The following is a 57671-nucleotide window of genomic DNA, read 5'->3' on the forward strand; positions in this document are numbered from 1 at the left end:
TGGCCTACGTCGACGCGGGCGTTCCGGCCAACCTCACCAATGACCGCGGCGACTCACTCCTGATGCTCGCCGCCTACCACGGCCACGCCGACGCCGTACGCGCCCTCCTGGAGCGCGGCGCCGAGGCCGACCGCATCAACGACCGAGGCCAGACTCCGCTCGCCGGAGCCGTCTTCAAGGGGGAGGACGCGGTCATCCGGGCCCTCCTCGACGCGGGTGCGGACCCCTCCTCGGGCACGCCCTCCGCCGTCGACACCGCCCGTATGTTCGGCAAGATCGAACTGCTCGAGCTGTTCGGCGCGCACTGAACACACCGCCCTGACCAGGCGGAACAACGATTTTGGGAGAGGCGGTACGGGGCCGCCGGAAATGCGGTCGCGGCAGCGAGAACCGCTGGGTCATCATGACGTCGTGATTCACGGACGCGATGGCTGGGCAGATGTTGCCGCACCGCGCGGACCGTGAAGCGGCCCGCACGGGCCACCGACGAGAGGCAGAGGAAGATGGTCTACAGCAAGCAGGAAACGGCGGGCGCCCCGACGTGTTGTCACGTGGCCAGGTAAAGCAGGATCCCCGGTTGCGTCGACGCTTGATGTGAGGCTGTTTCCCATGTTCGATCCGGTCATAGCGCCCAGCGGTACGCTGCTCGGCCTGCTGCAGAGGGGCCGCGGCGACGGCACGCTGCACGCGCTCACCGCACCGCGCGCCGAGGCGCTCGCGGCGCTCAACCACTGCGTGCTGCGCGACCCCCGCCACGACTGGCAGGTGGAGAACCGCTCCCTCTACTACGCACGTCTGTACCTCGATCTGAACGGTGAGCTCGACGACATCGAGGAGCACCTCTTCGAGGCCGAGGACGTGTTCGACACGGACGAGTCACGCACGGGCCTCGCGCTCGCCGTCCTCGGCCACCTCGCCTCGTACGGGCGGCGGGACGCGCTCGAACTGCTGAGGCGGTACGCCGCCGTCGGAGCCAACTGGGCCTGGGCCCTCGACGAACTGGCGCTGCGCGACGACGACACCGGACTGCGCGCCCTCGCCGAACCCGTCCTCGCCCGGTTCCCGGCCGATCCCGAGGGCGAGGCCGAACTGGCCGCCATCGTGCGGGACTCCTTCGAACCCCGGCCCTGGCGGCTGTGGGCCGACGATCCCCGCGAATCCGTCGCCACGCGCGTGCGTGCCGCTCAGGAAGTCGGCTCCTTCGACCGATGGCAACGGCAGATGCGACCGACCGGGCCCCGCCCGGGCTGGAGCGTGCGGGCCGTCTTCGAGTGGGCCCAGCAGGGCATCGAACGCGGAGCCGCACTCCATGTCCCGGCCGCGCGCTGCCTCACGGCCGTCGCCGGACCCGAGGACCGCCCGGAGATCGTCGAGGCCGCCCGCAGCGGAGACGACGGCGCACGCTGCACAGCCCTGCGCTATCTCGCCGACAGCCAGGATCCCGACGTACTGGATCTGATCGAGGCCGCTCAGGCCGCCGGCTCGCGGCTCGTCGTGGACGCCGCCGTGGACGCCTTCGAGCGGATGCGGAGCGTCGCCGCCGTGCAGCGGGCGCGAAGTTGGGTCCATCGGCCCGACGCGCTCGGAGAGTCCGCCGGGCGGGTGCTCGCCTGCCGGGGCGGTGCGCAGGACAGCGAACTCGTCCTCGGCGCGCTGCGCGAAGCCGTACGGGGCGAAGGGCCCGACGCGCCGACCCTGTGGACGCTCGTCGACGGTGCCGGACGGCTCGGCATCGCCTGCGCGGCTCCCGTGCTGCGGCACGTCTACCGGGAGACCGCCTCGTCCCATCTGCGCGGGCGCGCGGCCCGTGCGCTGGCCGCCACCGATCCCTCCTTTCCCGCCGGATTCGCCGTGGAGTGCCTGTGGGACTGCGAGGAGTCGACCCGCGAGGTGGCCGCGCGGCACGCCGAGACCGGTGACGCCCGGGTCGTCGACCAGCTCCGGCGGCTCGCCGCCGATCCGGCCGAGGAGGCCGAGGTACAGACCGCGGTACGCAGCCGCATCGGACCGGACGCGTCCGCCGTGTGAGACCGCTGTACGGGACGGCTGGGTGAGACCGCCGTGCGAGTCCCGGTGTGAGCGTTTCGTCGCCGGCCCGTATCCCGTTGGTACGGGCCCGGACGCCGGGGCGTGACCGGGTCGTGACGCGGGAGCCCGCGGAGCGCAACGCTCATGGGACGTTCCTCGTCCGGAAAGATCCACGTTGACGTGGCCACGTCCAGTGCGACGACAACACGGGTATGCGTGTCGTCATCGTCACCGAGTCCTTTCCCCCTGATGTGAACGGCGTGGCCCACTGCGCTTTCCAGACCGCCCGGCACCTCGTCGAGCGCGGTCACGCCCCCATCGTCGTCGCCCCGGCCACCGCCGCCGGGAGCGGGCCCGACGCTCTCGCGCCGTGCCCCGTCGTCCGAGTCCCCTCCCTACCGCTCCCCGGTTATCCCCAGGTCCGCGTCGCACTCCCCAGCCGACGCGTCGCCGCCGCGATCACCGAACACCGCGCCGACCTCGTCCACCTGGCCAGCCCCTTCGTCCTCGGCGTCCGCGGCATGTCCGCCGCCGCCCGGCTCGGTATCCCCGCCGTGGCCGTCTACCAGACCGACCTCGCCGGATACGCCCGTACGTACATGGGCACGGGCGAGGCCGCCGCCTGGCGCCGCATCCGCTCCGTCCACGCCGCCGCCGATCGCACACTCGCCCCGTCCAGCGCCGCTCTGCACGACCTGGAGGCACACGGTGTGCCCCGGGTGCGACTGTGGCAGCGCGGCGTCGACACCGTCCGTTTCCGACCGGAACACCGCGACGACGCCCTGCGGCGTGAACTCGCCCCGAACGGCGAGCTGATCGTCGGCTACGTGGGCCGGCTCGCCCCCGAGAAGCAGATCGAGCTCCTCGCCGGCGCCTGCGCACTGGACGGCGTACGGGTCGTCGTCGTGGGCGACGGGCCGAGTCAGGCCAGCCTGACGCAGTCGCTACCGGGAGCCGTCTTCCTGGGCCGTCGCACCGGCGACGAACTCGCCCGGATCTTCGCCTCGTTGGACGTCTTCGTGCACACCGGGCCCTTCGAGACCTTCTGCCAGACCGTCCAGGAGGCGATGGCCAGCGGCGTCCCGGTCGTCGCCCCCGCCGCGGGCGGGCCCCTCGACCTGGTGGCCCACGGGCGCACCGGCCTGCTCGTCCCGCCGCGGGACGAGCGAGCCGTACGCGACGCGGTGTGGTCCCTCGCAGCCGATCCCGCGCTGCGGGCCGCGTACGGGGCCACCGCGCGCCGTACCGTCGAAGGCCGCACCTGGGCCGCCGTCGGCGACCAGCTCATCGGGCACTACGCCGACGTGCTCGCCGGCCGGGCGGTGGTCGCGGCATGAGCGGCTCCCTGCGGATCGTCCGGCTCGCCAACTTCGTCGCACCCACCTCGGGCGGGCTGCGGACCGCGCTGCGCGAGCTGGGCACCGGCTACCGGACGGCCGGCCACGAGCCCGTCCTGATCGTGCCCGGAGAGCGCCCCTCGGACCGCGACACCGACCAGGGGCGGGTGATCACCCTGCCGGGCCCGCTGCTGCCCGGCACCGGCGGCTACCGGGTCCTCACCGACAAGCCTCGGGTGGCACGCCTCCTGGACGCACTCGAACCCGACCGGCTGGAGGTCTCGGACCGTACGACGCTGCGCTGGACCGGCGTCTGGGCGCGGCGGGCCCGGGTGCCCGCCGTGATGGTCTCCCACGAGACCGCCGACGGGGTGCTGCGCACCTGGGGGGTGCCGGACGGCATGGCCCGGCGCGCCTCGGACGCCCTCAACCTCCGTACCGCGCACCACTACGCGCGGGTCGTGTGCACCACCGAGTACGCGGAGCGCGAGTTCGTCCGCATCGGCGCACGCAATGTCGTACGCGCCCCGCTGGGCGTCGACCTGGAAGGCCGGCATCCCGCGCTGCGCGACCCGGGGCTGCGCGCCCGGCACGCGCGCGTGGACGAGGTGCTCCTGGTGATGTGCTCCCGGCTGTCCGTCGAGAAGCGGCCCGGCACGGCGCTGGACGCCCTGGAGGCGCTGCTGCGGCGCGGGCAGCGCGCGGTGCTCGTCGTGGCCGGGGACGGGCCGCTGCGCCCGCGGCTCGAACAGCGGGCGCGTGAGCGGCGGTTGCCCGTGACCTTCCTCGGACACGTCGCCGACCGCTCACTGCTGTCCGGGCTCCAGGCCTCCGCCGACGTGTGTCTGGCTCCCGGGCCCGCCGAGACCTTCGGACTCGCCGCCCTGGAGGCCATGGCCTGCGGCACGCCCGTCGTCGCCAGCGCCTCCTCCGCCCTCCCGGAGGTCATCGGCTCCGCCGGAGCCACCGCCGCGGACAACGGAGAGTCCTTCGCGGACGCGGTACGGCTGCTGCTTGACCGTCCCGAGAGCGAGCGGCGGGAGGCCGCACGCGCGCGTGCGGCCTGTTTCGGCTGGCCGGCCGCCGTCGAGGCGTTCCTCACGGCGCACGACGCGGACGTCCGGGTGGAGCGGCCCGGACCGACCGCGGCCGCGCTCTCCGTGGCACGGGCTCGGGAGGGCGTCACATGAGACCGCTGCGGTTCGTGGCGCTGGGGGACTCCCTCACGGAAGGGGTGGGCGATCCCGTCGGCGACGGGTGGCGCGGCTGGGCCGCGCTGCTCGCCGACGGGCTGGCCCCGGCCGACGCCCCCGTGCAGTTCGTCAACTTCGCGGTCAGCGGCGCCCAGACGCGTGACGTCCTGGACCGCCAGACCCCGGCCGCGCTGGCCGTGCGGCCGGACATCGCCTCCGTCGTCGTCGGGGTCAACGACACCCTGAGGTGCACCTTCGACATCCACGCCGTGGCCGAACGCCTCGACACGGTCTACGGGGCGTTCACCGGACAGGGCGCGGTACTGGTCACCGCCTGCCTGCCCGATCCCGGGGCGATGCTGGGGCTGCCGGGGGCGCTGGCCCGGCCGCTCGCACGCCGTCAGCGCGCCGTGAACGCCGTCGTGCACGCGCTCTCCGAGCGGTACGGCGCGGTCCACCTGCACGCCTCGGAGGGGGCGTGGCTCACGGACCGCGCCATGTGGAGCGCGGACCGGCTGCACCCGGGCGAGCAGGGGCACCGGCAACTCGCCGTCCGCTGCCACGCGCTGCTCGCCGAAGCGGGCATCGCGACGGGTCCTGCGCCGTCGCCCGAGCCCGAGTTCCCCGTGCCCACCCGGCAGGCGAGCCTGTGGTGGCTGGCCACCGCCGGCACCGGGTGGGTGGCCCGCCGCTGCACCGACCTGCTGCCGCAACTCCTCACCCTCGCCGCCGACGAGGCCCGCCACCGCGCACGCGGCACCAGCGCCCGCCTCGACCTCAGCGCGTCCCACGCGGTGGCGTCGGCGCTGGCGGCCCTGTCGGTGGCGGAGCATCCGGAGGTTGCCTGACCGTCGGCGAGGGCCTCAACGGCGACGCACGGCCACGAACCGCACCGGTGTGCCCGGGGCGGCCTGGGCCGTGGCGGGGAGGTCGTCGGAGCGGACGACCGCGATCACCGGGTAGCCCCCGGTGGTCGGGTGGTCGGCCAGGAACACCACGGGCCTGCCGTCCGGGGGCACTTGGACGGCGCCGAGGACCATGCCCTCGCTGGGGAGTTCACCCCCGACCGCCCGCTCCAGGGCGGGGCCCTCCGTGCGCAGGCCGATGCGGTTGCTCGCAGAGGACACCCGGTACGTGTGCGTGGTGAGGGTGTGCACGGCCGCTGCCGTGAACCAGTCCTCGCGCGGGCCGAGCGTCACGCGCAGGACGAGTTCGGCCGGGGGGCGCGGCTGCGGGACGACGTCCACGCGCGCGTGGGGGCCGTTCGGCCTCCCCAGGGGAAGCACCGTTCCGTCCGTGAGGGGCGGCGGGCCCAGGCCCGACAGCAGGTCCGTCGACCGGCTGCCGAGCACCGGCTCGACGGCCACCCCGCCCGACACGCCCACGTAAGCGCGTACTCCGGAGACCGCCGTCCCCACGGACAGCAGCGCTCCGGCGGGCACGCGCACCGGTGCTCCCCAGGCGACCGGGCGGCCGTCCACGGATACCGGACAGGGGGCACCGCCGACGGCCACGGTGACCGCCGAACGCGGCCGCACCGCACAGCCGTTGAGCGTGGTCTCCAGGACGGCTGCCTCGGGCGGATTGCCGACGAGCCGGTTCACCAGGGCCGCCGCGGACGCGTCCAGCGCGCCGGAGCGCGGCACGCCCAGGTGCGCGTGACCGGGGCGCCCCTGGTCCTGCACGGTGGTCAGCGCCCCGGCCCGTACGACGACCAGCGCACGGTCCGTCATGCGGACGCCGCCGGGACGAAGCGGACCGGCGTGCCCGGCGACAGCAGCGCGGCCGGCACGCGCGCGTGGTCCCACAGCACCGCGTCCGTCGTGCCGATCAGCCGCCAGCCGCCCGGCGACGCCCGCGGGTACACGCCCGTGTACGGGCCCGCCAGGCCCACCGAACCTGCCGGGACTGTCGTACGGGGCGTCGCGTGCCGAGGCACGTCGTAGTGGGCCGGGAGCCCCGTCAGGTAGCCGAAGCCCGGAGCGAACCCGCAGAAGGCGACCCGGAACCCGGTCGCCGCGTGGATCCGCGCCACCTCCTCCGGGGACACGCCCCAGTGGGCGGCGACGTCCGCCAGATCGGGGCCGTCGTAGCGGATGGGGATCTCCACGGCCTCCTGCGCGCGCGAAGGCACCGGCGGCAACCGGGAGGCGGTCAGCCGGGCGGCCAGCCGGGCGGGCTCGTCGAGACCGTCCAGCAGGACCGTACGGGCCGCGGGCACGATCTCGCGCGCGGAGAGGGAGCCCTCCGCGCGGCGGCGCAGCAGGTCGGCGTGCAGGGCCTGGGCCTCCTCGTCCGTGGACACCTCGACGAGCAGGGCCCGGTCGCCGACCCGAAGTGCCCTCATACGAAGGCCTCCACGCGCACACCCGACTCCTCAAGGCGCGCCCGCACCCGGCGGGCCAGGTCCACCGCGCCGGGCGTGTCGCCGTGCAGGCACAAGGAGCGGGCGCTCACCGTGATCTCGCGCCCGGAACGGGACGTGACCACGCCGGAGCGGGCGAGGGCCAGGGAGCGTTCCACGACGTCCGCGGGATCGGTGAGTACCGCGCCCTCCTGGCCGCGCGGCACGAGCGTGCCCTCCTCGGTGTAGGCGCGGTCCGCGAACGCCTCGGTGACGACCGGGAGTCCGGCCTTCTCAGCCATGTCGAGGAGGCGCGAGCCGGGCAGCCCGAGGACCGGGAGCGAGGGGTCCGCGAGGAGCACGCCGTCGACCACCGCCCCGGCCTGCTCCTCGTCGTGCACGACGCGGTTGTAGAGCGCGCCGTGCGGTTTGACGTACGACACGCGCGTGCCCGCCGCACGCGCGAAGACCTCCAGGGCGCCTATCTGGTAGGCCACTTCGGCCGCCAGTTCGTAGGGCGGCACGTCCATCGCGCGCCGCCCGAAGCCCGCCAGGTCCCGGTAGGAGACCTGGGCGCCGATCCGTACGCCGCGCTCCGCCGCCAGCCCGCACACCCGCCGCATGGTGGCCGCGTCCCCGGCGTGGAAGCCGCAGGCCACGTTGGCGCTGGTGACGACGGACAGCAGCTGTTCGTCGTCGGTCAGGCGCCAGCGGCCGAAGCCCTCGCCCAGGTCGGCGTTGAGATCGATCGAGGTCATGGAGTGTTCGTTCCTCCGGTCAGGCGACGCGGTACTGCTCGTCGCGGGCGTCGGTGATGAACATCTGGCCCGGTGCGTGGGTGATCGCGAACGGCGGGCGCGAGGCCATCACCGCGGCCTGCGGTGTCACACCGCAGGCCCAGAACACCGGGATGTCGTCCTCCTCGGCGTCCACCGGATCGCCGAAGTCGGGGCGTGCGAGGTCCTCGATGCCGAGTCCGCCCGGGTCGCCGCAGTACACCGGGCTGCCGTGCACCGCGGGCAGCAGGCTGGTCTCCCGGATCGCCGCGGGCAGGTGCTCGGGCGGCACCGGGCGCATCGACACCACCATGGGGCCGTGCAGCCGCCCCGCCGGACGGCACTCACGGCTGGTCACGTACATGGAGACGTTGCGCCCCTGCTCGATGTGGCGCATCGGCACGCCCGCCTGGGTCAGCGCCCACTCGAAGGTGAAGCTGCACCCGATGAGGAACGAGACCAGATCGTCGCGCCAGTGGCCCACCACGTCCGTGGGCTCCGCCACCAACTCGCCGTGCTCCCACACCCGGTAGCGCGGGAGATCGGTGCGCAGATCGGCGCCGGGGGCCAGGACGGTCGTCCAGGAACCGGCGTCGGTGACGTCGAGCACCGGGCAGGGCTTCGGGTTGCGCTGGCAGAACAGCAGCATGTCGTACGCCCAGTCGGCGGGCACCGAGATCAGGTTGGCCTGGGTGTGGGCCGCCGCGCAGCCCGCGGTGGCGCCGGACAGACCCGAACGGAAGCGTGCGCGGGCCTCTGCCGGGCTCCACGCGTGCGCGTGCGCGTGGTCGTCGAGGAGGTTCACGGTGCGGTGCTGTGTACTCGATGTGCTCGATGGCCAGTTCACACGAGCTCCTTCCCACGGGTCTCCGGCAGGCCGATCAGGGCCAGTGCCGCGAGACCGTATCCGATCGCGCCGAAGACCAGCGCGCCCCCGACGCCCCAGCTGTCGGCCAGGAAGCCGACCAGCGTCGGGAAGACCGCGCCCACGGCACGGCCGGTGTTGTACGTGAAGCCCTGCCCCGTGCCGCGCACCGCCGTCGGGTACAGCTCGCTGAGGAACGAGCCGAAGCCGCTGAAGATCGCCGACATACAGAAGCCGAGCGGGAAACCGAGCACGAGGACAAGGGTGTTGGCGCCGCTCGGGATGTTCGCGTAGGCCAGGATGCAGATCGCCGAGAGGACCGCGAAGAGCAGGATGTTGCGTTTGCGGCCCAGCCTGTCGGTGAGATAGCCGCCGGTCAGGTAGCCGAGGAAGGCCCCGGAGATCAGGAACGTCAGGTAGCCGCCGGTGCCGACGACGGACAGCCCGCGGTCCGTCTTCAGGTACGTGGGGACCCATGTGGCCAGCGTGTAGTAGCCGCCCTGGACGCCCGTGGAGAGCAGGACCGCGAAGACCGTGGTGCGCAGGAGGCCGGGCGAGTCCGCCGTGGCAGGCTTGAAGATGGCCGCGAACGAACCCTTCTGGGGGCTCTTCTTGCGGAGTTCGGCCGCTTCCGGGGCGTCGTGCACGTTGCGGCGCACCCAGATCACCAGTAGGGCCGGCAGCGCCCCGGTCCAGAACATCACGCGCCAGGCGACGTCGTCGTCCAGGAACTGGAAGACCATCGTGTAGACGATCACGGCGAGTCCCCAGCCGACGGCCCAGGAACTCTGGATCGCGCCGAGCGTACGGCCCCGGTGCTTGGGACTCGCGTACTCCGCGACCAGGATCGCGCCGACCGCCCACTCGCCGCCGAAACCGAGCCCCTGAAGAGCCCGGAAGACCAGCAGGGTCTCGTAGTTGGGCGCGAAACCGCAGGCCACGGTGAAGACCGCGTACGTGATGACGGTGATCATCAGCGCCTTGACGCGCCCGATCCGGTCCGCGATCACGCCCGCCGCGGCCCCACCGATCGCCGACACGACCAGCGTGACCGTCGTGAACAGCCCGGTCTGGCCGCTGTTGAGGCCGAAGTACGCCGCCAGGGCCACCATGCTCAGCGGCAGCGTGAAGTAGTCGTACGAGTCCAGGGCATAGCCGCCGAACGCGCCGCCGAAGGCCCGGCGACCGCGCGGACCGAGGGCCCGCAGCCAGGCGAACGCACCCTCGTCGGCGGTGGGTTCACCCGCTCCGGGGCGCGTTTCGGCGGGCAGGGCCTGCGGTGGAGGGGTCGTGCTCATGGGCACCTCGCAGTTGAGGGGACGGGAGGGTGCTTGCTGACTGAGCCGTGCCATGCGGAAGCCGTCGGCACCGGGGGAGCGGTCGGTGCCTGACTAGCAAGGTAGAGGATCGTTGAACGATCCCTCAATACCCATGTTGTTTCGTTCTTGTATCTGCGATTGAATTCAGGCGTGGCCGAACTGAACGGACTACTGCACGGACTGGCGGACGACCGCGCGCTGCTGGGCCGCACCAGCACCGCCGAGCGGGTCTCGGACATCCTCAGGAGCCGGATCGCCGAGGGGTACTTCCCGCCCGGCACGCGGCTGTCCGAGGACAGCATCGGCGGGGCGCTCGGCGTGTCCCGCAACACACTGCGCGAGGCGTTCCGGCTGCTCACGCACGAACGACTGCTGGTCCACGAGCTCAACCGGGGTGTCTTCGTAAGGGTCCTGAGCGTCGAGGACGTCGAGGACATCTACCGCACCCGCAGCCTCGTCGAAGGCGCCGTGGTACGCGGACTCGGCAAGCCGCCGTACGCCCTGGACGGGCTCGCCGAGGCTGTCGCGGACGGGCGGCGGGCGGCGGGCGGCAGTGACTGGAAAGGCCTGGGCACGGCGAACATCCACTTCCACCGCGAACTGGTCGCGCTCGCCGGCAGCGCCCGCACCGACGAACTGATGCGCAGCGTCTTCGCCGAACTGCGGCTCGCCTTCCACCTCGTGGACGACCCGAAGCGCCTGCACGAGCCGTACCTCGCCCGCAACGGCCAAATACTGCAAGCCCTCCAGGACGGCGACCGCGAGAAGGCCGAGAGCCTGCTGGCGGTGTACCTCGACGACTCCCGCAAGAGGGTCGTGGAGGTCTACGGCCGCAGAGTGGCAGAGGACGCCTGAGCTGAGGGGGCGCCCCCGAAGGGGCGCGGGGCTGTGACATTTGCGGCTCCGCCGCGTGGGCGCGACCAGCCACGGTCAACCCGCAGTCGACAAACAACCCGCAGCCATCCGGCGCCACCCGCGGAGCGCTTCGCGCCCGTTTGGGCCGTTGTCAGACCTAGCACCTAGTCTGTGCACCGTGACTTCGCCTGCATCGACGGACAGCGTTCCGCCCCAGCTCAGCGCGGGGCCGCGCCCCGCTCCGGGCCCGGCCGCCGACGAGGGACTGGCGCGGCGCCTGCGCGCGCTCGCCTGCACCGCGCCGCTGCACGACCTCGACGTGCGCAAGGCGAACCTCGCGGGTGAGTACTCGGTGTACGGGATGGCGGAGGTGGCCCTCGCCGCCATCGACCTCGTCACGCTGAACATGGACTTCGACACCGGCGCCGACCACGACCAGATAGTGGCCAGGCTCATTCCGCGCATCGCCGCCCAGGCCCCGCGCCGGCCGGTCGCCGAGCACGAGCGCGTCGCCCGCTGGGTCCTGGAGAACCTGATCAACGTCGGCAGTGTCGACCGCGGCTTCCGGGCCGTATACGGCACGTTCGCGCCCGACGGCTCCTATGTGCGCCGCGACTACGACTTCAAGCTGATCGAGGAGGTGCCCGGCTACGGGGGGAGCGTGTATCTCCGTACGACGGACGAGGCGGTCAACGTCCTCGTGGGCGCGCTCGACACCGACGTCACCAGTGCCCAGATCGCCGCCGAGGTCAAGCTGGAGGTGCTGATCAGCCGCGGCCGTCTCGCCGACGCGCAGCTCGCCGCCGAGCAGGCCCGCTACCGGACCGTGCAGTACTCGGAGACGCTGCGCAGGGCCCTGGACGCGACCCGGCGCAACGTACGGGCGGTGGACTGGCTGCAGGCCGTGCCCGACATGATCGCTGAGGCGCTCGACCACGTCGCCGACCGCTACCGGCACGAGAACGCGATCCTCACCAACATCCGCAAGGCGCGGGACGAGTCCGAGGACCCCGAGCAGAAGCGCCGGGCCGCCGAGCTCGTCGACATCGTCAAGGACTGCATCCGGCGTCACACGCAGTTGCAGTCCCGGCTTCTGGAGGCCGGGCCGCTGTTCCGCGCCGAGCAGGACCGGCAGGCGTTCGGGACGCCCATGACGACATCGGGGATCGACCTCTACGGGCATCTCGTCGCGCCGGTGCTGCCGCTGCCCGTCGAGCAGGCGCTGCGGGTGACGGACGCGTTCTTCGCGCGCGGGACGGGGCTGCGGACGCCGGTGTCCGTACGGGTCGGGGATCTCGTCGACATACTGCTGACGCCGCCGCTGGAGCGGGAGCATCTCGGGGCGGAGATGCCGGAACCGGATCTGATCGCCACGCCTGACGACAGCCGGTTCAGTGAGGAGCAGCTCGGGTGGGCCATGGAGCTGCTCGACCTGCCGTCCGACGCGCCTCGGCGGTTGTCGGGGCTGCTTGCCGACGCGCGTCGGCAGGATCCTGAACTGCCTTATCTGGTGGCGCTGTTGGCGGTGCACGCGGCCAGTCCGCCGGTGGGTACCGCGTATCGGCAGGGCGAGGAGAAGCTGTTGTTCGCGGTGGATGACGGGACCGAGCTGGACGATCCGGAATTCGGTGGGGCCGATCTCATTGTGGGGATGGCTCTGCTGGATGCGGTGGGGATGGCTGCGGGTCGTTCGGAGGCCGCGTGATGACCCACAGGCCGTCGGTTGGCTGCGGGCCGTCTGTGGCTGGTCGCGCCCACGCGGCGGAGCCGCAAATGTCACAGCCCCGCGCCCCTTATAGGGGCGCCCTTGTCCCCGTATCTCTGAACAAGGAGCCCTTGCTGTGACCGAGCCCGTTGAGTGGAGTGAGCCGGCGGCCGCCGCGCCGGTGGCTGCCGCCGCTGTCACGCCCGCTGACGCCGCTGATGCCGCGCGGCTTGTGGCGTTCGGGCTGCAGCCCAAGCTTCAGCCCGCGCGGGATCAGGAGTACGCCGAGTTGCTGCGCCGGTATCGCGAGGACCCGCCGTTCGCGCGGCTCGCCGACGCCGTGGCCGCCGGGCTCGGGCTCATCGTGCTGGAGGTGTCCTCGCGCGCGGGGATGGCGGTGACCGCCGCCGAGGACTCGGTGTTCGCCGTGCGCATGGGCGACTACGCGCGGCGGGCGTCCGCCGACTCGGGTGACCGGTTCCTGCACGGGCTCGCGCATCTCGCCGTCGCCGCCATGGCGTTCCCGCGGCCCGAGGACCTCGCCGACGACGGGTACATCGGGCGGGTGTCGGTCAACGGCGTGGACGCGTTCGTACGGCAGGCCTGCCGGCGGCTGGAGGAGCGGGCCGAGGAGACGGGCGAGAACAGCGACCCGGCGACCGACGCACCCGGCCTGGAGGCGGCCTGGCGGATCTGGGCGCGGCGCAGTTCCACCGGGGCGACCAAGGACGCGCGAAGACTGGCCGGTTCGACCACCGGCATCATCGGCAAGGCCGTCGCGTTCCTCACCGACTCCGGGTTCCTGCAGCGGACCGGGGACGACTCCGGGGGGACGTACCGCACGACGGCCCGCTACCAGCTCCAGGTCCGCGACATGGCGGGCAGCGCGGCCATGGCCGAGCTGCTGGAGCTGGGCATCGTGCCGGTCACCGACGGCACCGCGAGTCTGCTGCCCGCCGAGGACACCGACGACCTGGAGCTGGCGGCCGACGCCGGGCTGCCGTTCCACTCCTGACCCCCACCGACCGCAACCCCACCAACCACAATTCCACCGACCGCACCGACTTCCCCCACGACTACGAGAGTCCGCCGCCATGTACGAGCTGTCCCGGGTCCGCCTCTACTCCATCGGTCCTGCCGGTGCGCGCTACGCCGACACCGTGCTGGACCTGCGGGGTGTCGGCGAGCCCGTGCCCGACCCCGCGCCCACGCAGGCGGAGTTCTTCGCGGAGGAGCCCGTCGGGCCGCCGCGCCGCCCCGCGCCCGCCGGTGTGCTCTTCCTGGAGAACGGCGGCGGCAAGTCGGTCCTGCTCAAGCTGATCTTCTCCGTGATGCTGCCCGGTCACCGGAACACGCTCGGCGGCGCCAGCTCCGGCGTGCTGCGCAAGTTCCTGCTCGCGGACGACTGCGGACACGTGGCGCTGGAGTGGCAGCACACGCTGACCGGCGAGTGTGTCGTGGTCGGCAAGGTGTGCGAGTGGCGGGGGCGTCAGGTCTCCAACGACCCCCGGAAGTTCGCCGAGGCCTGGTACTCGTTCCGGCCAGGACCCGGGCTGAGCCTGGACAACCTGCCGGTCGCCGAGGCCACCGCCGTGCGGCCGTCGGCGGAGGGGGCTTCCGGCGCGCAGGGGCGGCGGCGCACGATGAAGGGCTTCCGGGACGCGCTCACCGAGGCGGGCAAGGCGTATCCGCACCTCGAAGTGCACTGGGAGGAGATCCACGACCGCTGGATCGAGCACCTCGGCGACCTGGGCCTCGACCCCGAACTCTTCCGCTACCAGCGCGAGATGAACGCCGACGAGGGAGAGGCAGCCGGTCTCTTCGCCGTCAAGAAGGACTCCGACTTCACCGACCTGCTGCTGCGCGCCGTCACCGACACCAGGGACACCGACGGGCTCGCCGACCTGGTGGGCGGGTTCGGCAACAAGCTGGGGCGGCGGGCCGAGCTGATCGCCGAGCGGGAGTTCACGGCCGGGTCCGTGGACCTGCTCGGCCGGATCGTCGAGGCGGCCGGCACCCGGTCCCGCGCGCGGGACATCCACGCGGCCGCCGAGCGGCGTACGCGCACGCTGGCCCGGCGGCTCTCGGCGCGGGCCGGGCAGGAGAGGGGGCGCACCGGCGACCTCGCCCAGCAGGTCACCGCCGCCGCGCACCGGGTCACCGAGGCCGAGGGCTCCAGGCAGCGCAGCGCGCTGATCGCGGCCGAACTCGCCTACCGGCACGCCTCGTTGGCGCTCGCCAACGCCGAGAAGGGCGCGGCCGCCCAGAAGCGCGAGCTCGCCGACGCGCGCACCCTGCACTCCGCGTGGCAGGCCGCCGAACTCGTGCTGCGGCACCGCGCCGCCGCCGACCGCTCCGCGCGGGTGTCCGACGCGATCCGTGAGGCCGAGCGGGACGCCGCGCCCGCGCTCGCCGCGCGCGCCCGGGCCGCCGTCGATCTCGTACGCGCTCTGCACGCCGCGGCCGAAGGGGCCGAGACGGTCGCCAACGAGGAGGAGGAGCGGTCCGCCGCGCTCCAGGAGGTCGGCGAGGCCGCCCACCGGGACGCCACGTCCGCCGCCACCGAGGCGCAGCGCGCCCGCAGCGAGATCGGCCATCTGCGCCAGCGCCTCGGCGAGGTCGAGCAGGAGACCGCCGAGGCGGTACGGGCCGGATGGCTCGACGACACCGCCCCGGACGCCGACCCGGCCCGCGCCGCGCTCGCCGCCAGCGACGCGGAGAAGGCCGCCGTCGCCGCCTGGGACACCGCACGCGAGGCGTCCCGCCGTACTACGGAGCACGCCCGCGAAGCGGCTTCCGCCGAGTCCCGCGCCGAACTCACGGCGGCCCGCGCGGCCGACGCCGCGTCGGCGGCCGAGCGCGCGTACGACGCGGAGCGTCGGACCGCCGAGTCGCTGGCGGGGGAGGAGCGGCTGGCCGAGCTGCTGAGCCTGCCGGGCGCCTCAGGCGGCGCGGCGGGCTCCGGGCGCCCAGGGATGCCGCGGCCGCGCCACGGCGTGGGCGGAGCGCAGGCCACGCGGGGCGGCTCTGCCGAGGGCGGCACGACCACCGGCGACGCGGGAGCGGACGGAGCCGGGCGGGGGCACGCGTCGGGCCGAGCTTCGGGTTCCGCCCCCGGCGGGGAGACCGGGCGCTCATCCGGCCGCGAGACGTCGGCCGCGCGCGGCGCCGACGCGGCGGGGGCCCGCCGAGCGGGCGGTGGCACGTCCGCCGATGCCTGGCCCGACGGTGAAGGCCCCCTGTCGGCCGAGGAGTTGGACCACTACGCCGACAACCTCAAGGAGCTCCTGGACGACGGAGTGGCGTCCGCCGAGCGGCAGCTCTTCGAGCTGCGGACCGCCGCGGCCGACGACGCCCGGATCCTCGGCGCGCTCGGCGACGGCGGGCTGCTGCCACCAGGACCCGACGTGCTGGCCACCGTGGCGTACCTGGGCGAGCACGGCATCCCCGCGCTCCCCGGCTGGCGCTATCTCGCCCAGGCCGTCGACCCCGTCGACCACGCGCGCGTGCTGGCCGCCAGGCCCGAGCTGGTCGACGGCGTGATCATCACGGATCCGGACACGCACGCACGGGCCCGGGAGGCCCTCGCCGACGCCGCGCTGCTGCCGCGCTCCGCCGTCGCCGTCGGTACGGCCGCCGCGCTGCTCGCCCCGACCCCGGCCCAGGACGATGGCGACGGAGACGTCTTCCTCGTACCGCCGAACCCGGCCATGCACGACGAGCACGCCGCCGACGAGGAGCGGCAGACGCTGCGCACGCGTGCGACCGAACGGGACGACGAGATCCGGGAGTTGGCGGCCCGGCTGGCCAAGGACCGGGAGCTGGCCGCGCGGCTCGCCTCCTGGCGCACCGGCTGCCCGGCCGGGCGGCTCGTCGAACTCGGCACGGCGGCCCACGAAGCGCGCGCGTTCGCCGAGGAGGCCGAGGCCGAGCTCGCCGAGGCGCGTACCGTCCGGGCCGAGGCCGACGAAGCGGCGGCCGAGGCGGCACTCGCACGGGACGAGCGGCAGGAGGCCGCGCAGCGGGCCCGGCGGGCCGCCGACGCGCTCGCCGGGCTCGCCTTCCGGCTGCGCGAGCGCGCCGGCTGGCAGGTCAAACTGCGTGAACTCGCCGACGAGGCGGCCGAGTCGGAGGCCCGCGCCCAGTCCTGTCTGGAGCGCGCCCGCGCCGCCGACGAGGACCGGCGCGGCGCCCAGCGCGCCGCCGACGACGCCCGCCGCACGGCCCGCGCGCTGCGCGCCGAGCGCGCGGAGATCGCCGGCGCCCCCGACGACGTACCGGAGGCCGGGTCGGCCGCGGCGAAGTCGTCCCTGCCGGCCCTCCGCGAGGCCTACCGCGCCGCCTCCCAGCTCTACGAGAAGGTCGGCGTCGGCGCCGACCTGCGGGCCGAGCAGGCCAGGGCGGAGAGCGACGAGAGCGGGGCGCTCGCGGAGCTGGACCGGCTGAGCAACAAGGTGCGTACGCGCGCCGCCCAGCTCCTCGAATCCACCGACGGCTCCGACGGACCGTCCCGGCAGGCGGCCGCCGCCCGCGCCGAGGAGCTGGTCCAGCTCCTCGAAAGCCGCGCGTCGACCGCGAGCGAGCAGCTCGGGCGGCTGCGCGGCGAGGCCGAGCGGCACGCGCCCGAGGACGGCGAGGAGGCGCACACCGAACTGCCCGAGGAACTGGTACCGCGCGACGCCGAGCACGCGCAGAGCCTGCTGCGCACCGCCACCGGCGAACTCGCCTCCCGCACCGACGCGTTGGGCCTGGCGCGCGAGGCCCACGCCGAACTGCTCGACGCCCACCGCGCCGCCGAGGACGCGGCCGGCGGCTTCGACGAGACGTCCGCCCTGCTCCGGGACCTCCTCAGGGAGCACTCGGACGAGGAGCAGCAGGAGCCCGAGCCGTATCCCGGCACCCTCGAAGAGGCCCGGCAGTCCGCCGCCGAGGCCCGCCGCTCGCTACGCGGCTGCGCCGCCGACCTCTCCGCCGCCGAGGCGGCCGTGCGCGAGGCCAGCGACATCCTCGTACGGCATGCCAACTCGACGCGCTACGAGCAGGTACGAACCCCCGCCCGTCAGCAGATCCGCGAGCTTCCCGCGTCCGCGCTGCCCGAGCACGCGCAGAAGTGGGCGGACGCCTTCGCACCCCGACTCCGGGTCCTGACCGACGAGTTGGCGCAGCTGGAGCGCAACCGGGACTCGATCGTGGACCGGCTGCGCGGACTCGTGGAGTCGTCGCTCGCCACGCTCAGGTCCGCCCAGCGGCTGTCCCGTCTGCCGGAAGGGCTCGGGGAGTGGTCGGGGCAGGAGTTCCTGCGCATCCGCTTCGAGGAGCCCGACCAGGCCACGCTCGCCGAGCGGCTCGGCGAGGTCGTCGACGAGGCGACCCGCGCCGCCGTCAAGAAGAACTCCGACATGCGCCGCGACGGCATGTCCCTGCTGCTCAGAGGAGTCGGCGCGGCCCTCCAGCCCAAGGGCGTCGCCGTCGAGATCCTCAAGCCGGACGCCGTGCTGCGCGCCGAGCGCGTTCCCGTCGGACAGATGGGCGACGTGTTCTCCGGCGGCCAGCTGCTCACCGCCGCCATCGCCCTGTACTGCACGATGGCGGCCCTGCGCTCCAACGACCGGGGCCGCGACAAGCACCGGCACGCGGGCACGCTGTTCCTGGACAACCCCATCGGGCGCGCCAACGCCACGTACCTGCTCGAACTCCAGCGGGCCGTCTCGGACGCGCTCGGTGTCCAACTCCTCTACACCACCGGCCTGTTCGACACGACCGCGCTCGCCGAGTTCCCGCTCGTCATCCGGCTGCGCAACGACGCCGACCTGCGTGCCGGGCTCAAGTACATCAGCGTGGAGGAACACCTGCGGCCGGGACTGCCGCAGCAGACCCCGGCCGGGGAGGGGGAGACGGTGCACAGCGAGATCACGGCGACGCGGATGTACAAACGACCCGCGCCCCAAGGCACCTGACGTCCCAAGGCACCTGACGTCCCAGGGGTTACGAGAACCAGCCCTGTGGAACCGGGTTCGTGTTGCGCCAGATGTGCTTCGGTTCCTGGTACTCGGCCAGGCCCGTCGGGCCGAGTTCGCGGCCGAAGCCCGACTGCTTGAAGCCGCCCCACTCCGCCTGCGGAACGTACGGGTGGTAGTCGTTGATCCAGATGGTGCCGATGCGCAGCTTGGAGACGACCCGCTGCGCGCGTGCCTGGTCGGTGGTCCAGACGGCACCGGCCAGACCGTAGACGGTGTCGTTCGCGAGGCGGATCGCGTCGGCCTCGTCGGTGAAACGCTCCACCGTGAGGACGGGGCCGAAGGACTCCTCATGGATGACGGACATGTCGGCGCGGCACTCGTCGAGGACCGTGGGGAGGTAGAAGAAGCCGTTCTCCAGGGCCGGGTCGCCGGTCGGGCGGGCGCCGCCGCAGCGCAGCACCGCGCCCTCCGCGAGCCCCGCCGCGACATACGCCTCGATCTTGCCGAGATGCTGGGCCGAGATCAGCGCACCGGTCTGCGCGTTCTCGTCGAACGGCCCGCCGAGCCGGATCAGCTGGGCCCTGCGCACGACCTCGTCCACGAACCGGTCGTGCAGCGAGTCCTCGACCAGCAGCCGGGCGCCCGCCGAGCAGACCTGCCCGGAGTGCAGGAAGACGGCGGTCAGCGCCATGTCGACGGCGGTCTCGAAGTCGGCGTCGGCGAAGACGATGTTCGGGTTCTTGCCGCCCAGTTCCAGCGCGACCTTCTTCACGGTTCCCGCGGCCGTGGCCATCAGCCGACGGCCGGTGTGGATGCCGCCGGTGAAGGAGACCATGTCCACGTCCGGGTGGTCGGCGAGGGGTGCGCCCGCCTCGGGACCGGCGCCCAGAATCAGGTTCGCGACCCCAGCCGGAAGTCCGGCCTCCGCCAGGAGGCGGACCAGGTGGATCGCGGTGTGCGGAGTCAGCTCGCTCGGCTTGAGGACGAAGGTGTTGCCCGCGGCGAGGGCCGGGGCGACCTTCCAGGCCGTCTGGAGGAGCGGGTAGTTCCAGGGGGTGATCAGGGCGCAGACGCCGACCGGCTCGTACACGACCCGGCTGTCGGCCTCCGGATTGCCGGTGTCGATCACCCGGCCCGCGTCGGCGGCGGCGAGGCGCCCGTAGTAGCGGAAGCAGGCGGTGACGTCGTCGATGTCGTACGCGCTCTCCACCAGCCGCTTTCCGGTGTCCAGGGACTCGGAGCGGGCCATCTCCTCCTTGTCCCGCTGGAGCAGGTCCGCCACGCGCAGCAGCAGGGCGCCGCGCTCCGCGGCGGGAGTGGTCGGCCAGGGGCCCTCGTCGAAGGCGTGCCGGGCGGCGGCGATCGCCTCCACGGTGTCCTTGCCGCCGGCCTCGTCCACGACCGCGACCAGGGTGCCGTCGGCGGGGCAGCGGATCTCGCGGGTCCGCTCGTCGAGAGCGGACCTCCAGGTTCCGCCGATGAAGAGCTCGGGCATCGTGCTTCCTCCTGGAAGGGGCTGATCGGGGGCTGTGCTGCCTGGGGCCGGGGTTCACCCCGGCCGCGCCCCGCCCCTCGGTGGTGGGGCGGGGCGCGCGGTGTGCCGTTGGGCCGTCAAGGACTGACCCGCGCGGGACAGTACCTATACGGGTACGGGTCTACGGCCTACGGTTTTACGCCGGCAGCCAGGTCTTCACGACGTCCTGGTTGGCCTCGACCCACTTCTTCGCCGCCGCGTCCGGGGACATCTTGTCCTGGGCGATCATCTTGGCGACCTCGTTCTGCTGCTCCGCGGTCCACTTGAAGTTCTTGAGGAACTCGGCGGCCTTTCCGCCGTCCTTGGCGAAGTCGGCGTTGAGGAACTTCTGCAGCGGGGTGTTCGGGTAGGCGCAGGCGACCTTCTTCGGGTCGGCGTCGCAGCCCTCCTTGTACGGCGGCAGCTTCACCTCGACCATCTCCACCTCGGCGTTGAGCCACTGCGGGGTCCACCAGTAGGTGAGGAAGGGCTTCTTGCTCTTGGCGTTCTGCTGGATCTGGGTGATCTGGGCGGCCTCGGAGCCCGCGTAGACCGTCTTGAGGTCCAGCTTCAGGTTCTTGATGATGGCGTCGTCGAAGGTGACGTAGTCCGGGGACCCTTCGAGCAGCTGGCCCTTGCCGCCGCTCTCCGAGGTCTTGAGGTCGCCCGCGTACTTGCTGAGGTTCTTGTAGTCGGTGACCTCGGGGTTCTCGTCGGCCCAGTACTTGGGGACGAACCAGCCGATGTGGCCGGTGACTCCGAGATCGCCCGCCGCCACGACGGTCTTCTTGTCCGTGACGTACTGCTTCTCCTGCTCGGGGTGGCCCCAGTCCTCCATGATCGCGTCGAGCGTGCCCTTGCTGAGCGCGTCCCAGGCGATGACCTCGCCCATCTGCTTCGTCTCGACCTTGTAGTCGAGCTCGGTCTCCAGCACGTACTGGGCGACGGCCACGTTGGCCTCCGCGCCCACCCAGGAGGGCTTGGTGAGGGTGATGGTGTCGTTGCTGCCCGAGGAGCTGGACTTGCCGGTGTCGGCCGCGCCGCAGCCGGCGACGGCGGTCAGGCCGAGACCGGCGGTGAGGGCGAGGGCGGTGCGGAGTATGCGGCGTTGTCTGGTCTGCACGATGAGTTCATCCTTAGCTTGCTCAAGCCCGGTTACCTGCGTATCCGGGTGCTTGCCTGTGTGCGTGTCTGCCTGTGTGAGTGCTTGGCAGGGGGCGTGGTTGCCTTGAAGTTCATTGCCCTGCAAGGGAGTTGACCGGTTTCGGCTGGTGGCCCGCTAGTTGTCCTTCCGTCGTGCCGGGGCGGGCTGGCTCACCCGGTCCAGGACCAGGCCGAGGCAGACGATCGCCGCGCCCGCCACCAGGCCGACGCCGAGGTCGCCGCGGGACAGGCCGTACACGACGTTGTAGCCGAGGGCTCCGCCGCCGACGAGGCCACCGACGATGACGACGGCCAGGACGAGCACCACACCCTGGTTGACGGCGAGCAGCAACGCGGGCCTGGCCAGCGGCAGTTGGACCTGGCGCAGCTGCTGCATGCCGGTGGCGCCCAGTGAGCGGGCGGCCTCCAGTGCGGCCGGGTCGGTCTTCTTCAGACCCTGGGTGGTGATGCGGACCACGGCGGGCAGGGCGTACGCGACGGCCGCGGTGATCGCGGCGGCGCGCCCCACGCCGAACAGTGCGACGACGGGGATGAGGTAGACGAACTGCGGCAGGGTCTGGAGTACGTCGAGGACCGGCCGAAGCGTGCTCTCCACCCAGGAGACGCGGGCGGCGAGGATACCGATGGCGACGCCCAGCACCAGGGTGAGGGCCAGCGCGGCCAGCACCTGCGACAGCGTGTCCAGGGTGGCCGGCCAGACGCCGAGTACACCGGTGGCCGCCAGCGCCGCGGCCGCGCCGAGCGCGGTGCGCCAGGTGCCGGCCAGCAGGGCGAGACCCGCCACGAGCAGGAGCAGCGACCACCACGGGGCGCCCTGCAGGGCGTCTCGGAGCGGGTTCAGCACCCAGGAGGTGAAGTTGGACGCCCAGACCTCGGTTCCGCCGAGCACGGGGACGTCCGCGTGCAGGTGGTCGACCATCCAGTCCTGGAAGGAGTTGACGGAGCCGGAGATGTCGTACGTCCAGGCGTCCGGCCATTCCGCGGCGCCGGCCAGCTTGCCCGCCACGACGGCCACCACGGTCCCCGCGGCGGCCAGCGCCCAGGCCGGGCCGCCACGCAGCAGGCCGAGGCCGTCGGTGGCCGGGGGCGCGCCGATCTGCTCGCCCGCGGCCTCCGTCGTACGGTCCAGCCATACGGCGATCAGCACGATCGGGATGCCCGCGGCGAGTGCCGCTCCGACGTCGACGGTGGACAGCGCGGAGTACACCTCGTCGCCGAGGCCGCCGGCGCCGATCACGGACGCGATGACCACCATGGAGAGGGCCATCATGATCGTCTGGTTGAGGCCGAGGAGCAGTTCCTTGCGGGCCAGCGGCAGCCTGGCCGTGCGCAGCCGCTGCCAGCCGCTCGCGCCGAGCGAGGCCGATGCCTCGAGGACGGCCGGGTCGGCGCCGCGCAGCCCGAGCGAGGTGAGGCGCGCCATGGGGGGCGCGGCGTAGATCACGGTGGAGAGCAGGGCGGCGGGCGATCCGGTGCCGAAGACCAGCACGAAGGGGAGGAGGTAGGCGAAGGCCGGGAGCACCTGCATGGTGTCCAGAACAGGGCGCAGAAGCCGGTCGAACCGGTCCGAGAGACCGGCCGCGAGGCCGAGCAGGACACCCACCACTGCGGAGACGGCGACCGCGACGACCATGAGGGACAGCGTCGTCATCGCCGGGTCCCACATGCCGAGCAGTCCGCAGCCGGCGAAGGCTCCGAGCGCGATCGCGCCGACCTTGAGCCCGGCCCGGCCCGCGCCGCCGGCCCGCCAGGCGATCAGTACGGCCGCGGCGGTGACGCCGACCCAGCCGAGGAAGTCCAGCAGCTGGTAGACGCCGTCGACGGCGTCCACCGCGGTGTTGCTGATGTGCAGCAGGAAGTACAGGAAGATCGGGCTGGTGTCGCGGTTGTCCACGATCCACTGGCTGAAGTCGTCCAGCGGTCCGGAGACGTCCACCCCCAGCGCGCCCGGCCAGCTGTCGCTGCCCCACAGGACGGCGGCGAGCGGCACCAGCACCACCGCGAGGGCGGCCAGGCCGGTCAGCCGGCGGTTCGCCGGACGCATCGCGCCCAGCCGGGCCCGCAGTACGGCCCAGGCGCCGACACCTCCGGGGCCGCCCGGCGGGGAGTCGATCTTCTCCGGATGTTTCGCGCCGTCCGTCTTGGCGGGGATCAGGGTGCTCATCGGGCGCTCACCGCCGGTATTCGGTGGGCCTGCGTGCCCCGGGCGCCGGTGTGCGACGTACAGGAAGCGGGCCCACAGGCAGCAGACGTACAGGAAGCAGACGTACAGGCAATAGACGTACGAGCAGCGCAGTTATGTGTGATCACGCGGCCGCACCCGCCTTCGGCGACGGGGAATCGATCCCCGCCACCACGGCGAGCAGGGCCTCGTGGTCGACGATGCCGAGTAGCTTGCCGTCGTCCATCACCCGTGCCGGGGCGCCGTCACGGGCGACGGCCTCGATGGCGGTGGCGACCGTGGACGCCGGGGCGACCTCGGGGCCGAGGTCCGACTCGCCGTCGCGTGCCGGCCGCATGGCCGTACGGGCGGTGATGACCTGCTCACGGGGTACGTCGCGGACGAAGTCCCGTACGTAGTCGTCGGCCGGGGAGGCGACGATCTCCTCCGGGGTGCCGCACTGCACGATCGCTCCGTCGCGCATCAGGGCGATCCGGTCGCCGAGCCGCAGGGCCTCGTTCAGGTCGTGCGTGATGAAGATCATCGTGCGCCCCTCCTCGCGGTGCAGGCGGATGACCTCCTCCTGCATGTCGCGGCGGATCAGCGGGTCCAGGGCGCTGAACGGCTCGTCGAACAGCAGGACTTCGGGGTCGACGGCGAGCGCGCGGGCCAGCCCGACGCGCTGCTGCTGACCGCCGGACAGCTGGGTGGGGCGGCGGTGCTCCATGCCTTCCAGGCCGACCTTGGCGATCATCTTCATGGCCTGCGTGCGGCGTTCCAGCTTGCCGACGCCCTGGATCTCCAGGCCGTAGGCGATGTTGTCGAGGACCGAGCGGTGCGGCAGCAGTCCGAAGTGCTGGAAGACCATGGCCGCCCGGTGCCTGCGCAGCTCGCGCAGCCGGGTCTTGTCCATGGCGAGGACGTCCTCGCCGTCGATCTCCAGCCCGCCGGAGGTGGGTTCGATGAGCCGGGTCAGACAGCGTACGAGGGTGGACTTGCCCGAGCCGGACAGGCCCATGACAACGAAGACCTCACCCTGCCGAACGTCGAACGACACATCGCGTACGGCGACCGTGCAGCCGGTGCGGCGGCGCAGCTCGTCGGCGGGCAGGTCCGCCAGGTCACTGCCGGGGACGCGCTCGGCCTTTGGCCCGAAGACCTTCCAGAGATCGCGGACGGAGAACACGGAGGCGGCGCTGTCCCGCACCGTCTCCTCTTTCTCCTTTTTCGTCATGGATGTGGACATCAGGCATCGTCTCCGGGAGTGATGGTCCGGCTGAGCAGATCGGCGCACTTCTCGCCGACCATGAGGACCCCGAGCATCGGGTTGACGGCGGGGATGGTCGGGAAGACGGAGGCGTCGGCGATCCGCAGACCACCGACCCCGCGCACGGTCAGATCGGGGGCGACCACGGCGAGCGGGTCGTCGGCGGCCCCGATGCGGCAGGTGCCGGCGGGGTGGTAGACGGTGTGCGCCACCTTGCGGGCGTACTCGCCGAGTTCCTCGTCGCCGGTGAGCTCCGGACCGGGGCACACCTCCCGCTTCAGCCAGGAGGCGAGCGGTTCGGTGCGGGCGATCTCGCGGGCGATGCGGATGCCGTCCACCAGGGTGCGGCCGTCGTAGTCGTCCTCGTCGGTGAAGTACCGGAAGTCGAGGGCGGGTTTGACGGCCGGGTCGGCACTGGTGAGGTAAAGGCGGCCGCGGCTCTTCGGCTTGGGGATGTTGGGCGTCATCGACACGCCGTAGCGCGGCTTCTCGTAGCCCAGGCGCTCGGGGTTGTCGGTGAAGGGTATTTGGTAGAAGTGGAACATCAGATCCGGACCCTTGGAGGCCGGGTCCCGGCGCACGAACAGACCCGCGTCGGAGTCCATCGCGGAGTTGTCCGGTATCGGACCGTGGGTCTCCCACACGATCACCGACTCCGGATGGTCGAGGAGGTTCTCGCCGACTCCGGGCAGGTCCTGGACGACGGGGATACCGAGCGCCTCAAGGTCCTGCCTGGGTCCGATGCCGGACAGCATCAGCAGCCGCGGGGTGTCCACCGCGCCCGCGCAGACGATGACTTCGCGGGCGGCGGTGACGGTCGTCTCCGTACCGTCCTTGGTGCGCACGCACACCCCCGTGGCCCGGCCGCCGTCCATCTCCAGGCGGAACGCCCATGTCTCCAGCATGAGGTGGAGGTTGGGGCGGTCCAGGAAGGGGTGGAGGTACGCGACCGAGGCGGAGGACCGCTTGTTGTCCTCCGGGTGGTACGCGAGGTCGAAGAAGCCGACGCCCTCGTGGAAGGGCTTCTTGTTGAAGCCCTCGACACGCGGCACGCCCACGGCCTCCGTCGCGGCCTCGACGAAGTCGCGGGCGATCGCGTTGCGGTCCTTCTCGTCGACCGGGACGATGTTGTTCAGCAAACGGTCGTAGTACGGGTCCATGGACGCGGCGTCCCAGCCCTCGGCGCCCGCGTCCGCCCACTCGTCCCAGTCGGACGGCAGGGGCCTGAAGCTGATCACGGTGTTGTGGGACGAGCAGCCGCCGAGCACCCGGGCGCGGCTGTGCCGGATGTGGGAGTTGCCACGCGGCTGAGGGGTCGTCGGATAGTCGTAGTCGAGGTCACCGCCGAGCAGGCCCAGCCAGCGGCGCAGCGTCAGCACCTCCGGCCGGTCCACGTCGGACGGACCGCCTTCGATGACGGCGACACGGACCGACGGGTCCTCGGTGAGGCGGGAGGCGACGACCGAGCCCGCGGTACCGCCACCGACGACCACGTAGTCGTAGTCGGGTCTCTCCTGCTGGGACATCGGTTGTTGCTCCTTGTCGTGCTTGCCGGGAGAGGCCCCGGCCCGACGCCGCGGCCGGACGGCTCGCGACGTGGGGGTGGGGCGCCTTCCCTAGACTTCTGAAGTCATTCACGATCAGGGCCTGATGTGGCCTTGCTCACATGAGCACGGCATCTTCCGTGTCCTAGGTGTTCTCCGCGTTCTGTGTGCCGTCCGCACCGTTTCCGGCGCCGAGCCGCTGCGTCAGCCAGTGGTGGAACGCGCCGATGTGGTGCTCGCTGGGCACCAGCACACCACCGGAGCGATAGGCCCGCGAGTCCATCGCAGGCTGAGTACGCTCGCAAGCGTCGAAGTCCTGAACGTTAACACGATGAAACAGTTCGACGGATTTCGAGACATCTGCCCCGGAATCGACGATCTCGGGCGCATACAGCCAGTCACACTCGACGACGGTGCGGTCCTCCGCCATCGGGAACATCCTGTGCATGATCACGTGGTCGGGCACCAGGTTGATGAAGACTTGCGGCCGAACCGTGATGGCGTAGTAACGGCGGTCCTGTTCCTCGGCGATGCCGTCGAGCCGTCCGAAGCCCTCGGTGCCGTCGACGGTGAAGCCCCGCACCTCCTCGCCGAACTCGGCGCCGTGGCCGACGAAGTACTGGGCGGCGTAGCCGTCGGCGAACTCGGGGAGGACCTCGGTGAGTTCGGGGTGGATCGTCGCGCAGTGGTAGCACTCCATGAAGTTCTCGACGATCAGCTTCCAGTTGGCCTTCACGTCGTAGGTGACGCGCTTGCCCAGGGCCAGGCTCTCGGTGCGGTAGCGCTCGATGGACGCGACGTCGCCGAGGCGCTCGATCGTGGCGCCCATGACCGTCTCCTCGAAGGAGGGGGGCTCGTCCGCCAGACAGAGCCAGGCATAACCGAGCCACTCCCGCAGGGCGACCTTGACCAGGCCGTACTCGGTACGGTCGACGTCCGGCATCCGCACCAGGTTGGGCGCGGCGATGAGTTTGCCGTCGAGGTCGTAGGTCCAGGCGTGGTACGGGCACTGGAGGTTGCGCCGCACCTCGCCGGACTCCTCGGTGCACAGCCGGGCGCCGCGGTGCCGGCAGACATTGAGGAAGGCGCGCAGTTCCCCGGTGCGGGAGCGGGTGACGAGGACGTTCTCGCGGCCGATCTGGACGGTACGGAAGGCCCCGGGCTTCTCCAGATCCGCGGCGCGGACGGCGCAGAACCACATCGTTTCGAAGATGTGTTCCTGCTCCTGGCGGAAGATCGCGGGGTCGGTGTAGTAGTGGCCCGGCAGGGTGGTCACCAGGCTCGGGGCGAGCGGGGCGGGGGTGATCTGCTCGGGGGAGACGGGGATCGTCGTCACGGGGGTACTCCTCAGGCGGGCGCGGCGGCGAGGCGGAGTGGATCGAAGAGGCCGATCGGGTGATCGGTCGTGCCCGTCAGGGCGAGATCGGCGAGGATCTCGCCGACGACCGGCACGAACTTGAAGCCGTGCCCGGAGAACCCGCAGGCCACGGTCACGGACTCCGGGTGCGCGGGATGCCGGGCGATGACGAAGTGCTCGTCGGGGGTGTTGGAGTACATGCAGGTGGCGGCCTTGAGGAAGGTGCCGGGCAGGTCCGGGATGCAGCGGGACATGTGGTCCGCCATGTCCTGGATCTCGCCCTCGTGGACGGTCCGGTCGATGGTCTCCGGAGTGCAGATCTGGCCCTTGCGGAAGAAGGCGACCTTGGCGCCCAGCTCCGGGCCGTCGATGGACGGGAAGCCGTAGACCTGGACCCCGGCCGCGTCCTCCCAGATGTAGATCGGGTGCTTCCGTGGCACGAAGGGCTGGACCCCGCCCTTCGGCTGGAACCAGTACATGACCTGCCGCTCGATGGTGAAAGGCACCCCGAGATCGGTGAGCAGCTGCGGCGCCCACGCCCCCGGACAGATCACCAACTGGCCTGCCGTGTAGGTGTTCTCGGCCGTGTGGACGCGTACGCCGTCCTTGTACGGCTCCCAGCGCGTCATCGGCTCGTCGAAGTGCAGCTCGGCGCCCTGCTGGGTGGCCAGTTGAAGGTGGGCCGCGACCATGTTCTCGGGCCGGACCAGGCCGGCCTTCCGCTCGTAGAGCGCGACCTCGTCGTCGTTCGGGTTCAGCGTCGGGAAGCGGCGGCGGATCTCGGCCGCGTCCAGGATCTCGTGGGGCAGGTCCCACTGGGTGGCGGAGCGCAGCGACCCGGCGAACGTCTGCGAGTCGGGAGCGCCGATCATCACGCCACCGCAGAGCGTCGCGATGGTCCGGCCGGTGGCCCGCTCCACGTCCTCGTACAGCTCGTAGGCGCGCAGCAGCAGCGGCACGTACGCCGGGTCCTCGAAGTAGGACTGCCGGGTGATCCGCGAACCGCCGTGGCTGGAGCCGCGGTTGTGGACCGGGCCGAACTTCTCCAGCCCGAGCACGCGGGCACCGCGCGCGGACAGATGATGGGCGGCGGCGCTGCCCATACCGCCGAGACCGATGACGATCACGTCGTAGGTTGGGGACACGAGGGACCTCCTGAGCTCGTAGTGCTGCGGGGCGGGGTCCCCATCGGCGCGCCCCGCAAGGGGCGCGGGGAACTGCGCGACCAGCCCCCACAACCCGCACCTGATCACTGGACCTAGCGGAGCGATCAGCGGCGAATGCGGGTCATCTTCGGGTCGAAGAGCGGTTCTTCGGCGACGGTCGCCGGGACCTTCTCGCCGAAGTACTCGACATGCACACCCGTTCCCGTGAGGAGAGGCGGCAGCCAGGCGTACGCGACACAGCGGCCCAGCGTGTAGCCGTACGAGGCGCTGGTGACGTAGCCCGCCGGGGCGCCGTCGACGTACACGGGCTCCTTGCCGAGCACGACGGACGCCGGGTCGTCGAGGAGGAGCGGGGTGAGTCTGCGCGTCGGTTCGGAGTGGCTCAGCAGTGCCGACTGGCCGAGGAAGTCGCCCTTGTCCAGGCGGACCGCGAAGCCGATGCCCGCCTCGTACGGGTCGTGCTCGTCGGTCATGTCGACGCCCCAGGCGCGGTAGCCCTTCTCCAGACGCAGGCTGTTGAACGCCGAGCGCCCGGCCGCGATCACGCCGTGCTCCTGGCCCGCCTCCCAGAGCGTGTCCCACAGGCGCAGCCCCAGGTCGGCGCTGGTGTAGAGCTCCCAGCCGAGCTCACCGACGTACGACAGGCGCATCGCCGTCACCGGGACGTGCCCGAGGTATGTCTCCTTCGCACGGAAGTAGCCGAAGCCCTCGTGCGAGAAGTCGTCGCGGGCCAGCGGTCGGACGAGCTCGCGGGCGAGCGGGCCCCAGACGCCGATACAGCAAGTGCCGGAGGTGATGTCCCTGATCTGTACGTCCGCAGGGGCGTGCCTGGCCAACCAGTCCAGGTCGGCAGGGGAGTTGGCACCCACCTGGAAGCGGTCGGGGCCCAGGCGCGCGACGGTGAGGTCGGAGCGGATGCCGCCCGTCTCGTCGAGGAGCAGGGTGTAGGTGACCGCGCCGGGCTTCTTGCGGAGGTTGTTGGTGGTCATGCCGTGCAGGAAGTCGAGGGCTCCGGGGCCGGTGACCTCCAGGCGGCGCAGCGGCGTCATGTCGTACAGCGCGACCTTCTCGCGCGTCGCCTTCGCCTCGGCCGCCGCGATGGGCGACCAGTAGCGGGCCGACCAGGCATCGCGCTCGGGGAGCCCTTCGAGCGCGTCGACGAGCGGGGCGTTCGCCTCGTACCAGTGCGGGCGCTCCCAGCCGCCGCCCTCCAGGAAGTACGCGCCCAGCTCCTGCTGGCGGGCGTAGAAGGGGCTGACGCGAAGGGGCCGCGGCTGCTCCATCGGCTGGAGCGGGTGCAGCACGTCGTACACCTCGACGAACTGCTGCGAACCGCGTTCCCTGACGTACGAGGGTGAGCGCTGTACGTCCTCGAAGCGGGTGAGGTCGCACTCGTGGGCGTCGGTCTCCGGGCGGCCGTGGACCATCCACTCGGCGACCGCCTTCGCGACGCCGGCGGAGTGTGTCACCCAGACGGCCTCTGCCAGCCAGAAGCCTTTGAGCGCACGGGACTCGCCGAGCACCGGCATGCCGTCCGGTGTGAAGGAGAAGACGCCGTTGAAGCCCTCCTCGATCTCGGTCTCGCGCAGCGCGGGCATCAGCCGGCGGCAGTCGTCCCAGCTCGGCGCCCAGTCCTCCTCGGTGAAGGGGAGCGAGGACGGCATCTCCAGGTCGCTCGCGCGCGCCTCGTCGTAGCCGAGGATCGCGAACGGGTCGACGGGGAGCGGCTTGTGGGCGTAGCTGCCGATGCCGATGCGGTCGTGGTGCTCGCGGAAGTAGAGGTCGCGGTCCTGGAAGCGGAGGATGGGCTTCGAGGCCTCGGTGGTGGCACCGGCGATGGAGTCGGCGGTGGTATCGGCCAGTTCGGGGAGGGGCTTTGTCTTCGCGTACTGGTGCGCCAGCGGTTGCAGCGGTACGTCGACTCCGGCCATGCGGCCGATGACCGGGCCCCAGAAACCGGCGGCTGAGACCACGTGGTCGGCGGGGAAGGTGCCCTGGTCGGTGACCACGGCGGTGACCCGGCCGGCCTCCTGCTCGATCCCGGTGACCGTGTGCCGTTCCAGGAAACGGGCGCCGCGCTTCTGGGCCAGCTCCATCTGGGCACGGGCCGCGAGCAGGGCGCGGGCCAGCCCGTCGTCCGGCGTGTGGAAGCCGCCGAGGACGGCCGACTCGTCGATGAGGGGCCAGAGTTCCTTGCAGCGGGCCGCGCTGACGATCTCGCCGCGGATGCCCCAGGAGGCGGCGTAACCCGCCTTGCGGTGCAGGTCGGCCAGGCGTTCCGGGGTCGTCGCCAGTTCCAGGCCGCCCACCGGGTTGAAGCAGGAGACGCCGTCCACCTCAAGGGAGTTGAACTTCTCGACCGTGTACCGGGCGAAGGCCGTCAGGGTCTTGGACGGGCTGGTCTGGAAGACCAGGCCCGGCGCGTGCGAGGTGGAGCCGCCGGGAGCGGGCAGCGGCCCCTGTTCGAGGACGGTGACGTCGGTCCAGCCGCGGGCGGTCAGCTCGTCGGCGAGGGAGCAGCCGACGATGCCGGCGCCCACGATGACCACGCGGGGATTGGTTTCGGGCGTGCTGGACATGCCCCTCCTTGTCGTGGTGGGGAGTCGTGGCGGGTGACCGTGGAAGGGGTGAACGCGCCTATGGGGCAGGGACGTTGGGGCGCTCGGCGGCGATCGTGGTGTCCTCGCCGTGGCCGGTGTGGACGACCGTGCCGCCGGGCAGCGTGAGCAGCCGGTCGCGGATGGAGGCCTCGATGGTGGGCCGGTCCGAGTAGGAGCGGCCGGTGGCGCCCGGCCCGCCGTGGAAGAGGGTGTCCCCGGTGAAGACCGTGCCGAGGAACGCGGCGTACAGCGAGCAACTGCCCCAGGTGTGCCCGGGGTTGTGGATCACCAGGAGCTCGATTCCGGCGACGGCGATGCGCTGTCCGTCGGTGAGTTCGCCGTCCGGCTTGCGGTCGGGGTGGGTCGCGGCCCACAGCTCGATGTCGTCGGGGTGCAGGAGCACGGGCGCGCCGGTGAGGTCGGCCAGTTCGGCCGCCGCGTCGACGTGGTCGTCGTGGGCGTGGGTGCACGCGATGGCGGTGACCCGGCGGCCGGCGACGGCCGCGTGGATCGTAGGGGCGTCATGGGCGGCGTCGACGATCAGTACCTCTTCGTCGTCGCCGACCAGCCACACGTTGTTGTCGACCTCGAAGGTGTCGCCGTCGAGGCTGAACGTGCCGGAGGTGACGACGCGTTCGACGCGGACACGGTGATTCCCTTTCGCGTCGGCCGCGGTCACAGGACCACCACCGAACGCAGCACCTCGCCGCGGTGCATCTTCGCGAACGCCTCCTCGACCTGGTCGAGCGCGATGGTCTCGGTGACGAACGCGTTGAGGTCCAGCAGGCCGTAGAGGTACTGGTCGATGAGGAACGGGAAGTCGCGGCTGGGCAGGCAGTCGCCGTACCAGGACGACTTGATCGCGCCGCCACGGGAGAAGACGTCGATCAGGGGGAGTTCGACCTTCATCTCCGGGGACGGGACACCGACCTGGACCAGCAGGCCCGCGTGATCGCGCATGTAGAAGGCCTGTTTGAAGGTCTCAGGGCGGCCCACCGCGTCGATGGCGATGTCGACGCCGAAGCCGTCGGTCAGCGCGCGAACGGCCTCTACCGGGTCGGTGCCACGGGAGTTGACCGTGTGGGTGGCGCCGAACTTCTCGGCCTGGTCGAGCTTCTTGTCGTCGATGTCGACGGCGATGACCTTCATGGCGCCGTTCAGACAGGCGCCCGCGATCGCCGCATTGCCGACGCCGCCGCAGCCGATGACGGCGACCGTGTCACCGCGCCCGACATTGCCGGTGTTGACGGCCGCGCCGTAGCCGGCCATCACTCCGCAGCCGATCAGGCCCGCGGCCTCGGGGCGGGCCGCCGGGTTGATCTTCACCGCCTGGCCGGCCGCGACCAGCGTCTTCTCGGCGAAGGCACCGATCCCGAGGGCGTTGCTGAGCGGGGTGCCGTCGAGGAGGGTCATCGGCTGGGCGGCGTTGCGCGAGTCGAAGCAGTACCAGGGGCGGCCGCGGCGACAGGAGCGACAGGAACCGCAGGGCGCGCGCCAGGCGAGGACCACGTAGTCGCCGGGGGCCAGGTCGGTGACGCCGTCGCCGACCGCCTCGATCACGCCGGCCGCCTCATGGCCCAGCAGGAACGGGAAGTCGTCGTTGATCGCGCCCTCCCGGTAGTGCAGATCCGTGTGGCAGACCCCACAGGCCTGCACGTTGACGAGCACCTCGCCCGGACCCGGATCGGGAACGACGATCGTCTGCACCTCGACGGGTGCGCCCTTCTTCAGGGCGACTACGGCACGGACCTCGTGTGGCACGACCAGCTCCTCTGCTGTTGCGCAGTGCACGATGGGTTGCGCTATGAGGAACATAGTGAGAACGCCCCCGAGGGGTCGTCAAGAGGGGCGGGTTAACCCTTGGCAAATGAATCGGCGGGCGCGAAATCTCCCCGACACACAGAAGCGCGGGGCCGGCTGCTCCTGACCCCGCGCTCTGTCCCTGCTGGCCCCGGGTTCGATCCCCGGCTGGGCTCGGCGTCTGCCGACGGCTCCGTCAGAGGCCGTATCCCATCCGGCGCGACAGGTCGGCGGCGGCCACGACCGTGCGCTTGGCGAGTTCGGGCAGCCGGTCCGCGTCGAGCCGGTAGACCGGGCCCGAGACGCTGATCGCGCCGATCACCTTGCCGTCGTGGGCGCGCACCGGGGCGGCCGCGGCGGCCAGGCCCAGTTCCAGCTCCTCCTGAGCGGTCGAGAAGCCCTGCTCGACCACGGCGTCCAGTTCGGCGCGCAGCGCGACCGTGCCGGTGATCGTGCGCTCCGTGAAGCGCGGGAGCGGCCTGGCCAGCAGTCCCTCGCGGAGCGTCGGCGGCAGATGGGCCAGCAGCATCTTGCCGCTGGAGGTGGCGTGCAGCGGTGTGCGTCTGCCCAGCCAGTTCTGCGCGGTGACGGACGAGGCGCCGCGGGCCTGCATGATGTTGACCGCCGCGTCGTCGTCCAGGACCGCGATGTTGACGGTCTCGCCGAGCTCGTCCGCGAGCGCGCGGCACACGGGTGCGCCCTCCTGGGAGATGTCCAGGCGCGCTGCCGCCGCCCCCGCTAGGCGTAGCACGCCGGCGCCCAGGTAGTACTTCCCGCGGTCCTTGGCCTGGGCGACCAGCCCGCGGTTCTCCAGCACTCCGAGGAGCCTGAAGGCGGTGGACTTGTGCACCTCCAGCTCGTCGGCGATCTCGGTGACGCCCGCCTCGCCGTGTCTGGCGAGGATCTCCAGCACGCTCACCGCGCGGTCCACCGACTGGACGGCGCTCCCCGCGCCCCTGCTCGTCTTCTCCGGTGTCTCCTCTGTGCGGTCAGCCTGCTTCTGAGTGCGGGTCATAGCTCAACTCTCACCACTTGGCGGCCTTGTTTGGGCCGCATCTGCCGGAAGCCCTTGACGTGACGGGCACCCCGCGCGGATTCTGTTGCGCATAGCGCTCCCTCGTGCGCCATGCGAAACATCATGTTACCGAAGAGTCTGGAACCGGGTGGGCCCGGCCAGACCGGACCTGTGAGGTCCCGGACCGTGCGTCCTGGACCGAGAGGGGGGCCCGTGATTCCCGTCTGCCGCCTTGATGACCTCCCTGAGGGCGAATCCGTCCGTATCGATACCTCGCCGCCCATCGCCGTGTTCAACGCCGACGGCGAGCTGTACGCCATTGATGACACCTGCACCCACCAGGATGCGTCTCTCTCCGAGGGCTGGCTGGAGGGCTGTCTGGTCGAATGCCCGCTTCACGCCGCCTCATTCGATCTCCGTACCGGTCGGCCGACATGCCTTCCCGCCCGCCGACCCGTCCGCACCCACCGTGTCACTGTCGACGACGGCATCGTGCACGTCCACGTGGCGGCCGAGGAGGCGGCATGAACCTCCCTTGCCCTTGGGGCGGGACCGCGCGCGTGACGGCCCACGGTCATGCGGGGCAACCCGCTTCCCGCCCGAGCCGGTCACCTGCGGCCGAGCGCGGCCACCTGCCGCGCGCCCGCACTGCCGGACCTGTCGGAGTCGCCGGCGGGTTCCCCACGGGCGACCCCGACCCCGACCCCGACCCCGACCCCGAGCCCGGGTCCGGGTCCGGGTCCGGGCTCGGGCTCGGGGTCGGCAGCGCCGCCGACGGGTTCCCCATCGACGACGCTGCGCGCGGGCCGGGGCGCGGGTACGGCAGTGCCGCGCGCAAGCCCCGGCAGGCCCGCACCGCCCCCGAGTGCGAGCTCGCCCGTACTGTTCGCGCCCCCGACGCCGCCCGCGCAGCATCCACTCCCCGGAAGGAACGCCACGCATGAGGACCGTGACCGTGGTCGGTGCCTCGCTCTCCGGCCTGTACGCGGCCCGCGAACTGCGTGCCCAGGGATTCGACGGACGGCTGGTGATCGTCGGAGACGAACCGCACCGCCCGTACGACCGCCCGCCGCTGTCCAAGGACTTCCTCACCGGCCGGACCGACGAGGACCAACTCGCCCTCACCGACGCCGAGGAGACCGCCGAACTCGACGCCGAGTGGCTCCTGGGCGTCCGGGCCCGCGGCCTGGACGCACGCGGCCGCACCGTCCTCCTGGACGACGGCCGCACCGTCTCCACCGACGGCGTGGTCATCGCCACCGGCGCCTCGGCCCGCAGGCTCCCCGGCTGCGACCTCGCGGGGGTGCACACCCTGCGCACCCTCGACGACGCCCGCGCCCTGCGCGCCGAACTGACCGCGGGACCCCGCCGGGTCGTCGTCATCGGCGGCGGCTTCATCGGTGCCGAGACCGCGTCCTCGTGCGCCGGTCTCGGCCACGACGTCACCGTCGTCGAGGCCGCCCCGCTGCCGCTGGTCCCCCAACTCGGCCCGGAGATGGCCGCCGTGTGCTCCGCGCTGCACGGCCGCGGTGGCGTCGACCTGGTCACGGGCACCGGCGTCGCCGGGCTGCGCGGCACGGTCGCGGTCACCGGTGTGGAACTCGCCGACGGCCGTATCCTCCCCGCGGACGCGGTGATCATGGGCGTCGGCGCCACCCCCAACACCGACTGGCTGGCGGGCTCGACCCTGGCGCTGCACGACGGAGTGCTGTGCGACGACGGTTGTGTGACCGGACTGCCGCAGGTCGTCGCCGTCGGCGACGTGGCCCGCGTCGGCGGAACCCGCGCCGAGCACTGGACCAGCGCCACCGAACAGCCCCGGATCGCCGTACGCAACCTCCTCGCCGGGTACACGGCCGAGACCGTGCGCCCGCTGCCCTATTTCTGGTCCGACCAGTACGGAGCGCGGATCCAGTTCGCCGGCCGGCGCCTGGACACCGACACCGTCCGCATCGCGGAGGGCGCGATCACGGACGGCGCGCCGGACGAGGACGGCTTCCTGGCTCTGTACGAGCGGGACGGCCGCACCACCGCGGTGCTCTCCGTGAACCGCCCGCGCCCGTTCATGCGGGCCAGGCGCGAACTCGTGCGCGGGGTGAGCGTGGTGGAGGCAGCCGCCTCGTAAGGGGGTGACGCCTGGCGACCTCCGAGGCTGGGCGTCGCCTGTCGGCCCGCACGGGCAGGCGTCGCTCAGGAATGCGACAACTGCCCCGCGCCGCCGCCCTGTCGACTTATCCGCTCCTTGGCCCGCTCCGACGTCCGCTCCTGGCGCCGGGCCCTGCGCCGCTCGCGCCGCAGGGCCCGCGCCGAGCTGCTCGGCACCGACACCACGCCGTTCCGCTGGTTCCACACCTGCCGGGTCACCCACACGTCCAGCGCGCCCCAGGTGGCCACCACCGTGCTCGCCACGCTGCTCAGCACCATGGGGAACGCGAGCCAGGAACCGGCCAGCGTGCACAGGAAGGCGACCATCGCCTGGATCAGCGTGACGGCGATGATGATGACGGCCCGCACCGCCGACGTGCGCACGGGATCGGGCAGCCGACGCCTGCGCGCGGGCTCTTCGATCCACAACGGCCGGTAGTACGGCGGCTCTTCGGCCTCCGCCCACTCGGCCTCGGTCTGCCCGGACTCGGTCCGTCCGGCCTCCGCCCGCTCGGGTTCGGCCTGCCCGGCCTCCGTCGGTGGCGCTTTCCGCTGTCCCGCTTCCGTCTGCTGTTCGGCCTCCGTCGCCGGAGTGTCCGCTCGAATGTTCACCGGAATGTCGTGATCCGGTGCCTCTGGACCCCGCTCCGCCTCAGCCGTCGCCGTGACGCCCGTCCGGGGTGTCTCCTGCCGCTCCGCCGTGCCCATCAACTTGTCACTCCCCACCGCCCAGCAGCCGCTCGCTCCGGTGTCACGAGACTTCCGGCTTCCCTTTGGCTGCCCGGCTTGCGCTGTTTTACGCCGCCTGGGCGCGGCATGCGGCACATGCTGCCGATTCCGCCTCCAACTTCCATACAGAAAGACGATCGACGTAACCCGAAGATTCCCGCGGACCGAAAAATTCCGGCCAACTGATCCTCTTTGCGGACCGGATGGCGCCCGGTGTCCCGTGTCGGATTCGGGGAGGCAATCTCCCGCAATGAACGGACAACTGCGGATGTCCTGTTCCCGCCGCGGACCGAGTAGGCCCGGACGGGCCTTCGAGATACCCCTGTGTCAGTAGTAGGCTCACGGCGTTTGTTGACGTACATGTGTGCGCCCCGCCCGGCGGGGGCCGAGCTGGGGGAGGCCATGCGCTTTCGCGGGAAGTCCATCCGCCGGAAGATCGTGGCGCTGCTCCTCGTGCCGCTGTTGTCCCTGACCGCGATCTGGGGTTTCGCCACCGTTCTGACGGGGCGCGAGGTCAACCAGCTCTTCGACATGACGTTCGTCGTCCAGGAGGTCGGCTACCCGACCGAGGACGTGGTCAGCGTCCTGCAGGACGAGCGCCGCCAGACCCTCGTCTACCTCGCCGACCCCCGTGCCTCCGACGCGCTCACCGATCTGCGGCGCACCCGTGACGCCACCGACGAGATCGTGGCGAAGATCCGGGGGAACGCCAAACACACCGACGTACTGGACGAGATGGGCGCGGACAACGCCGAGCGCCTCACCGCGATCCTGGACGCCTTCGACACCATCGGTCCGCTGCGCCAGAGCGTCGAGGACGGCACTGTCACCCGTGCCCAGGCCCTCGGCCTCTACAACGACCTGGTGGACCCCTGTTACGTCCTCCTGGCCAACCTCCAGGTCCTCGACAACGTGAACGTGGACAAGGAGGGCCGCGCCCTCGTCAACATGTCGCGCGCCCGCGAACTGCTCGCCCGCGAGGACGCCCTGCTCGGCTCCGCACTCGTCGTCGGCCGGGTCACCCGCGACGAGGCCCGCGACGTCTCGGACCTCGCCGCCCAGCGCACGCTCATGTACGAGACCAACCTGCCGCAGCTGCCGTCCGCGGAGCGCGAACGCTTCGCGCTCTACTGGAAGAACGCCGCCACGGCGCCGCTGCGCTCGGCGGAGCAGTCCGTCATCGCCTCCGCGCCCGGTTCGCCGCGCGGAGTCACCGCGAAGAGCTGGGACGGCGTCGCGGGCGACGTCCTCGACGGTCTCGACAAGCTCGACGACCAGGCGGGCGACCGCTTCCAGGACCGCATCCGCCCCGTCGCGGTCGGCGTCATCGTCAAGGCCGCCATCGCCGGCGTGCTCGGCCTCGCCGCACTGCTGCTCTCACTCTTCATGTCCGTACGCATCGGCCGCGCCCTCATCCGCGACCTGCGCCGGCTCCGCCTGGAGGCCCACGAGACCGCCGGGGTCCGGCTGCCCAGCGTGATGCGCCGCCTCTCCGCGGGCGAACAGGTCGACGTGGAGACCGAAGTCCCGCGTCTGGAGTACGAGAAGAACGAGATCGGCGAGGTCAGCCAGGCCCTCAACATCCTCCAGCGCGCCGCAGTCGAGGCCGCCGTCAAACAGTCCGAGCTGCGCAGCGGCGTCTCCGAGGTCTTCGTGAACCTCGCCCGCCGCAGCCAGGTCCTGCTGCACAAGCAGCTCACCCTGCTCGACACCATGGAGCGCAGGACCGAGGACACCGACGAACTCGCCGACCTGTTCCGCCTCGACCACCTCACCACCCGCATGCGGCGGCACGCCGAGGGCCTGGTGATCCTCTCCGGCGCGGCCCCGTCCCGGCAGTGGCGCAAACCCGTCCAGCTGATGGACGTCGTACGCGCCGCCGTCGCCGAGGTCGAGGACTACGAGCGCATCGAGGTGCGGCGCCTGCCGCGGATGGCCGTCACCGGGTCCGCCGTCGCCGACCTCACCCACCTGGTGGCCGAACTCCTGGAGAACGCCACGGTGTTCTCGCCCCCGCACACGGCCGTCCAGGTGCTCGGCGAACGCGTCGCCAACGGCTTCACCCTGGAGATCCACGACCGCGGCCTCGGTATGGCCGCGGAGGCACTCCTCGACGCCAACCTGCGGCTCGCCGAGACCCCCGAGTTCGAGCTCTCGGACACCGACCGGCTCGGTCTCTTCGTGGTCAGCCGGCTCGCCCAGCGGCAGAACGTACGCGTCTCCCTGCAGCCGTCCCCGTACGGCGGGACCACCGCGGTGGTCTTCGTCCCCGACGCGCTGCTCTCGGACGACGTGCCCGACACGAACGGGGTGGGCTTCCGGCTCGACCGGGCGCTCGCCCCGAAGGAGGGCGACGCGGGCCGCAAGGCCGCGCTGTCCCAGGTGCCGGTCCAGCTGCCGGGCGGGTCGCCCTCGATCCTGGACGGGCCGGTCGAGTTGGAGGCACCGGTCGAGATGGACGCCCTCGGCGACTTCTCCGGCGCTCTCGGCGACGAGGACAGCGAACGCGGCGGCATGTTCCGCCCGCGCCGCTCCATCGCCGGGGTGCCGGGGGAGCAGCACCAGCAGGCACGGGAGGCGGCGCCGCGCGAGCCGGCCCGCCCGGGCGAGGACGACGGCCCCGGCGGGCCCGTGGCACTCCCGCGGCGCCGGGCCCCCAAGCTCGTCAGCTCCCACGGCCGCCCGGTGACCCAGACCAAGCCGTGGCGCGACGAGGCGACGGATCGTGCGGACGCCGACGACGTGGCGGAGCTGCCTCAGGCGGCCCAGGAGCCGGCCGAGCGGCCGGGAGTGCTCGAAGAGCTGCCGAAGCGGTCGAGGAGCGCCAATCGGCTGCCGTCGCGCCGGGATGCGGAGGACTCACCGACCACCCGGCGGGGTACGGCCGACGAAGGGCGCACGGGCGCCGGACCGGGGGACCGTGACGTGGATCCCCGCAAGGCCCTGGGGCGTCGCGCGGAGCGCACCGAGCCGACGGGCCGTGGTGCCGAGTTCGGCGGCGGAAGGCCCGCCCGCGGGCCGGAGGCCACCGGAGCGGGGAACGGCGAAGCACCGGCCCTTCCCCAGCGCGCCGCACGTCGCGCTGGGGCGCCGGGCACCCCGGCGGCCGGGGGCGGAGGCGGCGGCACCGGTGCGCTGCCCCGCCGTGTACGGCAGGCCAGCCTGGCGCCACAATTGAAGGACGGCCCCGACCGGCGTATCCAGCGCGACGTGGCCCGCACCGCGGACCCCGAGGAGCGCGACGCCGACGAAGTACGCAGCCGCATGGCCTCGCTCCAGCGCGGCTGGCAGCGGGGCCGTGACGAGAACGCCGCGGGCGACGACGCCCAGGGCGGCACAGCACCAGGAACGACTAAGGGGGACGGTCGATGACCGATCCGAAGGCCACCGGCCGCACCACGACCAGCACGGCAACGGGGGAACTCAACTGGCTCCTGGACGACTTGGTGGAGCGCGTCGCCAGCATCCGCAAGGCTCTCGTGCTCTCCGGCGACGGTCTTCCCACCGGGGTCTCCACTGACCTGACAAGGGAGGACAGCGAGCACCTTGCCGCCGTCGCGTCCGGGTTCCACAGTCTCGCCAAGGGAGTCGGCCGCCACTTCGAGGCGGGCAGCGTCCGGCAGACGGTCGTCGAACTCGACGAGGCCTTCCTGTTCGTCACGGCCGCGGGCGACGGCAGCGCTCTCGCCGTCCTCTCGGACGCCGACTCGGACGTCGGGCAGGTCGCGTACGAGATGACTCTGCTGGTGAAGAGGGTCGGCGCACATCTGGCCGCCGCTCCGCGCACCGAACTGCCCTCGGGCGGGTAGTGGGATGGCATGAGCGGAGACGGTCAGGGGATGTCCCACTGGTTCGACGACGACGCCGGACCGGTGGTCCGTCCGTATGCCATGACACGCGGCCGCACCACGAGTCCGGGCCAGCACCGCCTGGACCTGATCGCGGTGGTCGTGACGGAGCAGCACGCCGACGACCCGGAAGAGGACGGCACGCTGTCCCCGGAGCACGTGGACATCGTCGGACTCTGCCGTGACGCCCCCCAGTCGGTCGCCGAACTCGCCGCCGAACTCGACCTGCCCATCGGGGTGGTGCGCGTTCTGATAGGCGACCTCGTGGACGAGGAGCTGGTCCACGTGACGCGTCCGGTGCCTCCCGCCGAACTGCCGGACGAGAGCATCCTGCGCGATGTGATCAGCGGCCTCCGGGCCCTGTGACCGGAGGCCGAGGTGATCCGGGCCTCCGCGCCGGACGACTCGGGTGATCCCTGCGACTCGGTCGACTCGGGCGATGGACCGTACGGACCCGCTGGCGCCGCCTCCACCAGGGCGGCGAGCCGGTCGCGGACGCCCTCGGGGACGAGAGCGGTCCGGCCCGCCTTCCGGTCCACGCGGCAGGTGGGCGCCCTCGGGTACGTCCGGAGACATTCGGGCGCGCCATGGCCCATTCGGCCGACGCCAGGGAAGGCTCCCGGCCGCCGCCAGGAAGCGGCGCCCGCTCTCGACCGAACGCTGAGCCGCCCGACCCCGATATGATCTGACCGATCGTCGACCGGCACCTCCGGCTCCGGGTCGGAGCAGCGCGACATCTGGGAGACAGACGTGAACGGCTGGCAGTTCTGGGTCGACCGCGGCGGCACCTTCACCGATGTCGTCGCGCAACGCCCCGACGGCCGACTGCTCACCCGCAAACTCCTCTCCGACAACCCGGCCCGGTACGCCGACGCCGCCGTGGCGGGCATCCGCGAACTCCTCGCCGAAGCCGGTGAGGCCTTAACGGGAGAAGGATCCGCACAGGACCCCGGACAGGACGCTGGGCACGCCTCCCGACAGGGAACCGGGCTGCCGGTGGAATCGGTCCGCATGGGCACCACTGTCGCCACCAACGCACTCCTGGAACGCAAGGGCGAGCGCACCCTCCTGGTCGTCACCCGCGGCTTCCGCGACGCGCTGCGCATCGCCTATCAGAACCGGCCCCGGATCTTCGCCCGCGAGATCGAACTCCCCGAGCTGCTCCACGAACGGGTCATCGAGGTCGACGAACGCATCGCCGCCGACGGCACCGTGCTGCGCGCCCCCGACCTGGACGCCCTGGCCGGCCCTCTCCGGGAGGCGTACGACGCCGGAATCCGCGCGGTCGCCGTCGTCTGTATGCACAGCCACCTCCACCCGGCCCACGAACGGGCCATCGGCGAGCTGGCCGCCCGCACCGGCTTCCCGCAGATCTCGCTCTCCAGCGAGGTCAGCCCGCTGATGAAGCTCGTCCCGCGCGGCGACACGGCCGTCGTCGATGCCTATCTGTCGCCGGTCCTGCGCCGCTACGTCCAGCACGTCGCCGGTGAACTCAGCGGTGTGCGGCTGATGTTCATGCAGTCCAACGGGGGCCTCGCCGAGGCCGGGCAGTTCCGCGGCAAGGACGCGATCCTGTCCGGGCCCGCGGGCGGCATCGTCGGCATGGCGCGGATGTCGCAGCTCGCCGGCTTCGACCGGGTCATCGGCTTCGACATGGGCGGTACCTCCACGGACGTCTCGCACTTCGCGGGCGAGTACGAGCGGGTCTTCACCACCCAGATCGCCGGGGTCCGGCTGCGCGCGCCCATGCTGGACATCCACACCGTCGCCGCGGGCGGCGGCTCCGTCCTCCACTTCGACGGCTCCCGCTATCGCGTAGGGCCGGACTCGGCGGGCGCGGCCCCGGGGCCCGCCTGCTACCGGGGCGGCGGCCCGCTCACCGTCACCGACGCCAATGTGGCCCTCGGCCGCATCCAACCCGCCCACTTCCCCCGGGTGTTCGGCCCCGACGGCGACCAGTCGCTTGACGACGCCCTCGTCCGCGACCGCTTCGCCGCCCTTGCCCGTGAGATCCGCGACCGGACCGGCGACGACCGCACCCCCGAACAGGTCGCCGAGGGCTACCTCCGGATCGCGGTGACCAACATCGCCAACGCCGTGAAGCGCATCTCGGTTCAGAAGGGCCACGACGTCACCCGGTACGCGCTCACCACCTTCGGCGGCGCGGGCGGTCAGCATGCGTGCATGGTCGCCGACTCGCTCGGTATCCGCACCGTCCTCGTCCCGCCCATGGCCGGTGTGCTCTCCGCGCTCGGCATCGGCCTCGCCGACACCACGGCCATGCGCGAACAGTCCGTCGAGGCGCCCCTGGAAGCCGCCGCGCTGCCCGGCATCCTCAAGACCGCCGACGACCTGGAGGGCGCGACCCGCGCCGAACTCCTCGCCGAGGACGTCCCCGAGGACCGCATCCGGGTCACCCGCCGGGCCCAACTGCGCTATGACGGCACGGACACGGCACTCGTCGTCGAGCTGACCGAACCCGACACCATGATCCGCACCTTCGAAGACCGCCATCGCGCCACCTACTCCTTCACCCTCGACCGCCCGGTCGTCGTCGAAGCCCTCTCCGTGGAAGCCACCGGTCTCACCGAACCCCCCGATCTGTCCGCCCTCGCCACCGCGCACTCCACGCCCGGCACCCCGGAGACGGTCAGCCTCCACACGGGCGGCGCCTGGCGCGACGTACCCCTGCACCGCCGCGAGGAGCTGCCCCCCGCTGAAACCGTCACCGGCCCGGCGATCATCACCGAAGCCAGTGCGACGACCGTCGTCGACGACGGCTGGCAGGCGGCCATGACCGACGACGGGCATCTGGTCATGGAACGGGTGGCGGTCACGGAGAGTTCCGATCTCGGCACGCAAGCCGACCCGGTTCTCCTCGAAGTCTTCAACAACCTCTTCATGTCCATCGCCGAACAGATGGGTGCCCGCCTGGAGTCCACCGCCCAGTCGGTCAACATCAAGGAGCGCCTCGACTTCTCCTGCGCGCTCTTCGACCCGGACGGCAACCTGGTCGCCAACGCCCCGCACATCCCCGTGCACCTGGGGTCGATGGGAACGAGCGTCAAGGAGGTCATCCGCCGCCGCGGCGACGGCATGCGCCCCGGGGACACGTACGCGGTCAATGATCCGTACCACGGCGGCACCCACCTCCCCGACGTCACCGTGATCACCCCGGTCTTCGACACGGAAGGCGACGGCAAGCAGGGTGACGGCACGGAGAGTGACGGCACGAGCGGCGACCGGATCCTGTTCTACGTCGCGTCGCGTGGCCACCACGCCGAGATCGGCGGCATCGCACCCGGCTCCATGCCGGCCAACAGCCGCACCATCGAGGAAGAGGGCATCCTCTTCGACAACTGGCTCCTCGTGGAAGGCGGCCGCTTCCGCGAGACGGAGACCCGACGCCTCCTCACCGAGGCGCCCTACCCCTCGCGCAACCCGAAGACCAACCTGGCCGACCTGCGCGCCCAGATCGCCGCCAACCAGAAGGGCGTCGACGAAGTCGCCCGCATGATCGAGAACTTCGGGCTCGACGTCGTCCAGGCGTACATGAAGCACGTCCAGGACAACGCCGAAGAGGCCGTCCGCCGTGTCATCGACGCCCTTGAAGACGGTGAGTTCGCCTACGAGACCGACTCCGGGGCCGTCATCAGAGTCCGCGTCTCCGTAGACCGCGAAAAACGCTCCGCCACCGTCGACTTCACCGGTACGTCCGCGCAGCTCACGACCAACTTCAACGCACCCTTCTCCGTGGTCAACGCGGCGGTCCTGTACGTCTTCCGCACCCTGGTCGCCGACGACATCCCGCTCAACGACGGTTGTCTGCGTCCCCTCGACATCGTCGTACCGGCCGGCTCGATGCTCGCCCCCGAACCTCCGGCCGCCGTGGTCGCCGGGAACGTCGAGACCTCCCAGGCGATCACCGGCGCCCTGTACGGTGCCCTGGGAGTGCAGGCCGAAGGCTCCGGCACCATGAACAACGTCACCTTCGGCAACGAGCGGTACCAGTACTACGAGACCGTGGCCTCGGGCTCCGGCGCGGGCGACGGCTTCCCCGGCGCGCCCGTCGTACAGACCCACATGACCAACTCACGGCTCACCGACCCCGAGGTCCTGGAGTGGCGACTGCCCGTCCAGCTCGACGAGTTCGCCGTACGGCGCGGCAGCGGCGGGGCCGGACGGTGGCGGGGCGGCGACGGCGCCGTGCGCCGCATCCGCTTCCACGAGCCGATGACCGTCTCCACGCTCTCCCAGCACCGCAGGGTCGCGCCGTACGGCATGGCAGGCGGCGAACCCGGTGCGCTGGGCGCCAACCGTGTCGAGCACGCGGACGGTACGGTCACCGAACTCGCCGGAAGCGACGCCGCGGAGGTCGGCCCCGGCGACGTACTCGTCATCGAGACCCCGGGCGGCGGCGGATACGGTCCACCGCCCCGCCACACCACCGAAGCACACGGCACCACCGAAGCACACGGCACCACCGAAGCACGCGACACCACTGAACGACGCGACACCACTGAAGCAGGAGAAGAGATCGATGATCTTCGGGCGCTCTGAGCGCGGCAAGGCCCCCGTCGAGCCCGTCACGCTCAAGATCCTCGTGGCGGGCGGCTTCGGCGTGGGCAAGACCACCCTGGTCGGCGCGGTCAGCGAGATCAAACCGCTGCGCACCGAGGAACTGCTGACCGAGGCGGGCCGTCCCGTCGACGACACCAGTGGCGTGGAGGGCAAGCACACCACCACGGTGGCCATGGACTTCGGCCGCATCACGCTCCGCGAGGACCTGGTGCTGTACCTCTTCGGCACGCCAGGACAGGACCGTTTCTGGTTCCTGTGGGACGAGCTCGCCACCGGCGCCCTGGGCGCCGTCGTGCTCGCCGACACCCGCCGTCTGGAGGACTGCTTCGCCGCCATCGACTACTTCGAGCGGCGGTCCATACCCTTCGTGGTGGGCGTCAACTGCTTCGAGGGCGCCGCCCGTTATCCAACGGAAGACGTCCGCCAGGCCCTCGACCTCGACCCCGGAGTGCCCGTCGTCCTGTGCGACGCGCGCGGCCGGGAGTCGGCCAAGGAGGTCCTCATCGAGGTCGTCCAGCACGCGATGGCGTACGCGGCCGACCGCCGCCACACCGTCACGACCTGACGTACCCACGGGTACGGCCCGCACCCCCGCCGACCGGGGTACGGGCCGTAGTCCAGAGGCCCTGATCCGCGCGACACACGCGCGCGTGGACCGTGAAAAACGAGGGTCCCGGGAAACGTGGGTCAGCCCTCGCCGTCCTCGTGCCAGCCGAAGCTCTTCTCCACCGCCTTGTGCCAGTTGTGGAACTCGCGGTCGCGCACCGACGCCTCCATGGCAGGCGTCCACTCGACGTCCTTCTGCCAGTGCGACTTCAGCTCGTCGAGGTCGTTCCACACCCCGGTCGCCAGGCCGGCCGCGTACGCCGCGCCCAGACACGTCGTCTCGGAGACCTTCGGGCGGACCACCGGCACGCCGAGCACATCCGCCTGGTGCTGCATCAGCAGATTGTTCTTGGTCATGCCGCCGTCGACCTTCAGGACGGTGATCTGCACGCCCGAGTCCTGGAACATGGCGTCCACGACCTCACGCGTCTGCCAGCTCGTCGCCTCAAGGACGGCCCGCGCGAGATGTCCCTTCGTGACGTACCGGGTCAGGCCCGTGACCACACCCCGAGCGTCGGAGCGCCAGTACGGCGCGTACAGGCCCGAGAACGCGGGCACGATGTACGCGCCGCCGTTGTCGTCGACGCTCGCCGCGAGGGTCTCGATCTCGTCGGAGGTGCGGATGATGCCCAGCTGGTCGCGGAACCACTGGACCAGCGCGCCCGTGATCGCGATCGACCCTTCGAGGCAGTAGACCGGCGCCTCGGTGCCGATCTTGTACCCCATCGTCGTCAGCAGCCCGTTCTTCGAGGGCACCGGCCGGTTCCCGGTGTTGAGCAGCAGGAAGCTGCCCGTGCCGTACGTGTTCTTGGCGGTGCCGACGTCGTAGCAGGCCTGCCCGAACACCGCCGCCTGCTGGTCGCCAAGGGCCGACGCGACCGGCACCCCGGAGAGCTGGCCCACGGCGGTTCCGTACACCTCGGACGAGGACTTGATCTCGGGGAGGACGGCTTCGGGGACGTTCATCGCGGAGAGGATGGACTGATCCCACTGGAGCGTTTCGAGGTTCATCAGCATGGTGCGACCGGCGTTGGTCACGTCGGTCACGTGCCGGCCGCCGTCCGTGCCGCCCGTGAGGTTCCAGATCAGCCACGAGTCGATCGTGCCGAAGGCGATCTCGCCGCGCTCGGCGCGGGCCCGCAGCCCCGGCACGTTGTCGAGCAGCCAGGCCGCCTTGGGCCCGGAGAAGTAACTGGCGAGCGGCAGACCGGTCTGCTCGCGGAAGCGGTCCTGGCCGTCCGAGCCGCCGAGTTCGTTGCAGAGGGCGGCGGTACGGGTGTCCTGCCAGACGATCGCGTTGTGCACGGGTTTGCCGGTGGCGCGGTCCCAGAGGACCGTCGTCTCCCGCTGGTTGGTGATCCCCAGCGCGCTGAGCTGGTCGGCGCGGAGCCCGGCCTTCGCGACCGCGCCCGCGACCACGGCCTGCACCTTCGACCAGATCTCGGTGGCATCGTGCTCCACCCAGCCGGGCTTGGGGAAGATCTGGCGGTGCTCACGCTGGTCGACGGCGACGATCGCGCCGTCCTGGTTGAAGATGATGCAGCGGCTGGACGTGGTGCCCTGGTCGATTGCGGCGACGAACTTGTCCGTCATGACGTCCCCTTCATCGGATTCTTCAGAAGGCTGCGTTGAAGATGAGCCCGGAAAGCGCCCCGCCGATCAGCGGTCCCACCACCGGAATCCACGCGTAACTCCAGTCCGAGGTGCCCTTGTTGGGGATCGGGAGAAGGGCGTGGGTGATGCGCGGACCCAGGTCACGGGCCGGGTTGATGGCATATCCCGTCGGACCGCCGAGCGACAGACCGATACCGACCACCAGGAAGGCGACGATCAGGATCGCGGTGCCCGACTCGCCGAGTCCTTTGGTGAGTCCGAAGGCCAGGATCGGCAGGACCAGACCGACGGTCGCGATGATCTCGGTGATGAGGTTCGCCACGGGATTGCGGATCGCGGGCGCGGTGGAGAAGATGCCGAGGGTCGGCTGCGCCTTGTCCTCCTCGGCGTTGGCCTGGAACTGCGCGAAGTAGACCAGCCAGCAAAGGACCGCGCCGAGTATCGCGCCGACCATCTGCCCCGCGACGTAGATGTGGACCTGGTCCCAGTCCCCGGTGTCGATGGCGATGCCGAGGGTCACCGCCGGATTGAGGTGGCCGCCGGACAGCGGCGCGGCGGTGTACGCCCCGGCCATCACACCGAAGCCCCAGCCGAACGCGATGACGACCCAGCCGGCGTCCTTCGCCTTGGAGTAGTTCAGTACTACGGCGGCGACCACTCCGGCGCCGAAGAGGATCAGGATCGCTGTGCCGATGACTTCACCGACGAAGATGTCTCCGTTGCTCATGGCGGCTCCTAGGCCCAGGCCCGGGGCGGTCCGCCCCGGGCCACCGTGCAGGGTGCGTTTCCCATGGCTACTTCAGCCGAAGGCAGGGAGAGTCCCGCGCCCCGCCCGGCGTCCGTGACGAGCGTGCCGTCGCAGCCGAATCGCCCGTGGGGGACGGCCCGTTGGCGCAGGCGAGGGCCCGCGCGGCGCAGTGCCTGAATACGCCGGAATGCGGCGATGCCGACTGACACCGGAAGTGTTCACCGGCGCTGTGGGAGCGTCAAGGTCGCGGGCGGGAACGGTTCGGACCCGCGAATATGCCGGGACCGGGACGGCCTGCCTCGCAGCCGGGCGTACTACGACGAAGCCCGCGCGGATCGGCGGGGCTCCGCGGTGAGCCCGACGCGAGGCTTCCACGCCTCCGGCCGGGGATGCGGCGCGGGGCTCCCGGGCTTCCGGCCGGGCGAGCAGCGGGGTGTCCCGCAGGCTGGTCGGCGGCGTACCGCGCCCCCTGGCCGGCGTGGAGCTCTCGGCCCGGCTGACGGGCAACTTGTGCGCGCTTGCTGATGGGCGGCGGCGCAGCCCCGGCGGGACGCCGTCGATCCGCGATCCGCGATCCGCGATCCGCGATCCGCGATCCGCGATCCGCGATCCGCGATCCGCGATCCGCGATCCGCGATCCGCGATCCGCGATCCGCGTAGCCCCCACCGGCCCGGCGCCGCGAGACACCCGGCTCCGCAGGCAGTCACCCCACCCATCGCCCGGCCGGTGCCGGCTCCGACCCCGAGCCCCGCCGGATCTCGTGCCCCGGCAAGCCCGCTCGGCCCAGCACCCAGCTGGCCCCCCGGAGGGCCTTCGCGGCCTGCTTGAGCGGGGCGAGGTACGCGGCGGCCTGGCGGTGGTCGGCGACGCTGCCCGGGGCGCACAGCACGGTGGCGAGCGACAGCGTGACGGCGAGTCCGCCGGCCGACCACGGGGTGTCGAGCACCGACGCCGCCAGTGGATCGAGCCCTTCCGGATCTGCCAGGACCAGGAAGTCGTCACCGCCGATGTGCCCCACGCGCGTGGTCCCGGACGAGGCCGCAAGGAGCGCCTGTCCCACCGCCCGGATCAGCTCGTCACCCGCCGCGAACCCCGCACTGTCGTTGACCTGCTTGAAGCCGTCGACGTCCAGCCAGCTCAGCGCGAACACCCGCCCGTCGGCGATCCGCCGGTCCACCTCTGTGGTGATCGCGTCCGAACCGGGCAGCCGGGTCAGCGGGTTGAGCCCGACCGCCTCCTCGACACGGCTCTCGGAGAGCGCCCGTACGAGATCCGCCAGGCGTACGACGCCCACGCACCGCCCGAGCCGGTCGACGACCGCGACATCGTCCGACGTACGGTCACGCTCCCCGTCCGCCACCACGTCGAGGACCTCCCACGCGGTGGCGTCGACCCCGACGGTACGGGGCGGATCGCCGAGCTTGGCGGCCGGCCGGTCGGCGTACAGGGCATGCCCGTAGCGCCCCGACATCGACAGCAGAAAGCGCGAGCGGTGCACCGACCGCACCGGGACCCCCGCACGGTCCACGAGCACTACACCGGACACCTCGGGCGACCCCGTCAGCAGCGCCCGCACCTGCCCCGCGGACGCGGTGGCAGGCAACAGCGCGGCAGGACGTACGAACTGCCGCACCGGCGGCCCGTAGGGAGGCGCCGCCGCGGCGACGGGGGAGAGGACCGGAACGTATACGTCCGACGCCGGTCGCCGTGCCGGAGGCGCGAACAACTCGCCCTGCGCCAGCTGCGCACCCGCCGACAGCGCCGCCGCGCACTGCAACTCGGTCTCCACGCCCTCCACGGACAGCAGCGCGCCGAGCTGCTCGCACAGCGTCCGCATCGACCGGACCACCGCCGGCCGGGTCAGCAGGGACGCGTCGAGCTTCACCAGGTCGGGCGCGAGATCCGCGAGTACCCGAAGAGGCACGTCACCGTCACCGATGCCGTCCGCGCAGACGCGGAATCCCTCGCCCCGCAGCGCCGTCACGGCTTCGAGGAGTGCCTGGTGAGGGACGTGCGTGTACGGCGGGCCGATGTCGACCGTCACCTCCCACGGCATGCGCCCGACCTCGCGCACCGCGTCCCGCAGCGCGGCGAGTCCGCCGAGATCGGCGAGGGTGCCGGCGAACACGTTCACGTGGAGCGGCAGCAGCGTCTCCTGACGGGCCGCCGCCCGGATCGCCAACGCGGCCAGCCGACCGTCGAGTTCGGGATCGCGGCGGGCCTGTGCGAGGACGTCACCGGTCTCCGGACGGGCGAGTATCTCCAGCGCCGCGACCCCTCCCGTCGTCAGATTGACGACCGGCTGGAAGGCGAAACGGAGAGTATCCGACCAGGAGGGCACGGGAGCATAATGACGCCACACGCGTACACCCAGGCGCAGTTCACGAGCTGTTCACGCAGGATTCCGAGCTGATCACACAGCGTGCACGGTCTCCGTCGGGCAGGCTCCCCACCCCGTCCGACGGCGCCTCACCTGACGGCGATCACGGACGACCCGTGTCCGAACAGCCCCTGGTTCGCGGTGATCCCCACCCGCGCCCCCGCGACCTGCCGGTCACCTGCCGTACCCCGCAACTGCCAGGTGAGCTCACAGACCTGGGCGATGGCCTGCGCCGGAACGGCCTCCCCGAAGGAGGCGAGTCCGCCGCTGACGTTGACGGGTATGCGTCCTCCGAGAGATGTCGCGCCCTCCCGCAGCAGCTTCGCCGCCTCACCTTCGCCGCACAGTCCCAGGTCCTCGTACCACTGCAACTCCAGGGCCGTGGACAGGTCGTAGACCTCGGCGAGCGAGAGATCCTCAGGGCCGATGCCCGCCTCCTCGTAGGCCGCGCGCGCGATGGACGCGCGGAACGTGTCGCCCGCCGGCTCCACCGCGACCGCGGAGTCCGTCGCGATGTCCGGCAGATCGAGCACCGTCCTGGGATAGCGCGGCGTCACCGTGGACACCGCGCGGATCCGCACCGGATCCACGGCCCCGTGCCGTCGCGCGAACTCCATGCCGGACAGCACGAGCGCCGCCGCGCCGTCCGACGTCGCACAGATGTCGAGCAGCCGCAGCGGATCGGCGACCACGGCGGACGCGGCGACCTCCTCGGCCGTGACCCGCTTGCGGTACCGCGCGTTCGGATTCAACGCCCCCAGGGCCGCGTTCTTCACCTTGACCTGTGCGAAGTCCTCCAACGTGTCCCCGAGGAGGGCCATCCGCCGCCGCGCGTACAGCCCGAAGTACGTCGGATTCGTCGCCCCCAGGACCCGGAACCGCAGCCAGTCCGGATCGTCGGGCCGATCCCCGCCCGCAGGCCGGAAGAACCCCTTGGGCGCCGCGTCCGCACCCACCACGAGAACCACGTCCGCGAGGCCCGAAAGGATCTGCGCCCGCGCGGTGTCGACGGCCTGCGCCCCCGACGCGCACGCCGCGTACACGCTCGCGACCCGGGCTCCCTGCCAGCCCAGCGCCTTGGCGAACGTCGCCCCCGCCACGTACCCCGGATATCCGCCCCGGACCGTGTCCGCGCCGACGATCGAGCCCACGTCCCGCCAGTCGACCCCAGCGTCGGCCAGCGCCGCGCGCGCCGCCACCGTCCCGTACTCGACGAAACCGCGCCCCCACTTGCCCCAGGGGTGCATGCCCGCGCCGAGCACCGCCACCTCTCCCGTCATGCCGTCACCCCCGTCGGCCGCCAGTGCCACGTCGTCCAGGTCGCCTCCGCGTCCTCGTTCAGTACGCCCGGGACGACCTCCACCTCCATGCCCACCGCCAGATCGGCGACGGTGACTCCGGGAACCGTCTGCCCGAGCACCACGAGTCGCTCGGATTCCAGCTCCACAGCGATCAACGTGTACGGCTGCCATTCGAGTTCCGGGTCGGACACGTACGGTGACGGCGGCCGGTATCGGCTGTCCGTGTACGACCAGACCCGCCCTCTCCGGGACAGCGGAATCTCCTCCAGATCGCCGCCGGGGCAATCCGGATTGCGGCAGAAGGCGTCCTCACGGGGAAAGAAGACCGAGGTGCAGGCCGAGCAACGTGTGCCGAGGAGCCGGAAGTCGTCCCCCTCGCCGGTGAACCAGCCTGTGACCACGGGTGTTCGAGTACGTGACAAGACCCCTCCATGGCACTGAATCTGACGGAACGTCAGAAGTGTGCCACGGGCCACGACGATTGGGCAGGGCCTCTCGATACTCCGCGGCGGCTCAGGGAGAACCGTTCAGGCCTCCTGAGCGTCGGAGTATCGGTAGGGACGGCCGGGGCCCACGGGGGTGGTTCCGGCCGTCCCTCGCCCGAAGGAGGAGCGGCCGCCCACCGACCGCGGCCGGCGCCGACCGCCCATGGTCGCCCGATCGGACGCGGACTGTATCCGATCGCTTCCACTGCGCAACCCGCATCTGGTAAACGCGGGGGCATGACTCGACTCTCCGCAGCGGTACGCGGCCTCGTCGCCGCGTTCGCCGCCCTACTGGCCGTCACCGCCGCCTCCAGCACCGCCCGGGCGACCCCCGAGCCGAAGGCCCCGGACGACTTCGTCGCTCTGAGATCCGTGGACCGGACGATCATCGAGGAGATCCGCTACTTCACCCCGCACAACTTCGTGGGTGAGCCCGTCGACGGCTATCAGCAGCCTCTCTGCATCCTCACCAAGCCCGCCGCGGCGGCCCTCCACCAAGCCCAGGTGCGGCTCCTGAGGCAGGGCTACTCCCTGAAGGTGTACGACTGCTACCGGCCGCAGCGGGCCGTGGACCACTTCGTCCGCTGGGCCAAGGACCTCGACGACCAGGCCATGAAGGGCGAGTTCTATCCGAACGTCGACAAGACCCGCCTGTTCGAGGACGGTTACATCGCCGAGAAGTCCGGCCACAGCCGCGGCTCGACGATGGACCTCACGCTCGTGAAACTTCCGGCCAGGCCAACCAGGCCGTACGTCCCCGGAGAGCCCCTCACGCCCTGCTTCGCGCCCCAGGACAAGCGCTTCCCGGACAACTCCGTGGACATGGGCACCGGTTACGACTGCTTCGACACCCTGTCGCACACCCTCGACCCACGCATCCAGGGACCGCAGCGTGCCAACCGGCTGCTTCTGAAGGACACCCTCGGAGACCTCGGCTTCGTGAACCTGGCCGAGGAATGGTGGCACTTCACGTACAAGCCCGAGATCTACCCCGACACGTATTTCGACTTCCCGGTGTCGATGAAATCCCTCATCCCGTCCCCCTGAGGCAGCCCGCGGAGACGTCCTTGTGATGATCGGATACAGTCCCGGGCGTGTCTCCATCCCAGAACGTGTCCGCCAACTCCGCACCGGACTCCCACTGTTCGAGTTGCGGAGCGCCCTACGGAGCGGGCGTCTCCGGCTGGCCCCGTACCTGTGCCCACTGCGGCACCGTGGCCTACCGCAACCCGCTCCCGGTCGCGGTGGCCCTCCAGCCCGTATACGACACCAAGGGCGCAGCCCTGGTCGTCATCACCCGAACCATCGCCCCCGCACGCGGGGGTATCGCCCTGCCCGGAGGGTTCATCGACCAACGGGAGGACTGGCGGCAGGCCGTCGTCCGTGAGCTCAAGGAGGAGACGGGCATCGTCGCGGCGGGCCGCGACGTGCGGCTCGTCGACGCGTTGAGCTCCCCCGACGGCCACCTGCTGCTCTTCGGCGCCCTCCCGGAGCGCCCGGCCGCCGATCTGCCGCCGTCCGTCGCGACGGACGAGACCGAGGGCTGGCAACTGCTCCGCCGAGCGACCGAACTCGCCTTTCCGCTGCACACCTTGGCAGCAAAGTGGTGGTTCGAGGGCCGCTACGTCTGAGGGACTCTCGCGGCCTGACGGGTACCTCCCGGGGGCCTGTATTCCCTTCGGACTCCCCGGGACGCGTCACAACGTCCCGAGCCCCCGCACCCGTACAGGACAGGACGGCTCACCCGGGCCGTCCTCGCCGTCCCGCTCGACGACCACCCGATTCCCTTCCCAGCGCGTCACATAGCGCTCGATCTCCGGCTCCTCCCAGCCGTCACCCGTGTCCGCCACCACCAGCCCGCCCCCGGTCCGTCCGCGGGCGGGCGCCCACACGTCCAGCTCCAGCCCACCGTCGTCGCCGCGTACGGGCACGACAGCGCCCGCCCGCACCAGCACCGGAATCCGGGACAGGGGGGCGTCGATCAGCACCTGAGCGGGTCCCTCGTACGCCTTCTCGGTCACCGTGTCGTACCAGCGCCCCCGCGGCAGCTGCACCGCACGCCGGTCCGCGCCCGGGTCCAGCACCGGCGCCACCAGGAGACAGTCACCGAGCAGAAAGGCGTCCTCGCAGTCGCGCAGCGCCCTGTCCTCGGACGCGCCCCACCACAGTGGCCGTACGTAGGGCGCTCCCGTACGGCGTGCCAGATGCGCCAGCGTCATGAAGTACGGCAGCAGCCGCCGTCGCTCGACGAGCGCCACGCGCGCGTGCTCCAGGACCTCGTCGCCGAACTCCCAGGGTTCCCGGCGGCCCGCCCGCAGACTCGCGTGCGTACGGAACAGCGGCATATACGCACCCAGCTGGAACCACCGCAGATACAGCTCGGGCGACGGACTCCCGTCGAACCCGCCCACATCAGGACCCGAGTACGGCACTCCGCACAACCCGAGCCCCAGCACCAGCGACAGCGACGCCCGCAGCCCCGGCCACCCCGTGGCCACGTCCCCCGACCAGGTCCCTCCGTAGCGCTGCATTCCGGCCCACCCGGAGCGCGAGAACACGAACGGCCGCTCCTGGGGCGTCAGTTCCCGCAGACCTTCATAGCCCGCTCGCGCCATAGCGAGCGCGTACACGTTGTGCGCCTCGCGGTGGTCGCCGCCACGGCCCTCCAGGTCGTGCCGCGCCGAACGGGGCAGCGTCGACTCCCCGAAGGCGGTGAAGGACACCGGCTCGTTCATGTCGTGCCAGAACCCGGCGAACCCCTGGGACAGACGCTCTCCGTAGAGCCCGCCCCACCACCGGCGCACTCCCGCGCGCGTGAAGTCCGGATACACCGACTCACCCGGCCACACGACACCGCGCACCAGACGCCCGGCGGAGTCCCGCACGAAGACGTCCTCCTCGGTACCGCTGTCGTACACGGTGTTACCCGGCTCGGACTTGACCGCCGGATCCACGATCGACACCAGCCGGATCCCGTCCCGGCGCAGCTCCTCGGCGAGCACGGGCAGTTTCGGGAAGCGGTCCCGGTCGACGCTGAACACCTGGTGCGCGTCGAGGTGGTCGATGTCGAGGTGGACCGCGTCCAGCGGCAGCCCGCGCTCGTGGTAGCCGCCGACGATCCGCCGCACCTCCTGCTCGCTCCCGAAGCCCCACCGCGCGTGATGGTGCCCGAGGGCCCACGCGGGCGGCAGTGCGGCGGCCCCGGTGAGCGACGCCCAGGTGTGCAGCACGCGCGCGGGAGTGCCCACCATCACCCAGCAGCGCAGCGGCCCGCCGTCCATCCGCAGTTCGCTCGACCCGGCCCGGTCGTGCCCGGACCCGGCGCCCTCCTCACCCTCGGACAACGTCACGCTGCCGTCCCAGGTGCTGTCGTGGAACACCAGGTGCGTGGCCGCGTCGGCCACCACCATCTGCACCGGCATGGTGATGTACAGCGGATCGTCACCGGGACCGAAGGCATGCCCCGGATCGGTGTTCCACAGCCGATACGTTCCGTCACGCAGCCGGGGCCCCGAAGCACGCCCGCCCAGGCCGAAGAACCGGGCGTCCGCGGCCACTTCGGACCGCTGCATCCAACGCGCCTCACCCCCGCCGACCGGCTCCCACCACCGGGGCGGCAGATCGCGCCGCAGGGTCACCCCACCCGGCGTACGCACCTCCACGGCGCCGTGCCGTGAGACGACGACTGTCATGCGCTCCGACACCACCCGCCAGGCGCCGTCCTTGTCCGGCTCGAGAACAGCCCGTGGGTCCGGCTCGGGGGCACTGCCCGCGAGCGCGTACGACGGCTCGGGCCAGGCTCCGTCCCAGGCCCAGAAAACGGCCCCGTTGACCGCGACGGTGATCCGCAGCTTCGACCGGGTGAACCGGACGACTCCGCCGCCGGGACCCGGCTCCACGGTCAGCACAGGCCCCGGAACCCGAGCGCGCTCGGCGCCACGCGCGGGGATCCCGTCGGCGTCGGCACGCCTCCTGCGCCACGCGGCTCGCACGGTACGCAAGCTCTGAGCCGCCCCCGCCGAACCGACCGCCTTCACCGAACGCACCAGGTCACGACCGTCCATGCTGCTCAGCCTGCCATTGACATCGCCGGATGTGTGAGTCGTTCAACTTCCGTTCACCCGTGGCAGGACCACATCTTCACGAGCCGGACTATGTGGGGCACACCCTGGCGTGCGAGTCGATCACATGGCATCGTCCGAGTCAGCCGCGTGACGCGCACACCCCTGCCCGTGCGCGATACACGCACACGACGCGCACAGTCCGGGAGCCGCCCCATGACCTCAGCGACCTCAGCGAACCCCTCGCCACTCTGGCAGCCCGACCGGGAACGCATCGCCCGGGCACAGATCACCCGATTCCAGGCCTGGGCCGCCGAGCACCACGGAGCCCCCGCCCAGGGGGGATACCCCGCCCTGCACCGATGGTCCGTGGACGAACTGGACTCGTTCTGGAAAGCCCTCACCCAGTGGTTCGACGTACGGTTTTCGACCCCCTACGCGCGCGTGCTCGGCGACCGCTCCATGCCGGGCGCCCAGTGGTTCCCCGGAGCCACCCTCAACTACGCCGAACACGCCCTGCGCGCGGCCGCCACCCGGGCACACGAGCCGGCCCTCCTGTACGTCGACGAGACCCACGAGCCGCGCCCCGTCAGCTGGTCCGAGCTGCGCCGCCAGGTCGGCTCCCTGACGGCCGAACTCCGTGCCCTCGGCGTACGCCCGGGGGACCGCGTCAGCGGCTACCTGCCGAACGTTCCCCAGGCCGTGGTCGCCCTCCTGGCCACCGCGGCCGTCGGCGGCGTATGGACGTCCTGTGCCCCCGACTTCGGCGCCCGCAGCGTCCTCGACCGCTTCCAGCAGGTCGAACCCGTGGTGCTGTTCACGGTCGACGGCTACCGCTACGGCGGTAAGGAACACGACCGCCGCGACACCGTCGCCGAGCTCCGCCGCGAACTGCCCACCCTGCGCGCCGTCGTCCACATCCCACTGCTCGGCACCGAGGCACCCGAAGGCGCCCTGGAATGGTCGACCCTCACCTCGGCGGACGTGGAGCCCGTCTTCGAAGCGGTCCCGTTCGACCACCCCCTGTGGGTGCTCTACTCCTCAGGCACGACCGGCCTCCCCAAGGCCATCGTCCAGTCCCAGGGCGGCATCCTCGTCGAGCACCTCAAGCAGCTGGGCCTGCACTGCGACCTGGGTCCCGAGGACCGCTTCTTCTGGTACACGTCCACCGGCTGGATGATGTGGAACTTCCTCGTCTCCGGG

The 57671-nt window shown here is 71.7% G+C and carries 43 protein-coding genes (2 of these 43 cut by a window edge); 20 read left to right on the top strand and 23 right to left on the bottom strand.

Going from position 1 to position 57671, the window contains the following annotated elements; all coding sequences use genetic code 11:
- The 5 genes from AB0I18_RS05760 to AB0I18_RS05780 all read left to right on the top strand — a co-directional run.
- Nucleotides 1-308, top strand: the 3' portion of a protein-coding gene (locus AB0I18_RS05760; protein ID WP_363104099.1) for an ankyrin repeat domain-containing protein. The gene continues 85 nt to the left of window position 1, outside the view; only the last 308 of its 393 coding nucleotides appear in the window; its start codon lies off the left edge, out of view; the stop codon is at nt 306-308.
- A gap of 301 nt (nt 309-609) precedes the next feature.
- The gene (locus tag AB0I18_RS05765) at nt 610-2028 is read left to right on the top strand and encodes a HEAT repeat domain-containing protein (RefSeq protein ID WP_363104100.1); all 1419 of its coding nucleotides are present in this window, start codon (nt 610-612) and stop codon (nt 2026-2028) included.
- 212 nt (nt 2029-2240) lie between these two features.
- On the top strand, nt 2241-3365 hold the full coding sequence (locus AB0I18_RS05770) for a glycosyltransferase family 1 protein (RefSeq protein ID WP_363104101.1): 1125 nt from the start codon (nt 2241-2243) through the stop codon (nt 3363-3365).
- Nucleotides 3362-4555 (top strand): glycosyltransferase, encoded by a 1194-nt coding sequence (locus AB0I18_RS05775; RefSeq protein WP_363104102.1) that lies wholly within the window; start codon nt 3362-3364, stop codon nt 4553-4555. The genes AB0I18_RS05770 and AB0I18_RS05775 overlap by 4 nt, the downstream gene beginning before the upstream one ends.
- Nucleotides 4552-5406, top strand: coding sequence for an SGNH/GDSL hydrolase family protein (locus tag AB0I18_RS05780; protein ID WP_363104103.1), 855 nt, complete (start codon nt 4552-4554; stop codon nt 5404-5406). Before AB0I18_RS05775 ends, AB0I18_RS05780 begins: the two co-directional genes overlap by 4 nt.
- A 15-nt stretch (nt 5407-5421) precedes the next feature.
- On the opposite strand, the gene AB0I18_RS05785 is transcribed toward AB0I18_RS05780, so the two are convergent.
- Genes AB0I18_RS05785 through AB0I18_RS05805 form a run of 5 tightly spaced genes read right to left on the bottom strand, consistent with a single transcriptional unit; the run spans nt 5422 to nt 9841 of the window.
- Nucleotides 5422-6291: a biotin-dependent carboxyltransferase family protein gene (locus tag AB0I18_RS05785; protein ID WP_363104104.1), complete on the bottom strand. Its 870-nt coding sequence runs from the start codon at nt 6289-6291 to the stop codon at nt 5422-5424.
- Nucleotides 6288-6905 carry an allophanate hydrolase subunit 1 gene (locus AB0I18_RS05790; protein ID WP_363104105.1) on the bottom strand — a complete coding sequence of 206 codons (618 nt, stop codon included), beginning with the start codon at nt 6903-6905 and terminating at the stop codon, nt 6288-6290. The genes AB0I18_RS05785 and AB0I18_RS05790 overlap by 4 nt, the downstream gene beginning before the upstream one ends.
- Nucleotides 6902-7660: a 5-oxoprolinase subunit PxpA gene (locus tag AB0I18_RS05795; protein ID WP_363104106.1), complete on the bottom strand. Its 759-nt coding sequence runs from the start codon at nt 7658-7660 to the stop codon at nt 6902-6904. Before AB0I18_RS05795 ends, AB0I18_RS05790 begins: the two co-directional genes overlap by 4 nt.
- 19 nt (nt 7661-7679) lie before the next feature.
- On the bottom strand, nt 7680-8525 hold the full coding sequence (locus AB0I18_RS05800) for a putative hydro-lyase (RefSeq protein ID WP_363104107.1): 846 nt from the start codon (nt 8523-8525) through the stop codon (nt 7680-7682).
- Complete coding sequence (locus AB0I18_RS05805) at nt 8522-9841, bottom strand: MFS transporter (RefSeq protein WP_363104108.1); 1320 nt, start codon at nt 9839-9841, stop codon at nt 8522-8524. Before AB0I18_RS05805 ends, AB0I18_RS05800 begins: the two co-directional genes overlap by 4 nt.
- 180 nt (nt 9842-10021) lie before the next feature.
- Here AB0I18_RS05805 and AB0I18_RS05810 point away from each other — a divergent pair, with 180 nt between their 5' ends.
- The 4 genes from AB0I18_RS05810 to AB0I18_RS05825 all read left to right on the top strand — a co-directional run bounded on the left by AB0I18_RS05810 (nt 10022) and on the right by AB0I18_RS05825 (nt 18379).
- On the top strand, nt 10022-10717 hold the full coding sequence (locus AB0I18_RS05810; protein WP_363104147.1) for a GntR family transcriptional regulator: 696 nt from the start codon (nt 10022-10024) through the stop codon (nt 10715-10717).
- A 178-nt stretch (nt 10718-10895) separates the two neighbouring features.
- The gene (locus AB0I18_RS05815; protein WP_363104109.1) at nt 10896-12422 is read left to right on the top strand and encodes a hypothetical protein; all 1527 of its coding nucleotides are present in this window, start codon (nt 10896-10898) and stop codon (nt 12420-12422) included.
- Nucleotides 12423-12558: 136 nt separating this feature from the next.
- A complete protein-coding gene (locus tag AB0I18_RS05820) occupies nt 12559-13437 on the top strand; it encodes a hypothetical protein (RefSeq protein WP_363104110.1) in 879 nt (292 codons plus the stop codon).
- Nucleotides 13438-13516: 79 nt separating this feature from the next.
- A complete protein-coding gene (locus AB0I18_RS05825; protein ID WP_363104111.1) occupies nt 13517-18379 on the top strand; it encodes a hypothetical protein in 4863 nt (1620 codons plus the stop codon).
- A gap of 28 nt (nt 18380-18407) precedes the next feature.
- On the opposite strand, the gene AB0I18_RS05830 is transcribed toward AB0I18_RS05825, so the two are convergent.
- The 11 genes from AB0I18_RS05830 to AB0I18_RS05880 form a co-directional block, all read right to left on the bottom strand.
- The gene (locus tag AB0I18_RS05830; protein ID WP_363104112.1) at nt 18408-19877 is read right to left on the bottom strand and encodes an aldehyde dehydrogenase family protein; all 1470 of its coding nucleotides are present in this window, start codon (nt 19875-19877) and stop codon (nt 18408-18410) included.
- A gap of 175 nt (nt 19878-20052) precedes the next feature.
- Nucleotides 20053-21018, bottom strand: a complete 966-nt coding sequence (locus AB0I18_RS05835) for an ABC transporter substrate-binding protein (RefSeq protein ID WP_363104113.1) — start codon at nt 21016-21018, stop codon at nt 20053-20055.
- 156 nt (nt 21019-21174) lie between these two features.
- Nucleotides 21175-23103 (bottom strand): ABC transporter permease subunit, encoded by a 1929-nt coding sequence (locus tag AB0I18_RS05840; protein WP_363104148.1) that lies wholly within the window; start codon nt 23101-23103, stop codon nt 21175-21177.
- A gap of 262 nt (nt 23104-23365) precedes the next feature.
- Nucleotides 23366-24466 (bottom strand): glycine betaine/L-proline ABC transporter ATP-binding protein, encoded by a 1101-nt coding sequence (locus tag AB0I18_RS05845; RefSeq protein WP_363104114.1) that lies wholly within the window; start codon nt 24464-24466, stop codon nt 23366-23368.
- Complete coding sequence (locus tag AB0I18_RS05850) at nt 24466-26013, bottom strand: GMC family oxidoreductase N-terminal domain-containing protein (RefSeq protein ID WP_363104115.1); 1548 nt, start codon at nt 26011-26013, stop codon at nt 24466-24468. Before AB0I18_RS05850 ends, AB0I18_RS05845 begins: the two co-directional genes overlap by 1 nt.
- Nucleotides 26014-26176: 163 nt before the next feature.
- Nucleotides 26177-27367 (bottom strand): aromatic ring-hydroxylating dioxygenase subunit alpha, encoded by a 1191-nt coding sequence (locus AB0I18_RS05855; protein ID WP_363104116.1) that lies wholly within the window; start codon nt 27365-27367, stop codon nt 26177-26179.
- Between the two features lie 11 nt (nt 27368-27378).
- Nucleotides 27379-28533 (bottom strand): N-methyl-L-tryptophan oxidase, encoded by a 1155-nt coding sequence (gene solA, locus AB0I18_RS05860; protein ID WP_363104117.1) that lies wholly within the window; start codon nt 28531-28533, stop codon nt 27379-27381.
- Between the two features lie 125 nt (nt 28534-28658).
- A complete protein-coding gene (locus AB0I18_RS05865; protein ID WP_363104118.1) occupies nt 28659-31133 on the bottom strand; it encodes an FAD-dependent oxidoreductase in 2475 nt (824 codons plus the stop codon).
- A 58-nt stretch (nt 31134-31191) separates the two neighbouring features.
- Nucleotides 31192-31833, bottom strand: a complete 642-nt coding sequence (locus AB0I18_RS05870; protein WP_363104119.1) for an MBL fold metallo-hydrolase — start codon at nt 31831-31833, stop codon at nt 31192-31194.
- Nucleotides 31830-32915, bottom strand: a complete 1086-nt coding sequence (locus AB0I18_RS05875; RefSeq protein ID WP_363104120.1) for an S-(hydroxymethyl)mycothiol dehydrogenase — start codon at nt 32913-32915, stop codon at nt 31830-31832. Before AB0I18_RS05875 ends, AB0I18_RS05870 begins: the two co-directional genes overlap by 4 nt.
- 235 nt (nt 32916-33150) lie before the next feature.
- Nucleotides 33151-33969, bottom strand: coding sequence for an IclR family transcriptional regulator (locus AB0I18_RS05880; RefSeq protein ID WP_363104121.1), 819 nt, complete (start codon nt 33967-33969; stop codon nt 33151-33153).
- A 213-nt stretch (nt 33970-34182) separates the two neighbouring features.
- Here AB0I18_RS05880 and AB0I18_RS05885 point away from each other — a divergent pair, with 213 nt between their 5' ends.
- The 3 genes from AB0I18_RS05885 to AB0I18_RS05895 are packed head-to-tail and all read left to right on the top strand — an operon-like array spanning nt 34183 to nt 36094.
- A complete protein-coding gene (locus tag AB0I18_RS05885; protein ID WP_363104122.1) occupies nt 34183-34497 on the top strand; it encodes a bifunctional 3-phenylpropionate/cinnamic acid dioxygenase ferredoxin subunit in 315 nt (104 codons plus the stop codon).
- Entirely contained in the window at nt 34494-34913 is a 420-nt protein-coding gene (locus tag AB0I18_RS05890; RefSeq protein WP_363104123.1) for a hypothetical protein, read from the top strand. The genes AB0I18_RS05885 and AB0I18_RS05890 overlap by 4 nt, the downstream gene beginning before the upstream one ends.
- A complete protein-coding gene (locus AB0I18_RS05895; RefSeq protein ID WP_363104124.1) occupies nt 34910-36094 on the top strand; it encodes an FAD-dependent oxidoreductase in 1185 nt (394 codons plus the stop codon). The genes AB0I18_RS05890 and AB0I18_RS05895 overlap by 4 nt, the downstream gene beginning before the upstream one ends.
- A 65-nt stretch (nt 36095-36159) precedes the next feature.
- On the opposite strand, the gene AB0I18_RS05900 is transcribed toward AB0I18_RS05895, so the two are convergent.
- On the bottom strand, nt 36160-36822 hold the full coding sequence (locus tag AB0I18_RS05900; RefSeq protein WP_363104125.1) for a hypothetical protein: 663 nt from the start codon (nt 36820-36822) through the stop codon (nt 36160-36162).
- Nucleotides 36823-37245: 423 nt separating this feature from the next.
- Between AB0I18_RS05900 and AB0I18_RS05905 the strand changes: the two genes are divergently transcribed.
- The 5 genes from AB0I18_RS05905 to AB0I18_RS05925 all read left to right on the top strand — a co-directional run bounded on the left by AB0I18_RS05905 (nt 37246) and on the right by AB0I18_RS05925 (nt 45837).
- Nucleotides 37246-40215 (top strand): nitrate- and nitrite sensing domain-containing protein, encoded by a 2970-nt coding sequence (locus AB0I18_RS05905; protein ID WP_363104149.1) that lies wholly within the window; start codon nt 37246-37248, stop codon nt 40213-40215.
- Nucleotides 40212-40652, top strand: a complete 441-nt coding sequence (locus tag AB0I18_RS05910; RefSeq protein ID WP_363104126.1) for a roadblock/LC7 domain-containing protein — start codon at nt 40212-40214, stop codon at nt 40650-40652. The genes AB0I18_RS05905 and AB0I18_RS05910 overlap by 4 nt, the downstream gene beginning before the upstream one ends.
- Nucleotides 40653-40661: 9 nt before the next feature.
- The gene (locus tag AB0I18_RS05915) at nt 40662-41057 is read left to right on the top strand and encodes a DUF742 domain-containing protein (RefSeq protein WP_363104127.1); all 396 of its coding nucleotides are present in this window, start codon (nt 40662-40664) and stop codon (nt 41055-41057) included.
- Between the two features lie 384 nt (nt 41058-41441).
- Entirely contained in the window at nt 41442-45251 is a 3810-nt protein-coding gene (locus AB0I18_RS05920; RefSeq protein ID WP_363104128.1) for a hydantoinase B/oxoprolinase family protein, read from the top strand.
- A complete protein-coding gene (locus tag AB0I18_RS05925; RefSeq protein WP_363104129.1) occupies nt 45232-45837 on the top strand; it encodes an ATP/GTP-binding protein in 606 nt (201 codons plus the stop codon). Before AB0I18_RS05920 ends, AB0I18_RS05925 begins: the two co-directional genes overlap by 20 nt.
- 122 nt (nt 45838-45959) lie before the next feature.
- Here the strand turns inward: AB0I18_RS05925 and glpK are convergent, their stop codons facing one another.
- The 5 genes from glpK to AB0I18_RS05950 form a co-directional block, all read right to left on the bottom strand.
- Entirely contained in the window at nt 45960-47471 is a 1512-nt protein-coding gene (gene glpK / locus AB0I18_RS05930; RefSeq protein ID WP_363104130.1) for a glycerol kinase GlpK, read from the bottom strand.
- 22 nt (nt 47472-47493) lie between these two features.
- Entirely contained in the window at nt 47494-48219 is a 726-nt protein-coding gene (locus tag AB0I18_RS05935; protein WP_363104131.1) for an MIP/aquaporin family protein, read from the bottom strand.
- Nucleotides 48220-48944: 725 nt separating this feature from the next.
- The gene (locus AB0I18_RS05940) at nt 48945-50582 is read right to left on the bottom strand and encodes a GGDEF domain-containing protein (protein WP_363104132.1); all 1638 of its coding nucleotides are present in this window, start codon (nt 50580-50582) and stop codon (nt 48945-48947) included.
- A gap of 128 nt (nt 50583-50710) precedes the next feature.
- A complete protein-coding gene (locus AB0I18_RS05945; RefSeq protein WP_363104133.1) occupies nt 50711-51901 on the bottom strand; it encodes a lipid-transfer protein in 1191 nt (396 codons plus the stop codon).
- Nucleotides 51898-52323: a zinc ribbon domain-containing protein gene (locus AB0I18_RS05950; RefSeq protein WP_363104150.1), complete on the bottom strand. Its 426-nt coding sequence runs from the start codon at nt 52321-52323 to the stop codon at nt 51898-51900. Before AB0I18_RS05950 ends, AB0I18_RS05945 begins: the two co-directional genes overlap by 4 nt.
- A 321-nt stretch (nt 52324-52644) precedes the next feature.
- Here AB0I18_RS05950 and AB0I18_RS05955 point away from each other — a divergent pair, with 321 nt between their 5' ends.
- Nucleotides 52645-53454: a M15 family metallopeptidase gene (locus tag AB0I18_RS05955; protein WP_363104134.1), complete on the top strand. Its 810-nt coding sequence runs from the start codon at nt 52645-52647 to the stop codon at nt 53452-53454.
- A gap of 47 nt (nt 53455-53501) precedes the next feature.
- Nucleotides 53502-54038, top strand: coding sequence for an NUDIX domain-containing protein (locus AB0I18_RS05960; RefSeq protein ID WP_363104135.1), 537 nt, complete (start codon nt 53502-53504; stop codon nt 54036-54038).
- 66 nt (nt 54039-54104) lie between these two features.
- On the opposite strand, the gene AB0I18_RS05965 is transcribed toward AB0I18_RS05960, so the two are convergent.
- The gene (locus AB0I18_RS05965) at nt 54105-56471 is read right to left on the bottom strand and encodes a TIM-barrel domain-containing protein (RefSeq protein ID WP_363104136.1); all 2367 of its coding nucleotides are present in this window, start codon (nt 56469-56471) and stop codon (nt 54105-54107) included.
- A 213-nt stretch (nt 56472-56684) separates the two neighbouring features.
- Here AB0I18_RS05965 and AB0I18_RS05970 point away from each other — a divergent pair, with 213 nt between their 5' ends.
- Nucleotides 56685-57671 carry the beginning of an acetoacetate--CoA ligase gene (locus tag AB0I18_RS05970; RefSeq protein ID WP_363104137.1) on the top strand. The gene runs 999 nt beyond the window's last position, so 987 of the gene's 1986 nt are visible here — the first part of the coding sequence; the start codon lies at nt 56685-56687; the stop codon falls past the right edge of the window.

Source organism: Streptomyces sp. NPDC050704, assembly GCF_040654355.1.
GTDB lineage: Bacteria > Actinomycetota > Actinomycetes > Streptomycetales > Streptomycetaceae > Streptomyces.

What these genes read in the sequence shown, in the direction of transcription:
- AB0I18_RS05765 (WP_363104100.1), top strand. Translation starts at nt 610, where the DNA reads ATGTTCGATCCGGTCATAGCGCCCAGCGGTACGCTGCTCGGCCTGCTG.
- AB0I18_RS05770 (WP_363104101.1), top strand. Translation starts at nt 2,241, where the DNA reads ATGCGTGTCGTCATCGTCACCGAGTCCTTTCCCCCTGATGTGAACGGC.
- AB0I18_RS05775 (WP_363104102.1), top strand. Translation starts at nt 3,362, where the DNA reads ATGAGCGGCTCCCTGCGGATCGTCCGGCTCGCCAACTTCGTCGCACCC.
- AB0I18_RS05780 (WP_363104103.1), top strand. Translation starts at nt 4,552, where the DNA reads ATGAGACCGCTGCGGTTCGTGGCGCTGGGGGACTCCCTCACGGAAGGG.
- AB0I18_RS05785 (WP_363104104.1), bottom strand. Translation starts at nt 6,291, where the DNA reads ATGACGGACCGTGCGCTGGTCGTCGTACGGGCCGGGGCGCTGACCACC.
- AB0I18_RS05790 (WP_363104105.1), bottom strand. Translation starts at nt 6,905, where the DNA reads ATGAGGGCACTTCGGGTCGGCGACCGGGCCCTGCTCGTCGAGGTGTCC.
- AB0I18_RS05795 (WP_363104106.1), bottom strand. Translation starts at nt 7,660, where the DNA reads ATGACCTCGATCGATCTCAACGCCGACCTGGGCGAGGGCTTCGGCCGC.
- AB0I18_RS05805 (WP_363104108.1), bottom strand. Translation starts at nt 9,841, where the DNA reads ATGAGCACGACCCCTCCACCGCAGGCCCTGCCCGCCGAAACGCGCCCC.
- AB0I18_RS05825 (WP_363104111.1), top strand. Translation starts at nt 13,517, where the DNA reads ATGTACGAGCTGTCCCGGGTCCGCCTCTACTCCATCGGTCCTGCCGGT.
- AB0I18_RS05830 (WP_363104112.1), bottom strand. Translation starts at nt 19,877, where the DNA reads ATGCCCGAGCTCTTCATCGGCGGAACCTGGAGGTCCGCTCTCGACGAG.
- AB0I18_RS05840 (WP_363104148.1), bottom strand. Translation starts at nt 23,103, where the DNA reads ATGCGTCCGGCGAACCGCCGGCTGACCGGCCTGGCCGCCCTCGCGGTG.
- AB0I18_RS05845 (WP_363104114.1), bottom strand. Translation starts at nt 24,466, where the DNA reads ATGTCCACATCCATGACGAAAAAGGAGAAAGAGGAGACGGTGCGGGAC.
- AB0I18_RS05850 (WP_363104115.1), bottom strand. Translation starts at nt 26,013, where the DNA reads ATGTCCCAGCAGGAGAGACCCGACTACGACTACGTGGTCGTCGGTGGC.
- AB0I18_RS05865 (WP_363104118.1), bottom strand. Translation starts at nt 31,133, where the DNA reads ATGTCCAGCACGCCCGAAACCAATCCCCGCGTGGTCATCGTGGGCGCC.
- AB0I18_RS05880 (WP_363104121.1), bottom strand. Translation starts at nt 33,969, where the DNA reads ATGACCCGCACTCAGAAGCAGGCTGACCGCACAGAGGAGACACCGGAG.
- AB0I18_RS05890 (WP_363104123.1), top strand. Translation starts at nt 34,494, where the DNA reads ATGAACCTCCCTTGCCCTTGGGGCGGGACCGCGCGCGTGACGGCCCAC.
- AB0I18_RS05895 (WP_363104124.1), top strand. Translation starts at nt 34,910, where the DNA reads ATGAGGACCGTGACCGTGGTCGGTGCCTCGCTCTCCGGCCTGTACGCG.
- AB0I18_RS05900 (WP_363104125.1), bottom strand. Translation starts at nt 36,822, where the DNA reads ATGGGCACGGCGGAGCGGCAGGAGACACCCCGGACGGGCGTCACGGCG.
- AB0I18_RS05905 (WP_363104149.1), top strand. Translation starts at nt 37,246, where the DNA reads ATGCGCTTTCGCGGGAAGTCCATCCGCCGGAAGATCGTGGCGCTGCTC.
- AB0I18_RS05910 (WP_363104126.1), top strand. Translation starts at nt 40,212, where the DNA reads ATGACCGATCCGAAGGCCACCGGCCGCACCACGACCAGCACGGCAACG.
- AB0I18_RS05915 (WP_363104127.1), top strand. Translation starts at nt 40,662, where the DNA reads ATGAGCGGAGACGGTCAGGGGATGTCCCACTGGTTCGACGACGACGCC.
- AB0I18_RS05925 (WP_363104129.1), top strand. Translation starts at nt 45,232, where the DNA reads ATGATCTTCGGGCGCTCTGAGCGCGGCAAGGCCCCCGTCGAGCCCGTC.
- glpK (WP_363104130.1), bottom strand. Translation starts at nt 47,471, where the DNA reads ATGACGGACAAGTTCGTCGCCGCAATCGACCAGGGCACCACGTCCAGC.
- AB0I18_RS05935 (WP_363104131.1), bottom strand. Translation starts at nt 48,219, where the DNA reads ATGAGCAACGGAGACATCTTCGTCGGTGAAGTCATCGGCACAGCGATC.
- AB0I18_RS05945 (WP_363104133.1), bottom strand. Translation starts at nt 51,901, where the DNA reads ATGACGGGAGAGGTGGCGGTGCTCGGCGCGGGCATGCACCCCTGGGGC.
- AB0I18_RS05955 (WP_363104134.1), top strand. Translation starts at nt 52,645, where the DNA reads ATGACTCGACTCTCCGCAGCGGTACGCGGCCTCGTCGCCGCGTTCGCC.
- AB0I18_RS05965 (WP_363104136.1), bottom strand. Translation starts at nt 56,471, where the DNA reads ATGGACGGTCGTGACCTGGTGCGTTCGGTGAAGGCGGTCGGTTCGGCG.